Genomic DNA, 45,125 nt, shown 5'->3' with positions numbered 1-45,125 from the left:
GTTGCACAAACGATACTCACACTGGTCACATTGGCTGTTACACCCGCGCCGCTACCAGAGTTGTTTGCGACTGAACAAACTTGTCCCGTGGGTTGCGTGCCAACGGTTATGTTGTAGCTCCCGTTAAAAGCAACGGTTTTATTGAAAAGGAAACTCCCATCTGCAGCAACCGTTAATGTATCCGATGCGTTATTTACCAAAATAACTTGCTGGCCAGCGTTTAGTCCCGAAATATACCCACCTATAGCGTAGGTTCGGTCATTAAATTGACTACTCCCACCGCAGGCACTGAGGAAAGAAAATGTGGCGAGAGTTAGAAATGAATAAAAAGACCTACGCTGATCTGAATTCTGGAAAAGGGGGAAAATTGACATGTTGATCTTCTTTCAGGCAGTTCGCGTACTAGTATGTAATCATATGATACATATCTAGCGGCCAAAAATGTTATCGTACAGATATATTTATCACCTCGAGATGCTCAGAGTACAATTTTTGCTCAGCAGGTTCACTCAACTGAAAGATCGGGTCTTAGGACTGTAAATCGCTTATGAAAATGACAATTCGAAAACTCACTACTCTCTTTCTTGTCATCACTGCAAATGCTGTTTGCGCACAAGAGCCCCCCTCAACGTTTTATGGCGAGGTAGGACAGCTTCCTTTGGTTGTCAGGTTCTCAGATGCATCCAAAGTCACCCCAAAACTGGTTCGCAGCCTCATCGGAATTAACATTACGGAAAACTTCGCTGTCGAAGGAGTGTTGGGTGTAACCCTCAATAAAGATGAGGATGTCACAGCCACTATGGCCGGCACATTTTTGAAATCACATTTAGCCATCAATGAAGATGTCACATTCTTTGGCCGATTGGGCGTGAATAGAACAATGTTGGGGGGAGTCGCCAATGGTTCTATAACCAGAACTGCATATGGAATCGGCTTACAGACTCAACTCACAAGAGATTTCTACGGCCAATTTGACTATATGATCTATGGCAAAAGTCCCAACTCCGAGTCTGTTCGAGGTGCTACTTTCTCAATTGGTACTCGTTTCTAATTCAACTTGGGCTCATCTCGCTAAGGCGGACAAAGTCAAGCCCCAGATTGGCGAACTCAAACGCATCGAGACTAACGCCGCCAGATGGCTGGAGCTAAAGGTTCGATTGTGAAAGTCTTCGGTGTAATCAAGAGTATCGACCTGAGCTCAAGGTTTTGGTTTTATAGATGCGCTTGCGTACAACAATTACTTCGACGAACTCATGTTCGGGGGCAAGATTCAACCAAAATCACAAGTGGAAGGGCCGCTGAGGCAATTGGCTCTAGATGGTCCAGGCATCATGGATGCTTGCCATTATTCATGTCAAAGTTTTTTTCTTGAAGGTACTTATCGTCCGCTAAGCTTAAAGAAGTGGGCTTTTACGAGCCTAAAACGTTGGTGTACGGGAGATCGCTCATTGCTTGGGACGAGACACCTCAACAATTTCACAAAAGTTAATGCGTAACGCCGCGACACGCGATGGCAAGCTTGAAAATCGGCCGATGGTCGCTCAGTCGAAGCAGAGTTGGAGCTGGAAGGCCCAAATTGGCCAAACTTACAGAACCTCGCGTCTGCACGAATACTTCTAAGGCCTACTAGAGGGCGAATCCATGACTCACAAAGGCGGGAGGTCGCAGAGGACCTCAGCAAAACTCATCTGTAGGTCGAAATAAGCCCCATCTTAGAAATCGCAATTGGGGCAATTGATGGTCAAACAAATTGCAACTCGGTGCGGATCGATTTCCCCAGATGATCCCTCCATGCGTATGCACACGAAGTCATCTACCAGACCCTCTTCAAAGTTTCTCAAACTCACACGTGAAATGCCTCATCAATCGTGGCTCTTTGGTGATTTTATAGCCACCAAGTCTTTTTTTCACTTTGCTTAGCTCTTCAAACACCTCAACAACGTAATCAGCATGAGATTGCGTGTATGTCCTTCTCGGAAAAGCAAGTCGCACCAGATCCATACTCCCTGGTATCTCTGTTCCGTCAGGCTGCCGTCCAAACATTACTGTCCCAATCTCGCAACCTCGAATACCACCCTCCTCGTATAACGCAACGGCTAACGACTGCCCTGGGTACTCGAGAGGTGGGATATGTGAAAGCCAGCTACGCGCATCAACAAAGACTGCGTGCCCCCCTGCAGGCTTGACGACAGGCACTCCTAGCTTGGATAAGCGCTCAACAATGTAACTGTTAGTTCGAATCCGATACCGCAAATAATCCTCATCAACAATTTCACTCAAGCCTTGCGCTAGAGCTTCAAGATCTCTCCCCGCCAATCCACCATATGTGGGGAAACCTTCGGACCGGATCAGTTGGTTACGTGCCTGCTCGGCTAAGTCATCATCATTCAATGCCAGCCAGCCTCCAATGTTGCCAAATGCATCCTTTTTGGCGCTCATCGTCATCACATCAGCCTCAACAAAACAGTCTCTCACAATGTCCGGAATACTCCGATCTTGTTGTCCTTGTTCACGCTCTTTGATAAACCATGCATTCTCAGCAAACCGGCATCCATCAATTACAAAAGGCTTGCCGTACTTTCTAGCCAGGGCCGCCGTTCCTCGGATGTTGGCCAAGCTGACGGGCTGTCCACCTCCTGCATTGTTTGTGATTGTGATCATCACACACGGCACAGTTTTTCCGTACTGCTCCAAGTACTTGTCTAGGCGATACAGGTCCATATTGCCTTTGAATGGATGCTCGTTCGATGGATCTAAGCCCTCTGCAATCACTAGATCATGGCCTACCGCACCCGAAGCCTCTATATTGCCCCTAGTCGTGTCAAAGTGAGTGTTGTTAGGAATATTTTTTCCTGAGCCACCAAAAATCGAAAACAAAATTGCCTCCGCTGCTCGACCTTGATGCGTTGGAATTACATGCTTAAAAGGCATCAAATTCTTCACTGCTTTCTCGAAGCGATAAAAAGAGGGTGACCCAGCATAACTTTCATCCCCCCGCATGACAGCCGCCCACTGCGCAGCACTCATAGCACCAGTACCACTATCCGTCAACAAATCTATCAATACATCTTCTGAATGCAAGCCGAACAAGTTGTAATGCGCGCAAGCCAGCCTCTCTTCACGCTCTTGACGCGACAACATGCGAATGGGCTCTATAGACTTGATACGAAATGGCTCAATAATCGTTTTCATGGGAATAACTCCTCTCAAGCCCCCCATCTGATCGCAGCAACGTAATGCGAAGGAGGCCAGCGTCGCGGTTGCCCAAAAGACCGCGCCCGACGCACATTCGCTGCATTACAATTATAATTAACTATTTATTTACTTTCAATCTAAACTTTTGTATTTATTTTAACCGTTAATGAGATAACTGAAAATTCGCACCCTACCCTATGTGGATCGGCTATTGGTTGAAGACTCTGCATTCACCAGTTCTGACAGCCCAAGAGCCCATTCCACATTGAGCCCGAACGTGTGTTCTTTGCTTCTTATTAAAACAAAGACATTTGTTTTTAGTCATCTGCAGGGGATACGAATCCCCGCGGGCGCACTCTGAAAAGCAAACGGGTTCAAGAACTGTCTTCGCCAAAACAGCGTGCAATCCACTTCGTTCAAGTTCGCCTCATCGCAAACGAACTGCCATTCTTTTTCGATAGTGCCCACTTGCTGATTAACGATACGAATCGCATCCTCTTTCTCGATCAAAAACGAAGGTGCTGCGGCAATGCAAGTAGCTAACTGACTGCTGCGATCACGCTTGTGTATGAGCATGGCTTGCGAAGCCTGCTGACCTGCGCGTAATTGCGGGCATATGTCATAGGCGGGCGTCAAAGTCAACTGATTGCCATCCCAAAACGCTGAGTGATTTCGTGCATGATCATCGGTATTGCCACACAGTACGTTAAGGACCATACGAGAGAACAGCTCGCGCAATGTGGCGTTTGGATTAGCAAAACATCTTTTCCCATCGCCGAGCGCAAATGCACGGTTGCAGCATCCAGACCTTCTTTGGTAAGCAAACCTGCGACAACGGGTTCTGCTGCATCAGGCAACCTTTTCTGACAGGGGCGCTTCAATGACCGCCAAAGAAAATGAATCGTGTCATAAACAAGATTGCTATCAGCCATGCTGCTGGATGAACATCTCTCCATTGCCCTGTAAATAGCTTCAATGTTGTGTAAGAAATAAATCCGAAGGCCAAACCATTCGCGATAGAAAACGTAAAAGGCATCGCAAATACGGTCAAAGCGGCAGGTATCGCCTCGGTAACGTCCTCCCATTTCACATGAGATAACTCAGACAACATCAACCCAGCAACATAGACCAATGCGGGCGCCGTTGCATACGCGGGCACTACCGTAATCACCGGGGCGAAGAACAAAGCACACAAGAAAAGAACACCAATCGTTAACGCAGTCAATCCTGTTCTTCCACCCGCTTGAATGCCTGCGAGACTCTCTATGTATGCAGTTGTGCTGCTTGTACCCAATGCAGAACCACCCAGAATGGCAACACTATCTGCACTCAAGGCTCTGTTAATACCATTGGGTCTACTCAAAAGCCCCGCGCGTCTAGCCACTCCGGTTAAGACACCGGTAGCATCAAATATCTCTACCAAGACGAATACCAAGACCACATTAAAGATACCTTTACTCCATGCTTGGGCAACATCCAATTGCATAAAGGTAGGTGCAATACTTGGCGGCAACGAGGTGAACTCGTAAGGCATCTGCACATTAGGATCGAAACCCACACCTAAAGCAGTTACCGCCAGAATGCCCAGCAAGATCGAGCCCCGAATCTTGAAGTAATCCAAAGAAACGATCGTGAAAAATCCAATCACAGCAAATAGTACAGACTTATCGTGCAAATCACCCATCGCCACGAACGTTGCGTCATTCTTGACAACAACACCTGCGCTTTTGAGTGCAATCAGTCCGAGAAATAAGCCAATGCCCGCTGGAATTGCTACCTGTAAAGATTCCGGAATCGCCTCGACAATCCAACGCCGTACCCCCGTCAACGTTAGCAAGACAAAAATACAACCAGATATAAAGACTGCGCCTAAAGCCGCCTGCCAAGTCCAGCCCATCCCCTGCACCACGGTGAACGCGAAAAAGGCATTAAGCCCCATTCCTGGCGCCATCCCAACAGGCCAGTTCGCCCAAAAGGCCATCACGAAACAACCAAAAGCCGCTGCTAAACATGTACTGACAATCACGGCCCCTTTATCCATTCCCGTCGTACTCAGAATGTTTGGATTGACGAACACTATGTACGCCATCGCCAGAAACGTTGTTAACCCCGCCACTACCTCCGTTTGTACGGTTGTGTTGTGCTCCCGCAATGAGAAGAGTTTTTGAAACATCTTGAGCCTTGGTAAGTTTAAAAAATAGGAGAACGTTTTTGGCAGGCCCGCACTACATACAAAAGCAGATTCGAGACAGCCGCAAATAAAATCTACCCCCTTAGGATTTTATATAGACGTTATAGTTTACAAATCACTATTTCATTAAGTGTTTACCATTATCATCAGACTTGTTGCACGCTTCGCTTTTTGGTACCAGTCGACGTCTCCCGTCCGGAGTTTTCGCAACCCCTGGCAAATGCAAATCTTCACGGTCCCACAGCTCACATGTCACCATTTCATGCCTAGCATCTAATGCTTCGCAGTAATTTGAATAACGGCACAAACGAACCTGCTCACCCCTACCCATTCGTACTTTTTCCGGCCAATCTGGATCTGCAAGGCTTTGTCTCGCCATGCCAATAAGATCTGCGCTGCCATTGCGAAGTAGCTCCTCGGCAACAGAAAAATCGTAAATCCCACCCGCAACCACCACTGGCACTTGCAGATTCTCTGCACGCAACCGTTGCCTAATTCTTCTTGTCGGCGCAACGTTCCTGCCAAAAGGGCCTTGTTCGTCCGAGATGTACTGAGGCATGCACTCGTACCCAGATGGTCCTGTATACGGGTAAGCGGCATGCTTCACTTTAGGTTGCTGTGCGTCTTCGAATTTTCCACCTCGGGAAAAAGACAAAAAGTCCATTCCAGCTCGCGACAATTCAAGTGCATAAAACTCAGCATCTTCTTGCCCTGCACCACCAGCAATGATTTCTTCCGTCAACAGACGACACCCGACCGCAAAGCTCGGTTCAACACACGCTTTCACCGCACGAAATACATCCAACGGTAATCTGACTCTGTCCTCCCGTGATCCGCCCCACTTATCTTGCCGAGTATTCAAGGTCGATAGGAAAGATGCCATGGTGTACGCATGCGCGTAATGCAATTCGACACCATCAAACCCAGCGTCTTGGGCCCTCTTCGCTGCTTGAGCAAAAAGCGATGGCAACTGCTCTGGTAATTCTCGAATGTGTTGAAGATGCACGTCCGTGACACGCTCCCTAAATCCCATCTTCAAATTTTCCAACTCGCGCGCTTCTAACACCTGCGTTAACTGATCTTCTGTTAGCTTTGAAAGCGCTGTTCTCACTTGTAAATCATCTGTCCCAGGTAGATTCAACTTCTCCCGATGTCGTTCAGTAATCGCTAAATATCGGAAGAAGAAATCTTTAGGATCCGGGCGACGCTTCATTGCAAGAAAATCAATGAGTTGAATAATTGCCCGCGTTCGTCCCCCACTGGCCTCATGTATCACACGAGCGATTTCACCCAGCCCTTGCACGAATTTGTCATCGCTGATACGCAATAAAGCACCAGATGGAACATCACGTATCCCCGTTGCCTCCACCACGATTACGCCCGGGGCTCCTTGTGCAAATCTTCGATACCAGTCGATGTTCGCGGAAGTAACTGAACCGTCTAATGCCGCTCGCCACGGAACCATGGCAGGCACCCAGACTCTTGAGTCCAGATGTAATGGACCAACACGCATGGGCTCGAAAAGCATTGCGGCCTTCGCTTGAGCCTCATTGGGCCACCCCCCCGGCTCTGTCTTCCATCTGATGCGTTGCACTGGCTTCCACATTTCTCACTCCTTTAAATACATTCCAATGTACGTATAGTTAATCCGAAACTAGTTTTATGCCTACTTTAGAATCATTATGTTATGATTTTGTGTACTCAGGTGTTACAATCTATAAATGAAAACCAGAGCAGTTCTGATCAGACTAGATGAACGAACCCATGCCGCCCTAAGCCAGGTAGCAAAACAGCTTGGCATTTCGCGCGCAGAAATGCTGCGAACCTTTTTAAATCAAGGTTTAGCTGGCTACGACCGTAGGCATGAAGAAGTCGTAGACCGAATCAACTCATTAGAAAAAACTGTTTTCCACTCAAACGAGCTTGCTGAAGTCACTGCTGCCATGGTTGCGGCTCTTGATCACAAGCGCAGTGTCGAAACAAAAGTGATCTCGTCCAATCTAGAACAAGGAATTTCACTTGTAGCAACGGGCCTCTTTGCCCAAAGACAACGCATTAATTGTCAAGGAGTTAAGTAAATGTTTATTTATAACCATCCGTCAGTTGCCGCTCAGAAAGCAGCTCTCGCACCCGGTTTGTATCAAGGATGTGCCGCCCTCTATGCGGATGAATCCTCAAATCGCACTGTGCTCATGGCCGAATACCGAGCATCAAGTGAGCGTTCCATTTGCGCTGTTGAGCTCATCCTTTACAGCAGCGTGGGCGATATTGAGTATCGGAACTTCGTCAGACTTACCAATGGCTATTGGCGTAATAACCATGGCGAGATTAATCAAGAGCTGTCCGACTTCCTACCAGAGGACATAGAGAATTTCCGTGTTTTTAAGAACATGAAGCTCATTCCACAATTGATCGGCACACCAATCCATCCTCAGAAAGCAGCCTACCTTCATTAGGCCCGCGCGGAACATGCCTAAACAATCCGCCATGACTAATGCTGTCATTATTACGAATGAAATGCGCAAGAAGGCTATTGAATTAATGCCCGCCGCCCAGTCTTCTGCAGAAGCAGAGGAAATTCGCTATTCCTTTTTCAAAGCCTCCCAAGCTTGGCTAAGAGTACAAGGCTGCAAATCATTTTCTGAGGCTAAGATGACTGCAAAAAAAGCACAGAAAAGGCTAAAGTCTTTATTTATGATTGCTCAGGGAGTGGTCGCAGAAGACGGACACATAATCACCGCCGATTGCTGGGAAGAAATCTTGGAACACTTCAACCAAGACTTCACATGCAAGAGTCCACATCATTAAAACTACATCAGTGAATTTCTTTCAGATCTTTGGGCATTCCAAACTGTGTAATCGTCTGCACAAGTAAACCAAGATCTATAGGCTTAGGCAAGACGCCTTGCATGTGAACACGATTACATTCATGCAAAGCCTCATTAGCCAAATTAGCAGTTAAAGCAACGACATTGACATCTGAATAAGGAGCGGCCTCCTTGCGAATGATCTCAACAACTTCCGTTCCTGTTAGATCAGGCATGATCAGGTCCATTAGTACTAAATCAAAGAGTTCTGAGCGCATCTTCGTCAACGCTTCTGTTCCATTTTTTGCTTCTGTAATAGTTGCATTAGGGAAGAACTTTTTAACTAGGTTGCTTACTACCATTCGGTTCATCTGGTGATCATCCACAACCAGAAGATTTATTTCAATTGGATTCACGCTGGGCTCAGACTTATCACGCAGAGAGTTTGGCGCCTGCTCAACATGAACCGGCAAACACACACGAAACGCCGAACCCTCTCCCTTCTTACTTTGGACGTCTATAACCCCACCTTGCAATAGAACAAGACTTCTTGTAATCGAAAGACCAAGTCCGTTACCCCTTAACGAATAATCGGACTCTATATGATCCTGTTCTTTGATTTGAACAAATGGCTCAAATACTTTTCCGATCTGATGCTCAGATATCCCGATTCCAGTATCCGAGACCACGATCTCAAACGTAACGTCATGGCTGTGCTTCACATCAACAGCCGAAAAGACACGAATCTCCGTTCTCACACCACCCTGATTCGTGAACTTCACCGCATTCCCAAGCAAATTAAGGAGGATTTGAGTTAACCGATGGGGATCCAACTTAACATACGGAGGGATCTCGCCAATGAATTCAAGGCTGTACTTCAGATTCTTCTCGGCTGCTCGGCTTTGTAAAGCCGCATGTATTTGATACACGGTTTGCTTTAGATGGACCACCTGAGGAGCAAGTACCAATCGGCCTTGCTGCATTTGGGAGAAATCTAATAGGTCATTAATAACAGTTAGTAAATGTGATGAGGAGTTCTTCGCGTGTTTGACAAATCCATAGACCTCAGATGGCAAATGATCTGTTCTCTCAATAATATTCAGAAACCCGAATACTGCGTTCAACGGTGTACGCATCTCATGACTAACAGTTGCAAGGAATGTATCTTTATGGGAACTTGCTATTTCCAATTTTCTAGAGAGCGCTTGTAGCGCCTCATTTTTCTTTGTGATTTGCTGAAACATCGTCCAGCTTGCCGTGTCATACGTACTTACTAAGATCATTTGAGTAAGACTCAGCATTCCTATCATTAATGTGCTCAAATACAAATCATCAATCGTATCTCCCAACCTCATCGGGATATGGCCGTTTATCTGTAATTGCAACATACCTAAGACAATTGCAATAGAGCCTACTAGCCACCCATAACCCCACTCCCTAGACATAAGGAAAATAGGGAGAATTGGAACTAGCCCCATCCATACCATGACTGATGATGTAACACCGCCCAGATAATAGGCATTATAGAGAATAACTCCTAATAACGAACCTTGATAAATAAGATGCACCAGAACAAGCGAACTGCCACGCTTCCACATAATCATACTAATGAAGATGAAAAAGGAACATATGAAGGCGGAAATTGATGACCGCTCTTGGTTAATCACCCAAAGAACAGGACCAATGAGAAACAACAAAAAGAATAATGCCGAACTCGAGAAACAAAGGAAAAATATATTCTCCTTCGTCCTCAGTTTCCGAGGGACCGACGTATAAAACAAATACAAGAAAGTTCTTTGTAATTTCAACAACCGACTAGGGTAGTTTGTTTCTTCGGTAGCAGAGAATTTCATATACAAGACACCCCTTTAGTCATCGATTCTATGCCTACCAGACACTATCAGTTGTTCGATTTGACTTCTGCTGAATGGCATCAAACAGATCAGACACCGTGTCAAGGCGCTTTAATGAGCAACTCCATGGGCCTTAAAGTAGTTCTAATGTATATCAGAAAAACCTTTTAATGATGTTTTTGTGCTAGCATTATATGAGCTACATCAAGTGATGTACCCCCCTTTCTCTGCACGTGTGGTTAAGCACCATCACTTCCGTCTATCTCCACAAGGCTCCTCATGAAAAATATTGCGCAATTGACAGTCATAGCTACGTCATTAGGACTCCTTATCGGCTGTGGCGGGGGCGGCCAGACGAGTGTCGAGGCTACTGGAATCAATGCCATATCAGCACTGCAAGTAGGGGCCGTCTCCGCACAAATATCACCCACTAGACTAGCTCAAGTAACCACTCTTGTTGGCGGCGCTGTATCTGAGAATCCAAACCCAATCGGATTGGCAACTGACAATTCGGGAAATCTGTACGTTGCGCAATGGCGCGATGATCAGCCAGATGCGGACAATCATGTAGTCTCTAATTACTACGATACTATCCGGAGAATTGATACTAATAATCAAGAAACCGCATTTACGGCTGGGTTCTCCGCACCAGTAGGCCTTGCACTTGATAAGAATTCAAATTTGTACGTTGCTTCAACTGATGACACCGTAGTTTATAAAATTCCACTTAGTACTAAGATTAAATCTCCCTTCGTCGACATTCCAAATGCGACCCCAAATGCCATCTATTTCGATGGGAAAACCGGCGCACTTTATGTCGCCGATTTCTTTGGATCTCTGTACATCATCTCTGGTGGTGTAACTCAAACAATTACCTTCCCAAGCGACAGCCGTCCGCAAGGTATTGCTCTTGATAGCCATGGCAATATTCTTGTCACAGATTACAACTTAAACAAAATTTGGAAGATCACCAAGTCTGGTTCCAATTTCCTTGTTACTAGTCTCTCAATTTCACTGAATGGTCAAGCAAATCTGAACCAGCCTTTCGGAATCATCACAGACAAGAATGACAATATTCTTGTAGCTGACCAGGGAAACCATGTCATTCGCAAAATTACCCCAACTGGCAATATATCTACATTGGCCGGTGTCATTGGCGCACCTGGAACGTCTGATGGCGATGGCAGTAGTGCGCGCTTCAACCTCCCATCAGGTTTAGCAATTGACTCTTTTGGCTATTTGTATGTATCAGATTACGGCAGTCATAAAGTTCGCAAAGTCCTCGTTTCCGCACCCCTGAATTAGCAAGCGCGATGATGGCCGAGTTACCGCTCAAGCCAGAAGATATGATCTATATAAACACCTACTCAGCTTTCAGCATGTGAATCATGAGCATTGTTGCGCTCCAATACATTGCGCCTACTTCAATGAGTTAAGCATTCGACTAAGGCATAACGACGACCCGTTGCTGCTAGCGCACAGCCCGGTACCAACGTTATTTGGGCATTTTCAGAGAACATAACGAAAATGGGTTTGCTCACGTGAATGCCAACATTGCAAAGGCAATTCTCGCGCTTGTGTTGAAAATATCAAAAAATAGCCATAAATAACTCATAAATCGATGGGTTAAGAATACAATATTGGCAGTCCATACTTCAAAGAAAGCATATGAAAGAACATCCGCTAAGTGAATCACATGACGACTATTGCGGCACAAGTTACGCTTCTAATCTGCTCGACTTGTCCGTTGGGACTGTTCAGGCACTCGTTGAAAAGAATGAGTTGGTCGCTTGGAAAACACAAGGCGGTCATCGACGAATCTCACTAGCATCAATTCGTAAATACCAACTTCAGCACAAGCTACCCTCAACGCCATCAATGAATCCCCATCGCGGCTTGACACGCATACTCATCATTGATGACGACGAACCGACTCGACTGATGCTTAAGGCCTCATTTGAACAATGGGGTATGGCAGTCGATGCACTTCTTTATGATTCAGCCGTAGATGCTTTGTTAGATTTAACAAGCTGGAAGCCACACGTCATACTCACAGATTTACGGATGCCTCATATGAATGGCTTCGAATTTTTAAAGTCACTGAGTAAGCATGGACTTTATCGAGACATAGCCGTTGTCGCAATGAGCGGCTTAAGCCATGATGAAGTTATCGCAGAAGGCGGTCTCCCTGACGGGGTTCAATATATGAGAAAACCTGTCGACATGGAATGGCTACGTGGTTTTCTTGACGCGGTCCTAATCCTTCAGAAAATCAATCAGCGTCCGCTTTGACCCCCGCGTTCCGGCTAGAGCATATATCCCAATCGTCTAGACTAATTAGGGATCGCTGTAGAAAACGAAATTTAAAGCACGTCTAACCCGCTGAGGCTCTTGGAAGCGAGCGCAGTGATATGGGCTTGCTTTCTTTGGGCATCTGAGCCTACAATGTATACGTATAACGTATTCAAGGAGCAATCATGCACAAGAAGATGACGATCACGCTGGATGAGGCGGTCTACGAAGGGCTGTGGCGCACCATTGGCAAGCGGAAGATGAGCCAATTCATCGAAGACTTGTTGCGCCCTCACGTCCTGGGCAAGTCACTGGATGACGGATACAAGGCCATGGCCCAAGACCAGGCCCGTGAAGCCGAAGCTATGGAATGGACCAACGCACTCGCTAAGGACATGGCCAATGAAGCGCGGTGAAGTCTGGTGGGTTGAGTTTGATCCATCGGTGGGTACAGAAATCAAGAAGACCCGCCCAGCGATCATCGTCAGCAACGATGCCGCAAACCGAAACCTGGCCAGAGTGGTGGTTGTGCCACTGACAAGCAACACAGGCAAGACCTACCCAGGCGAAGCTGTTGTGGCCATTGCAGGGCAAGCCAGCAAAGCCATGGCGGACCAAATCATGGCTGCAGACAAAGCGAGACTAAAAAACCAATTGGGAAGTCTGGTAAAGGCCGATCTGCTGGCCGTCGAAGACGCAATCAAGGTGCATCTCGGCTTGCCGAGATAAAAAGGAGGCCTCAAGATTAGCGGCGAAGAGCCGAATTGATGCTGAAATTTGAGCCTAAGATAATTCAGATTATCTTAGGTAGATCGGCTGAAATCTTCGTCGGTATTCGCTTGGCGGTTCCGGCTAGAGCACATATCCCAATCGTCTAGACTTGACAAAAGAGAGTTGTTTGCTTACTTCAAGTTGGCTAAATGTGCCCATCCCCTCGAAAAGGTAAAACGAGCGATTACTCCTAGGGGGCGTCTCAGAAAACGGAAAAAATCGTACGTTAAGCCGGTTGCAGGGGCCGTAGTGACCTGAACTTGCCCGTGCCGATCCTGGTTATGCTGCGTTAGCCGCAATACCTTGAGGGTTCACGCCGCCGATGGGTGCGGGGATTTGGCCGTTGATGATCTTGCTCACGGCAGATTGGCTGATGCCGTACGCAGCAGCCAGTTGGGCCTGTGTATACCTGCCCGCGTTATAGAGATGAGAAATCTCACGTCGGCATTGATCTGGAATCGTCTTTCCGAAAGTGATATTGGCCAAATTAATCATCGCATTCAAATTCTGACGATGCTGTTGGAGTGCGGCATTGTTGCTATTCTTTGCAAGGTCAGCGCATCGGTTACGTCCGCGTCAGCAGCTTTGACCAGAACCCGGAACGGCAACGTGAGCATGTTTTGGTGGAACGGCTGTTCACCGACAAGGCGTCGGGCAAGGACACCCAGCGGCCCGAGTTGGAACGGCTGCTCGCCGGCAGCGGGTCGTCGAACTACGCCGACGAGTCGCTGCCGGCGAGCAGAAGGCCAAGCTCGCCCGCGAGTTCGGCATTAGCCGCGAAACCCTCTACCAATACCTGAGAACGGACGACTAACCATGCCCCGCCGCTCCATTCTGTCCGCCGCCGAGCGGACAAGCCTGCTGGCGTTACCCGATACCCAAGACGAACTCATCCGGCACTACACGTTCAGCGAACCTGACCTGTCACTGATCCGACAGCGGCGCGGCGAAGCCAACCGCTTGGGTGTCGCGGTGCAGTTGTGCTTACTGCGCTTCCCCGGTCAGGGCCTGCTGCCCGATGCTGCCGTGCCGATGCCCCTGCTGCAATGGATAGCACGGCAACTGCGGCTCGACCCTGCATGCTGGCCACAGTATGCCGAGCGAGAGGAAACCCGGCGTGAGCACCTGCTTGAACTGCGCACGTATCTGGGCATGGAGCCGTTCGGCCTGGCGCACTATCGGCAGGCTGTTCATGCCACGACCGAGCTGGCCTTGCAGACCGACAAGGGCATGGTGCTGGCCAGCAGCGTCCTCGACTCGCTACGCCACCGGCACATCATCTTGCCGACGCTTGATGTTGTGGAGCGCGTCTGCGCCGAGGCGATTACCCGCGCAAACCGCGTCGCATCTACGACGCCTTGGCCGAACCGCTGACGGACGCACATCGTCGTCGCCTCGATGACCTGCTCAAGCGTCGGGACAACGGCAAAACGACCTGGCTGGCCTGGCTACGCCAGTCGCCCGTCAAGCCGAATTCGCGCCACATGCTGGAACACATCGAACGCCTGAGAGCGTGGCAGGCACTCGACCTGCCTTCCGGCATCGAGCGCCTGGTTCATCAAAACCGGTTGCTCAAGATCGCCCGGGAGGGCGGCCAAATGACGCCTGCCGACCTGGCCAAGTTCGAGACGCAGCGGCGTTACGCAACGCTGGTGGCGCTCGCCATCGAGGGCATGGCCACCGTCACCGACGAAGTCATCGACCTGCATGACCGCATCCTGGGCAAGCTGTTCAATGATGCCAAGAAGAGGCACCAGCAGCAGTTCCAGGCATCCGGCAAGGCGATCAACACCAAGGTGCGGCTGTTCGGCCGTATAGGCCAGGCGCTGATCGAGGCCAAGCAAGCGGGCCGCGATCCGTTCGCCGCCATCGAAGCCGTCATGTCCTGGGATGCCTTCGCCGAGAGCGTGACCGAGGCGCAGAAGCTCGCGCAGCTCGAGGACTTCGATTTTCTGCACCGCATCGGCGAGAGCTACGCCACGCTGCGCCGGTACGCACCAGAATTTCTCGCCGTACTCAAGCTGCGGGCTGCGCCCGCAGCCAAGGAGGTGCTTGATGCCATCGAGGTGCTGCGCGGGATGAACACCGACAACGCCCGCAAGGTGCCTGCGGACGCGCCGACCGACTTTATCAAGCCGCGCTGGCAGAAACTGGTCATGACCGACACCGGCATCGACCGGCGTTACTACGAACTGTGTGCCCTGTCGCAGATGAAGAACGCGCTGCGCTCCGGCGACATTTGGGTACAAGGCTCACGCCAGTTCAAGGACTTCGAGGACTACCTGGTGCCGCCCGCGAAATTCGCCAGCCTCAAACAAACCAGTGAATTGCCGCTGGCCGTGGCCACCGACTGCGACCAGTACCTGCATGACCGGCTGACGCTGCTGGAAACGCAGCTCGCCACCGTCAACCGCATGGCACAGGCCAACGAGCTGCCGGACGCCATCATCACGGAGTCGGGCCTGAAAATCACACCGCTCGATGCGGCGGTGCCCGATACCGCGCAAGCCCTGATCGACCAGACCGCTATGATCCTGCCGCACGTCAAGATCACCGAATTGCTGCTGGAGGTCGACGAATGGACGGGCTTCACCCGGCACTTCGCGCACCTGAAGTCGGGTGACCTGGCCAAGGACAAGAACCTGCTGCTGACCACGATCCTAGCTGACGTGATCAACCTGGGCCTGACCAAGATGGCGGAGTCCTGCCCCGGCACGACCTACGCCAAGCTCGCCTGGCTGCAAGCCTGGCATACCCGCGACGAAACCTATTCGACGGCGCTGGCCGAACTGGTAAACGCCCAGTTCCAGCATCCCTTCGCCGGGCATTGGGGTGACGGCACCACGTCATCGTCGGACGGCCAGAACTTCCGCACCGGCAGCCAGGCGGAGAGCACCGGCCACATCAACCCGAAATACGGTAGCAGCCCTGGCCGGGCGTTCTACACCCACATCTCCGACCAGTATGCGCCGTTCCACACCAAGGTAGTGAACGTCGGCGTGCGCGACTCGACCTATGTGCTCGACGGCCTGCTGTACCACGAGTCCGACCTGCGGATCGAGGAGCACTACACCGACACGGCGGGCTTCACCGATCACGTCTTCGCCCTGATGCACCTCCTGGGATTCCGCTTCGCGCCGCGCATCCGCGACCTGGGCGACACCAAGCTCTACATTCCGAAGGGCGATGTGGTCTATGACGCATTGAAACCGATGATCGGCGGCACGATCAACATCAAGCACGTCCGCACCCATTGGGATGAAATTCTGCGGTTGGCCACCTCGATCAAGCAAGGCACGGTGACGGCCTCACTGATGCTCAGGAAGCTCGGCAGCTACCCGCGCCAGAACGGCCTTGCCGTCGCCCTGCGCGAGCTGGGCCGCATCGAGCGCACGCTGTTCATTCTGGACTGGCTGCAAAGCGTCGAACTGCGCCGCCGCGTGCATGCCGGGCTGAACAAGGGCGAGGCGCGCAATGCGCTGGCCCGCGCCGTGTTCTTCAACCGCCTGGGTGAAATCCGCGACCGCAGTTTCGAGCCGCAGCGCTACCGGGCCAGCGGCCTCAACCTGGTGACGGCGGCCATCGTTCTATGGAACACGGTCTATCTGGAGCGGGCAGCACACGGACTGCGCAGCAACGGCCATGCCGTCGATGACGCGCTGTTGCGGTACCTGTCGCCGCTCGGCTGGGAGCACATCAACCTGACCGGCGATTACCTCTGGCGCTGCAGCGCCAAGATCGGTGCAGGCAAGTTCAGGCCACTACGGCCCCTGCAACCGGCTTAGCGTACGATTTTTTCCGTTTTCTGAGACGACCCCTTCGAGCATATTTTGAATCGCTCCGTTAAGAACCCTCCGGACCTGCGCGAGATCCTAGCTTGTGTGGTGGCCTACGGCACCAACATGGGACTGGGCAAAATGGCCGAAGTCTCGGGCTTGAACCACGCATCCCTGATCGCCACCGCCCGCAGTTATTTGCGGCCGGAAACTGTGCATGCGGCCAATGATGCCATCAGCAATGCCACGGCCGCGCTGCCGGCCTTCAAACTCTTCAACATTCGTGATGAGTTGCATTCCAGCAGCGATGGTCAGCGGTTTGAAACCCAGATCAACACCTTCAACTCCCGCTATTCGCCCAAGTATTTCGGCTGGGACAAGGGGGTTAGCGCTTGCACCGTGGTGGCCAACCATGTGCCCATCAACGCCAAGATTATTGGCACCCACGAACATGAGAGCCATTTCGTATTTGATCTGCTCTACAACAACACGTTGGACATCAAGCCAACGCGGCACTCGACCGATACGCATGGAACCAACCAAGTCAATTTTTGGAGCCTGTTTGTCCACGGCTACAGCTTTGCACCGCGATACAAGACTTTGCAAAAGAAGACTGCATCATTGGTCGGGTTCGAACTACCAAGTCAGTATCCTGCCGACATGCTGATTCGACCAAGCAATAGGGTCAACGTGGATCTGATCATCAGCGAGTGGCCCAATATCCAGCGCATCATGGCCTCCCTTGCACAAAAGGACACGACGCAGGCCACGGTGGTGCGCAAACTTAGCAGCTATGCCAGACAAAACAGCACCAAAAAGGCCCTGTGGGAATTGGACAACATCCTGCGTACCATCTACATCCTTGATTTCATTGACGATGTCGAGCTGCGTCAAAGCGTACAAAAAGCACTCAATCGGGGCGAGGCCTATCACCGTTTCCGTCGGGCAGTGTCATTCATCAATGGAGGTAAATTCAAAGTACAGACGGAAACCGAGCAGCAGGTTTGGAACGATTGTGCGCGGCTGATCGCCAACGCGGTCATCTACTACAACACCGCCTTACTGTCCAAGGTGTACGAACAGAAGGTGGTCGCAGGGGATCTGGATGCCATCGCGTTCATCCAAGGTATGTCGCCGGTGGCGTGGCAGCACGTGAACATGTTCGGGTCGTTCGAGTTCAGCGATGATGAGCAAGGCATTGATCTAGATGCCTTGGCTACACAGTATGCCGACTCAGTTTTTTGGAGCAATGCCACTCAGCCTGGGCAAGGGGACCTTTTGCCGACTGAAAATCGCTCATCCTTTAGAGGGAAAGTTAGCTCCTTTTACCTTTTCGAGGGGTTGGGCACATTTAGCCTATACAGAGCGGGAGAAAGCCCGACGTGAACACCTCTTGATCTGCTCACGTATCTGGCATGGAGCCGTTCGGCCTGACGCACTATCGTCAAGCTGTTCATGCCACGACCGAGCTGGCCTTGCAGACCGACAAGGACATCGTGGAGACCAGCAACGTCCTCGATTCGCTGCGCCACCGGCGCAGCGCCGACACCTCGACGAGCTGCACAAACGCCGATGCAACGGCAAGATGACCTTGGCAGGCTTGGCTGCGCAGTCGCCCGTCAAGCCGAACTCGCGCCACATGCTCGCGAACACATCGAACGCCTGGTTCATCAGAACCCGAGCGCACGTTGTTCATCACGGAATGGATGCAAAGGGTTGAGTTGCGTCGCCGCGTGCATGCCGTGCTGAGCAAGGGCGAACCGCACAACGCGCTGGCCGGTTCCGTATTCTTCAACCGCCTGGGTGAAATCCGCGACCGCAGGTAAGTGCAGAGCTAACGGGCCGGTGGCCTCAATCTGGTTATAGCGTACGATTTCTCCCGTTTTCTGAGACGCCTCCTCCAGCATCACCTGCCCGACCGCTCGTAGAGAAATGGGGGATTCAGTTTCATTCACTCATCAATGCCAAAGAGTTGTTAACTCTAATGTCATTGCTTTAAGCGTCCGGTTAGTCATATTGCAGAACATTGATCCACGCGTACGTTGAGTTAGCCCATGGAAACAGAGTCGTGCGCTGTGACTCAATATAAGAGCATCTTGTATAATACATTTGAATGATAATTTATTTCTAATATAAATAGAAAAAACTACATGTCTGAGCGTAATGGTTTGTTATTTGTCGACGGCTTGGGGTAAGTTAAAGAAGCAAGGGGAAAGTCACCCTTTGACAGCACATATGCTCGATGTGGCCGCCTGTTTTTCGGCGGCCGTGCAAACAAATGGTGCGCGCAGCGCTTTGACTCGAACGGCTGGGCGGGAGTTAACTGATATTGACATGATGCGTTTGACTGTGTTGGCTTTTCTACACGATGTAGGTAAGGCGAATGCAGGTTTTCAAGCCAAGCGTTGGTCGCAAACGGATCGATCTACACCACAAGGCTGGCCTGCATCAGCAGGGCATACCAATGAAGCCCTGTGTATTTTCGGGGATGAGAAGCTGATCGCCCAGTTGCCAGTAGATGAAATGGGCGCATGGGGTACTGCATGTTTGAGTCTGTGGCGTGCATCCATCAGCCATCACGGACGCCCAGTGGAAGAGTCCTGTCTGATAGATCGGAAAATTTGGCGATCGGTGGTTTGTGACGGTCAATTGGTTTATGACCCGCAGGCCACATTGAGAGACATTGGCCAATGTTTAAAGAAATGGTTCCCTTCAGCATTTGAAGCTGGACCAGCCTTACCTGACAGCGCAGAGTTCGCTCATTTGTTTGCCGGCTTGGTGCAATTTGCCGACTGGCTGGGATCGGATACCGATTTCTTCCATTATGCCGAAGCTGATGAAGATCGCAACCAATGGGTATGGCAACGTGCCCGTGAGGCGATTCAAACAATTGGCTTCGATTCCAAGCAGTGGAGAAACGTACTGCCCAGTGCACCCGATTTCTCATCCGCATTCAACGTGCCTTCGCCACGCCCCATTCAATCGAAGATGGCTGAACCCGATTTGGGGCCGCTACTGATCCTGGAGTCAGAAACGGGTAGCGGCAAAACAGAAGCCGCTCTATGGCGCTTCGCAAAGCTATTCCAAGCAGGGAAAGTGGATGGCTTGTACTTCGCATTGCCCACACGCGTGGCAGCAACACAACTCTACGAACGGACACGGCAATTTGCCTCGAATATGTGGCGGGACACAGGGCAAGAGCCGCCCCTAGTGGTGCGAGCATTGACAGGCTACGAATGCGCCGATGGCCAAAGCGTCCAAAAACTTCCCGACTTTGAAGTGCTCTGGGCAGACAAACCCGATGAACAAAAAGCGCACAGCCGTTGGGCTGCGGAATCGAGTAAACGATTTTTGGCTGCGCCATTGGCGGTCGGCACCATTGACCAAGCGCTGCTGGGCGCATTGCAAGTGAGGCATGCACACATGCGCCACAGTTTGCTCTCACGCAGCCTGTTGGTGGTCGATGAGGTTCATGCTTCCGACGCCTACATGGCCACACTGTTGGCGCATTTGCTCAAAGCACATTTGAATGCAGGTGGCCATGCCTTGTTGTTGTCGGCCACGCTTGGCTCAAGCGCCCGCCACCGCTACCAGCAGCTCCTATCGCCCAATGTCCCCATGCCTACATTGGCACAAGCGATCAACTTGCCTTATCCCGCAATTACCGATGGCGAAAACACTGACAGATTGCCTGACTCAGGGCTAAGCAAGCGCGTGCATTGGCAAGTCAAAGACTGCATAGAAAGCCCAGAAGTCATCGCCGCCTTGGCCATAGAAGCTGCGAAGCAAGGGGCCAAAGTGCTGGTCATTCGCAACACCGTGCCCACGGCATTAGCCACTTTTCGGGCCATCGAAAGCATGGCGCAGCAAAACGGTTTGCAAGATGCCTTGTTCAACCTCAATGGCATAGCGACGGTGCACCACAGCCGCTACAGCCGAGAAGACCGCCCTTTGTTGGATAAAGCGGTTGAGCAGCAAATTGGCAAGCAACGCACCAAGCCATTGCAAGCCTGCATCGTGGTGGGCACACAAACGCTTGAACAAAGCTTAGACATCGATGCGGACTTGTTGATAACCGACCTGTGCCCCATGGATGTGTTGCTGCAACGTGTGGGGCGATTACACCGACATGTCCGAAAGCCTGAAGAGCGCCCCGAAAACTACAAACAAGCCCAAACCGTGGTGCTGGTGCCTACGGGTCCCAACCTTGAAAGTTGCCTCAAGAAATCACGTCATGGTTTAGGCAGATTTCACAACGGCGGGGGTATCTACATGGATTTGCGTATTTTGGAGGCCACTCGGCGACTCATCAATGGTGCAGCAAGTCACACCATTCCTCAGGACAACCGGGAGTTGGTGGAGCGGGCGACGCATCCCGAAGTGTTGACTGAAATTGAAAAAGAACTGGGTTCGGATTGGGCAGCGCATGGGCAAAGCGTAGAAGGCGAATTGCAAGCAAAAAAAGGCGTGGCAGCAATTCATCGCCTGCCCTTCGACAAGCGTTTTGAAGATGAAGCAGGTAACGCACTGGTGTTTTTGGATGGAGAGCAAAAGGTAACCAGTCGCCTAGGCGCTGCCGATTACATATTGACCTTTGATCCACCGCAGTCGGGGCCATTTGGGCAAGTGATACAGCACTTACCCATGCGACATCACTTATGGCCCAAAGGTGAGTCACCGGACACACAGCCAATGGTTAAGGCTATCGGCATTGATGGCAGCTTCATCTTCATCTTGGGCGCAAGCGCCTACCGCTACAGCCGCCTGGGGCTGGAACGAATCACCGACGACATGAACGGAGCAAATCCATGACCACAAAGATCAGGGGATCTGATGTTGCGCAAACGCTGTTTGGCAATCTGCTTGATGAGCGGCGGCTGCATTACCGTCGAACCGATACGGGCGAGCGCGTAGCAACGACCTTGCCTGAATTATTCGTAGCGATGGCGCAAGACCAGGTGCGTGACTTCCCCGCGCTGCGTCCCCACCAACGCCATCCATGGCATGCGTTTTTGGTGCAGCTGGCTGCTATCGCTCTACATCAATCTGAACGTGCAGAGCCATTTGCTACTGCTGTCGAGTGGCGTGCGGCGTTGCTGGCTCTCACGCCCGATGATCCGGATGGTGCCGCTTGGTGTTTGGTAAGTCCGGTGAACAGCCCTGCTTTTATGCAAGCCGCAGAGCCAAGTAGAAGCATCAATAGCTGGAAAAACTGCTTGGTAGCCGCAGACGAGCTAGACATGCTGGTGACTTCAAAGAATCATGATTTGAAGGCGGCGCGAATGTCGCACAGTACCCCTGAAGAGTGGGTGTATGCATTAATTAGCCTGCAAACCCAAGAAGGATTCTTGGGGGCTGGAAACTACGGCACTTCGCGAATGAATGGAGGCTTCGCAAGCAGATGTGGTGTCGGTGTGCATCCACGTGGCAGTTGGGGCGCGCGATGGTGCCGTGATCTTGTTGCAGTTGCTAGAACCCGAGATGAACTCGTTGAGACGTTTGGGTTTTCGAGCGTTAATGGTTTCGCCTTGGTTTGGTTGATTTCATGGGATGGCAGCGACAGCCTATCGTTTGCAAGTCTTGATCCTTGGTATATAGAAATTTGTCGGCGTGTTCGATTGATCAATACCGCTGACAAGCTCAATGCATTTGTCACAGGCAGCAAAGCGCAAAGAATTGCAGCTAAAGAACTCAACGGCATCACAGGAGACCCGTGGATGCCTGTGGATGGTGCAGCATCTAAAGCGTTGACGATTGGAAGCCGTGGCTTTGACTACAAGTTGGCGACAGAGCTTTTGCTGGGAAAAAAGTTCACCAAGCCGACGGCGCAAATCTGGTTACCCAGCGATGACACAGAGGGGGTGTATCTGCTTGCCCAAGGAGTAGCCAGAGGACGAGGCAAGACCGAGGGTTACCACGAGCGGTGCATTCTTGTTTCCAGAACCGTTCGCAAAGCATTCCTGACCCAAAGCACTGACGAGTTGGCCAAATTGGCGAACGACCGCATCGCTGCAATTGCGGAGGTGAGAAAAATGCTCTGGGCTGCTTTGACAGTTTTGTTCGGAAATGGTGCGAGGGACGAAAGTGGAAAAGACAAAGATGCCAGTGACGCGGTGAAAGATCGTGCCAGTCTATTTGCACAGCCTTTTGAGGCGCAATGCGATGCGCAGTTCTTTCCTGAACTGATCGAAGAAATTGAAGCTGAAGACCGCGAGATGGTTCGTCATCAATGGTTGTTGACATTGGCTGACCATGCTGAGTCAATTCTGCAATCCGCTTTCACCGCAGGCCCGCGCAGTGGCCAACTGCGGTATCGCGCGCAATCCGCAGCACTTGGGCGTTTGCGCTCAATGATGCACGGCAACAAATTGCCTGCACTTGCCCATGCCCTGAAATCCAATAAACAAACCATATCCACATCACCCGAAGAGGAGACACATGACCATGCTTGAACTTTCAGAATCCGAGGTGCAGCCGTCTGCGCCAGAACCCGCAGCGGCTAGTGACTTTTCGCTTGGCAAGCTTGTGGGGTTCATCGACCGTGCCGATCCGGGTACGCGCGCCGCATTGGCGCGGCTTGATCCTGGTGCATTACGTCCACACCAAATTGCAGCATTGTCGCGTGCGCTGATTGATGCTGGTTTGTCACCTGACACATGGCGACCATCTACATGGAGGCGCTGGGCGTTGATTGCACACGGCATGGCATTGGCCGGGCATGGCAAGGGCTCGCTTGGAAAACAGATGGCCGAAGCAGGCGTGTCGGAACCACGTGTTACCAAATTACTGGCCTCACGTGGCGATGCGTTTTTGCAAATTGTTCCTCGTTTGCTACGTCTGTTGGCCAGCAAGCAGGTCAAGCCCAATTGGTACGCCCTGAGCGAACTCATTCGCAAAAACGATGCACAAGAGGTTGCTGAGAAAGAAATAGCGGAAACGCTTCGCCTTCGCATTGCTGGCGATTATTTCAGCGCTATTGCTCGAACCAAGTAAACAGACTTTTTATCCATTTCAAAAAGAACACGCATCATGACCACATTGCCTCGTTTCATTCAAATCCATACCCTGCACAACTACCCTGCTGCGCTTCTCAATCGTGACGATGCCGGTTTGGCCAAGCGCTTGCCCTATGGCAACGCCATTCGCACTCGCATTTCTTCGCAGTGTCTGAAGCGTCATTGGCGCGTGGCGGATGACGTGTTTTCTTTGTCCAGCTTAGGTGTGCCAATGGCCATTCGTTCGCGTGAGCTGCCCCGACAAATGCGCGACATGATGATTGAACAAGGCATGAATGAAGCCTTGGCGCAGGCCGCTATTGAGGGCATGCGCAATGCTGGGCTTTTGGACAAAGCTGGCAAAAGCCCGCAAGATGAAGACGCATTGAGCACAGGGCAGGCTGTTTTGCTCGGCAAAGCCGAACGCGATTACCTCATCGGCAAATGTGTGGCGCTAGGAAAAGAGCACACCGAGACCAACGCCCTGAAAGAGGCGGTAGCCGCATGGTTGAAGGAAAAAGACGAAAAGAAAAATATTGAAACCATGATCAAGCATGGCAGTGGCTTGGAGTCTGCATTGTTTGGCCGCATGGTCACATCGGATGTGCTGACCAGCCGTGATGCTGCGGTGTATGTGACACATGCTTTCACGGTGCACGAGGCACAGGTAGAAAACGACTACTTCACCGTAGTGGACGATCTATTACGTGAATCGGGTGAGCAAAGCTCTGCTGGCATCTTCGACACTGAACTGGCCTCAGGCCTGTACTACGGCTATGTGGTGGTGGACGTGCCGCAATTAGTGGCCAACCTTGAAGGCGTGAAGATCGAAGACTGCTTCAAAATCGGTGCTGACCAACGTGAGTTAGCTGCCAAGGTGGTACACCATTTATTGCACTTGATCGCCACGGTCAGCCCCGGTGCGAAGCGCGGCAGTACCGCCCCTTTTGAATGGGCCAAGCTGATGTTGGTCGAGGCAGGTGATTGGCAACCCCGCAGCCTCGCAGGCGCATTCCAAAATGCATTGGACACCGATGGCGACAAGATTCGTGAACGCGCAGTCGGTCAATTAGCCAACGAACTGCAACGTCTCGACACCGCCTATGGCGCACCCAGCGAACGCCGCTTTCTGTGTGTAGACGATTGCCAAATGCCGAGTGCTGAGCGTTTGCCATTGGCGAACCTGACGCAGTGGGTGCAAAACCGCATCGTCAGCGGCGCTGCGCAAGGTGCCTGAGATGGTGCAGCATTTGTTATTGCGACTGCGAGCGCCTTTGATTGCGTTTGGCGGCGAGACGATCGATAACTACGGTGTCATCCGTGACTTTCCAGCTTTGTCGATGGTGACGGGGTTGATGGCCAACGCCTTGGGCTGGGACCGCGGTGATGACACCCTGCACAACCGCCTGCAAGAGCGGATGGTGATGGGTGCAAGGTTGGATGCTTCTGGAGAAAGGCTAGAGGATTACCAAACAGCATTGATCTATGAAGATGACGCAGGGTGGACAACGCACGGCAAGGCAGAAGGCAGGAAAAAAAGCCCAAGCTATTCGCCTATGCCTGATGGCCGAAGGGGCTTGACGCTCCAACGTTACCGCCATTACCACGCAGACATGAATGTCCTCGTTGCCCTGCGCCTGAAGCCTGCCGAAGAGGCCCCCACCTTGGACGATTTGGCTACTGCACTGGACAAGCCCGCTCGCCCGTTGTTTGTGGGTCGCAAGAACTGTTTGCCCACAGACCGCCTGATGGCAGGTTTGATGGAGGCTGACAACATTTTGAGCGCCTTGCAGTTGGCCGTGCCCGCTTTATCGCACAACGTTCGTGCCCAGTGGCCAGACGGCGAAGGCCGCTTGCCCGATCAGCAAGACAGAACGCTGGACGTGTGCGACGAACGTAACTGGACCAGCGGTGTGCATGGTGGCTGGCGGCCTGTGCGCGAGGGCGTGTTGCTTCTAAAGCCGCACAGCATCACAGAGCAGGAGGCCGCATGAGCGAAGACTTTCATTTGATTCATTTGCGCCCCAAGCTCGACCGTTTGTTGCCATGGGCACAGCGGCAGGGTTTGATTCCAGACCGTGGGCAGGGTGACTTGGGCTACGCGTTTCATGCGGTACTCAGAGCCGCATTTGCAGACTTGGCTCCGCAGCCATTCAGTTTCCGCTCTGGCCAAGGTTTGTTGGCCTACACCAAACAGGCCGAAGCCATCCGTTTGGCGGTGGCGATGACCACGCCCGAAGTGGCTGACATGTTAGGCTTGGATGCCACGCCACAGTCCCCCGGATTGCTCATCCGCCCATTCCCCACCAGCTGGAAGGCCGGGCAATTGTTGTCGTTCGAAGTACGCGTGCGACCTGTGGTGCGCAAAGAAGACAAAGAACTGGATGCATTTTTGTCGGCGGCGCAACGCATGCCCGATGCGGTGTTATCGCGAGAGGCTGTCTATGCCGATTGGCTCAAGCGGCAGTTTGAAGACGTTGCCGATTTGCATGAAGTGCGCATGACCGAGTTCAGTCTCAGCGCTGTGGTGCGCAGTGCTGCACCACAAGCCGAAGGTGCTCGTCCCAAACGGCCAGTGCAAGGCCCTGATGCGGTGTTCACGGGTGTGCTGCGTGTGCGTGACAGTGCGGCTTTTGCCGCGTTGGTGGCACGCGGCATTGGTCGACACCGTGCGTTTGGGTTTGGCATGCTCTTGCTCAAACCCGCTGCCGCAACCTAGAGCTGACCATGTTGAAAGGGCGCTTAGGTCTTGAAACAGCGCGAGTGCCGCATGCTGATAGGCATGGCTTGATTTGGCTGGAGCGTGGTGAGTTGTGCGTCATCAATGGCTGCCTGCACTTTGCGCGTGGCAAGGACTCATTGACGCCTAGCTTCGACCAGATTCCCCATCAAGCCGTGTCCATGATCTTGCTTGGGCCGGGCAGCAGTGTCACGCATGATGCATTGCGTTTGCTGGCCAGACACGGCACCTTGATGGCCGCAGTGGGTGTGGATGGTGTGCGCAGCTACACCGCGCCGCCCATGATGCCCGACAGGTCAGACGTTGCGCGCAGGCAGGCAGAGTTGTGGGGCAGCCCAAGACGGCGCATCAGTGTGGCACGCCACATGTATGCGCTACGGCTCGGTGAAGTGTTGCCCCATCGAGATCTGGACACGTTGCGAGGCATTGAGGGAAGTCGTGTCAAGGCCACCTATCGTCTGATGGCTGAAAAGTTTGGCATTCAGTGGCATGGCCGACGCTTTGACCGTGCCAACCCCGATGCAGATGATTTGCCCAACCAAGCCATCAATCACGCTGCGACAGCGGTGCAAGCCGCTGCGGCCATTGCCGTTCAAGCCGTTGCTGCGATTCCTCAGCTTGGTTTTATTCACGAAGATTCAGGACAAGCTTTTGTGCTGGATGTTGCGGACTTGTACCGTGACCAAATCACGCTTGCGATTGCATTCATGGCGGTAAAGCAGAGCGAAAAATCTGGGGAAGTTATGGACCGCGTTGTGCGCCGTGAAGCGGCCCGTGTTTTCCGTAAAGAGTCGGTCATTCCATCCATGATTGACCGCATCAAACAAGTATTACGCATGGACGAGGTGGCGCATGGCGCTGGTGACGATAGTGACACGTGATGTGGCCGACCGCTTTCGTGGTTTCCTGGCATCTGTGATGTTGGAGGTGGCGCCGTGCACCTATGTCAGCCCACGCATGAGCAAAGGCGTGCGCGAGCGTGTGTGGCGTGTGATGACGGAATGGCACACCACAGAACCACGCGGCAGCATTGTCATGATTTGGCGCGAAAGGGAGGCGACGGGAGGTGTTGGTTTGGCGAATTTGGGGACGCCAGCCAAAACTTTGATTGAAATAGATGGCATGTGGATCGCACGTGCGGGCGGTTGAATTTTGCTCTTTAAAAATTGGATGTGAACATTGGAATTCTTTTCTGGATCAAGGACTTATGATCAAGAGGTTCCCCCGCGCATGCGGGGATAGGCCCACGTTTATGCACGCTTCGATCAATGAGCCTATGGTTCCCCCGCGCATGCGGGGATAGGCCCAAGGACAAATTGGTGTCGAAAGCGCATCGTCGGGTTCCCCCGCGCATGCGGGGATAGGCCCGCTAAGAACAGAGCGCAAAAGTGCGATCCAGCGGTTCCCCCGCGCATGCGGGGATAGGCCCTGCCCCCACTAGCCGTACCACTGAATTAGAAGGGTTCCCCCGCGCATGCGGGGATAGGCCCCTGTCCCGTTGTTAGCCGCTCGCCCTGTTTGGGGTTCCCCCGCGCATGCGGGGATAGGCCCGAAGAAGCCTGCGCCCTGTTCTCTTGTCGCAGGGTTCCCCCGCGCATGCGGGGATAGGCCCACGAAGTTGCAGGCCAGAAATCGAAGAAGCCTGGTTCCCCCGCGCATGCGGGGATAGGCCCAGAAGAGACACCGATCAAAGCGCAAGATTTATGGTTCCCCCGCGCATGCGGGGATAGGCCCTTCACCAACTTCGAGCGCAAGGCAATTCGATGGGTTCCCCCGCGCATGCGGGGATAGGCCCTGCGTGATTGGACTAATCATTTTTCGAACCTCGGTTCCCCCGCGCATGCGGGGATAGGCCCATAGCTCGAAGAACATTGGAAGAAGGGTGACGGGTTCCCCCGCGCATGCGGGGATAGGCCCTGGGGCGACTGGTTTTATTTGCATGCGGAGTCGGTTCCCCCGCGCATGCGGGGATAGGCCCACAGCGGAGAACAGCGACTCTCTATCGGGGAAGGTTCCCCCGCGCATGCGGGGATAGGCCCCATTTTCTTAGCTGTTCGCGCCGAATGTCTGTGGTTCCCCCGCGCATGCGGGGATAGGCCCAAGATTGAGCCGGAGCGGGTTTGGACTTTCAGGGTTCCCCCGCGCATGCGGGGATAGGCCTTCGCACGCTGGACTGACCCGCTGACAAGCCACGGTTCCCCCGCGCATGCGGGGATAGGCCCTTGAATGCTCTTCGACTGCGGCGACAAGACCAGGTTCCCCCGCGCATGCGGGGATAGGCCCGTGCGTTTTTTGAGCCACCCTTATTCAAAGCTTGGCGCGCCGCGACAATTTGCCCGAACTGTTCAGCTAATACGGACAGGTGATCATTGATGAGGCGCATCATCTAACCGCAGAAACATTCGAAGCAGTTTTGAAGCAAGCCAGCGCACGCTTCATTCTCGGGCTCAGCGCCACACCCGTTCGCAGCAATGGGCATCATCCAATCATCTTCATGCAGTCAGGTCCCGTCAGGCATATTGCAAAACGCCCGGCACACGTCCCTGATCAGCTATTGGTTCGGGTCCAGCCTCTTCCGACTCCGTCTGTTCCACTGAACGCCAGTATCCAAGAGGTTATTCGGCTATTTGCTGAGGACAATGATCGAAATACACGCATCGTCGCCGACGCGACCAATGCCCTGGAAAACGGGCGCAAGGTGCTGCTACTGACCAAGAGAACGGAACACCTTGACCTGTTGCACACGCAATTGGGAATGTCGGCTACCCATGCTTCATGTTGCACGGGCGCATGAAGGCAAAGGAACGCCAGACCATCATCAAGGCACTGGCGGATTTACCGCAGGACGCCCCGCACATATTGTTGGCCAGCGCACAACTGGTCGGCGAGGGTTTCGATCATGCACCGTTGGACACGCTTATTCTGACGCTGCCGATCTCATGGGCCGGAACGCTACAGCAATACGTTGGACGGCTACATCGTGACCAGGCAAACAAGAGCGACATCTTGATTTACGATTACGTTGAACCGGATCATCCTCAACTCTACAGGATGTGGGAAAAGCGACAGCGGGGTTACCGAGCGATGGGTTATCAAGTTATTTCCGAACAACAACAATTGCGCCTTAGCTCCTCATGACTCCTCGGGTTGTTTTTAGGAGTAATCGCTCGTTTTACCTTTTCGAGGGGATGGGCACATTTAGCCAAGTTCCGGCTAGAGCACATATCCCAATCGTCTAAACTAGACAGCACGTGACCTCTTGTTTTACAAGGGGTTATTTGCTTTTTAGCGTTCAAGAAACCGGCTGATTCAAAACAAATCAAACTGATCTGGCGTCTTTTTCGCAGGCATGGCCTTGCGGCCCTGAAAGCTAATGATGCGTTCGTATTGCTTATCGGTCATTTGAAAAATGTTCACTTGCCCACCTAGCGGCAGTGCTTGTTCTACACGCTGGCAATAGGTTTGCATTTGCGTATGGCTGGTGCAAAAGCGCATGTACACACTCAGTTGGCCGTAGCGTTTGATCAAGGCGTTCACCACCGTGCGAATTTGATTTAGCCCAATGTGTACGGTGGGGTTGGCAATCTTGCCGTAACGCTTTTCTGGTGTGTCTTCGGGCTTGCCAGTGCCAAAGCCAACATGGCGTTGCAAGTATTCGCCGTAGTAGGGCAAACAAGGCAGTATTTCGCCTGTGCTGGCATGACTGATGTTGCTATGGTGGTCAAAGCCAGCAGTCAGCACAGCTTTGTCATAGGTGATGACCTCGGCTTTGAGTGCAGGCAATATTTTTTGCAGTGCATTGGCGCAAAGGCTGCCGTAGCCTTCTGCTAAGTTGGTGTTTGCCACGCGTTCTGCTGTGGCCTCGTCGATGCCCGTATTTTCTTGCAACCAACGCACCAGAGTGGCTTCGTTTTCTTCTTTGACAAGCTGCATCACGATGCGGTCTTGTTGATCTTCACTCAGCTCAAACCATGCAGGACCAAACAAATTTTTCTTGCTTAGCATTGCACTCGTGCTGTTGCCTTTGAGCTCTGTGCGTTTTCCATCTTCAAGGTTAAAGCCACCCGAAAACCCAATGAGTTTTTTGATCTGTGTGAATGTTCGCTTCGTATTGCCTTCAAGTGCTTGAATGATTTGGTTGCGTTGCTCTAGCGTGAGGGCTTGCTCACTCAGACCTTCTTTCAACAAGCGCAGATTGTTGACCTCTTGGTAAATACGAAAGCGTTGCTGGCTAGGCAGTTCCAATGGCGCGCGCTCTTCTTCGGGCATGAGCGTGCATCGGCCAGGCTTAACTGGTTTGAGTGGGCGTTGGTGCAGCAAGCAGTCTTTAAGTTCTGCACGCGCCGTTTCGGTAAACAGCTTGGGGTTGAGTTGGGATTGTTTTTGCCAAAGTGCATCAAACTCGCCTTCGATCATTGCGCGATCAATGTAGAGGTCGTAACGCATTTCAGTTTTGGTTTTGCCATCTTCGCGCTGCACCATGTGTTGGCGATAGCGTGCGCGTACCGATAGACCTGATTGGTGACGCATATTGAGCCATTCCCCCACGGTGCGGCATTGGGTTGCTTGCATCGCTTGGCGCAATTGGCTGATGGCCGTTTTTAATGCTCCGCTGTCGTTTTCTTTTTTGTCAGTTTTGCGGTTGCTTTTAAAACCGCGTCTTTGGTTGATGTGAAATATCGCACGCGCAAACTCATCGGGCCTTAGTGCTTGGTCAAGCCCCTTGGCGCGCAGTGCGAATGGGTCAGAACGTTCAAGTAGTTTGCGATCTTCTTCGTCTTGCGGAAAGAAGCCGTGCGCGATGAGAGTTTTCATCATGCGCGCTTTGCGCTTGAGCAGCCTATCGCGGCGGCGGCGCATGGCGCGTGCTTCGCGCCGAGTCACTGCAAGTGATGACCCGTCTTTGGGGTTACGACCATCGCTAAAAATGCGAACACCAGCTTTGATGATGGCGCAGGGTTGGTTTTCTGCATTAAGCCTGACCATGGCCCAGCCAAGGGATGTGGAACCGAGGTCTAGAGCTAGCCTATAGTGCATTTCATTCATATCCGCGGCCTTGTATTAATTAATGTGGTCTATTGTGCTATATTAGTCTCGTAGAAGTAAATTGGGATATGTGCTCTGGGCGCTAACAAGCTGAAGATTTCTTCCAGATGCATCAAATGAAAGGGCCGCTATATGCGGCCTTTTGTCTTAGGCGATCAAAATTAGCGGCATTCACACTTCTAGAGTGCGTAGTGCAGCCTGGTTGCGCAATTTAAAAGGTGGCGAGACGCCCCAGCCACACCTACCAAGGCAGTAGGTTCGCTAATTCTGGCGTATCACGGATATGAAGACCGCACAATTTGCCGATGAGCAATCCAAGAGTCACCTATCTTTATTAATCCTGGCGACCAGGATGGTTTCGATACCGCAGATATTAGTTGTGATGAAGCAGATCTTGTTTACCCATGCGACATAGGACTTGCTAAAGCAGATTGCGATCCAAAAAGGTTTACATGGTATCAATAACTGTTAAACCTCGTACCAAATTCATGCAATAGAATTATATATTTACACTTTTGTAGTTCAATGTGTTTCATTAATAAATGTGTCTGCTAGGTGCTCACAAAGGTTCTTCATGCCATTTCTTGTAAGATTTCAGGAATTCATCGCACCCAAGTCCTTATGTTTATTATCTGTGTTTGCACTAATGCTTACCGCTTGCGGTGGGGGCAATGAATCTAACAATACAACGTACGTAATCACTGGAAACATCTCTGGCTTAGCTAACGGACAACAAGTCACCTTGCACAACAATGGCGCTGATGCGTTGATAGTCACATCAAACGGTAACTTCATTTTCCCCACACCTGTTGCTTTTAACGGTAGCTTCAATGTAACTGTCGGAACTCAACCCACTGGACAAACATGCTCCGTCGTCAATAACTCCAGCAGCGGTGCTGGCGTGACATCCAACGTCAACTCCGTGAATATCGTTTGCTCAACCAACACTTATACGATTGCAGGCAGCGTCTCTGGCTTAGCTAACGGACAACAAGTCACCTTGCACAACAATGGCGCTGATGCGTTGATAGTCACATCAAACGGTAACTTCATTTTCCCCACACCTGTTGCTTTTAACGGTAGCTTCAATGTAACTGTCGGAACTCAACCCACTGGACAAACATGCTCCGTCGTCAATAACTCCAGCAGCGGTGCTGGCGTGACATCCAACGTCAACTCCGTGAATATCGTTTGCGTCGTGATGGACTATTTCAAATATGGCGGATTGACTTGGATGCGGCCCCTTTGGGAATTACGCGGCTGGAGCAATGCCTATACATACTGCAAATGGTACGGCTGGCGGTTGCCTACAAGCACTGAATTATGGAATATGTCCAATTCGAAGATTCATATAAATTTGGGGTGGGTTAGTGGCTTAACTTGGACATCAACGCAGTCGATGATCGGCGTCAACTACGAACTCATCGATACATCCGGGCCCTCTCTCTCCAGCGGCTACTACAAGTCATTGAACATGGTAATGTGCGTCTACTAGGTAAGCGGCTGGTGAAGTCATATTGTTGAACAGGGAATAGACAGGCACAGTGTCCACGATGAACAAAACAGTGGACACGGTGGGCAGCTCGCTCACGATAAAACAGAGAGCGCCTAAGACGTTTTACGAACCCAGCCTTAAAGCGCGAGTTGTAGCCGAATGCAGCCGAGCTGGGGCAAGTATTGCTGGGATTGCGTTGAATCATGGGTTAAATGCCAACATGGTGCATCGATGGCTGGATGAATACGAGGCTGGCATTGGTTGGGCCAAGCATATTGAGCGTCAAAGCTCAATTTGTAGCAATTGCCATGGAGCCAAGCGCTGTGATGCAAGGGCCTGCTAGCCATGATGTGTTACCAAGTGGTTTTATAGAAATTGAGGTGACGCGAGGCAAATCGCGCATTTCTATGAAATGGCCAGTGGACGCGGCAAACGCATGTGCCACGATGCTGGGGCAGTTGCTGACATGATCCGAATAGATGCAATGTGGCTGGCGGTGCAGCCACTGGACATGCGTGCGGGAATGGATAGCGCGATTGGCGCGTGTGGTGGGTGTATTTGGTTCGGCCAAGCCGCACACGGCGTATGTGTTTAGCAACCGTCGCGCCAATCGGCTCAAGGTGTTGGTGCATGACGGGGTTGGGATTTGGTTGGCGGCGCGTCGGCTGCACAAGGGTAAATTTGTGTGGGCACAAGATGAGGGTAGTCAGACGCGAGGGCTGAGTCGGGTGCAGCTTGATGCACTGGTTGTGGGGTTGCCATGGCAGCGCATTGAAGGTGCGATAGATTTGCTGTGAGGGCATGATGTTGGTTTGTGAGATGCACGGCAATTGGTGGATATGCCGATGGTCAAGGAGGTGCTTGGCTGGCAGACTTGACTCTCATGATTGCAGCAATAGAACTGGCCAAACTCGACGATGCGACACGCAGCATTGTTGAGCAGTTGCTGCAACGCATTGAGCGTAATGCGCATCAAATTCATCAGCAAGCAATTGAAATCGCCAAGCGTGAAGCTGAAATTGTTAAGCGAGATGCTGAGATCAATTGGCGCGATGCCAAGATTGAGAAACTGACGTTTGAGATGGCGCAGCTCAAGCGCGTGCAATTTGGTGTCAAGAGCGAGCGGCTCAATGTGGATCAACAGCATTTGTTCGAAGAGGCTGTGAGCGCTGATTTAGCGGCGATTGAGGCAGAACTCGACGAGCTCAAGGCGTCAGCTGTGCCAACAACACAAGCCTCGAGTGAGAAGTCCAAGCCAAAGCGTGCGGCGTTGCCTGCGAATCTGCCTCGCGTGGAGCGACACCATGAGCCAGAGAACACGATGTGCGGGTGTAGTTGTGAACTCAAGCGTATTGGTGAGGACGTGAGTGAGAAACTGGATTACGAGCCTGGGCAGTTCACGGTGGAGCGTCATGTTCGTGGCAAATGGGCGTGCTTGCATTGCAAGACATTGATTCAAGCGCCAGTGGCGGCTGAGGTGATTGACAAAGGCATCCCCACATCGGGGTTGCTGGCCCATGTGTTGGTGGCCAAGCATGCGGATCATTTGCCGCTGTACCGACAAGAGGCGATATTTGGTCGTGCGGGGTTAGCGATTCCTCGTTCGACGCTGGCGGCGTGGGTTGGGGTTTGCGGGGTGCGATTGCAACCCTTGGCAGATGCGCTCAAACGCCATGTGCTGAATTGCCAAGTGGTGCATGCAGATGAGACGCCTGTGGCGATGCTCGCGCCTGGCAAGGGTAAAACGCACAGGGCGTATTTGTGGGCTTATGCGGCTGGGGTATTTGAGCAGACGAAGGCGGTGGTGTATGACTTCCAGCCTGGTAGGTCTGGTGAACATGCGCGCAACTTCTTAGGCAACTGGCGAGGCAGCTTGGTGTGTGATGACTACGGGGGCTACAAAGCGTGTTTTGCAGGCGGCGTAACTGAAGTGGGGTGCATGGCGCATGCGCGGCGTAAGTTCATGGACTTGTTGCTGGCCAACCAGAACAGCTTGGCACAAACGGCGCTTGATTTGATGGGTCAGTTGTACGGAATTGAGCGACGCGTCAAGGATGAGTCGGCGGACAAGCGGCTGCAGGTGAGGCAGAGCGAGTCAGCCGCCATTGCGGATCAATTGCATCGGTGGCTGAAGGCGCAGCGTCAGAGGGTGCCTGATGGAACGGCGTCGGCCAAGGCGATGGATTACTGCCTCAAGCGCTGGGTGGCGTTGACGCGGTTCATTGAAGATGGGAACTTGCCGATAGACAACAACCATGATGAACAGCAAATTCGGCCATGGGCGACTGGGCGCAAGAATTGGTTATTTGCGGGGTCGTTGATGGCGGGGCAAAGGGCTGCGGCGATCACGAGCTTGATTCAATCGGCCAAGCTCAATGGGTTAGACCCGTACATGTATCTGAGCGATGTACTGACGCGTCTACCGACACACAAGGCAAGCGACATTGATTTGTTGATGCCTCATATTTGGAAGCCTGCTAGCTGGGAGTGCGGCTAAGCGACTGGAGCAATAGAACTCAAGCGGGACTGGCCTTGCGCAACAACTGCGGTGAGACCTTCCAGTTCTGTCCGTCATCTGTGAGCAAGCTGGCTGTCTTTTTGTTGAGGCGTACAACCAAAGCGTATTTGGTGATGCCATCGCCGGTGGTGAAGTGGACTCGGTCACCCTCGGTGAATTGAGCCAGTTGGACAGTACTCTTGGCTTGAGCCAACAGATTTAACCGTTCGACAACCATACGGTTGAGATAGAGCAGATCTTGTTCACCCATATGGCGCAGAGCTTGTGCAAACAACTCCCGATCAAGAACGGTTTGCTTGGTACTCATGGCAGTTAAAACTCTCGACACAGACAATAAGTTTACAGTTTAAATGCTGTCTACATCAAAACCGTTCACATGCAAGATGTGTTTGCTAGACGCTTACTCTACTAGATGTAAGGACATGCGCCCATTGAATGAACGTGTGCCAATGCAATTGGCGCAAACCGTCAACGAGGTTTGGAACATGGACTTTGTCTCAGATAGCTTGTCCAACGGTCGCAGGATCAAATGCCTAACAGTGGCCGATGACTTCAGTCATGAGTGCGTAGACATTGCGGTGGACTATGGCATTCAGACCAGTACGTGACTCGTTTGCTGGACCAAGCGGCGATCTTCAGAGGCTACCCGTTAGCAGTACGAACAGACAACGGCCCTGAGTTCGCGAGCCAAGCTTTTATGGCTTGGGCAACGGCGCATGGTGTGAGGCATATCTTGACTCAACCAGGACGCCCCATGCAAAACGGCTACATCGAGAGCTTCAATGGGAAGTTGCATCTACTAGGTGTGAGGACACGGAGATTGACTCTGTTGCATGTCGTAATAAAGTAGTTGGGCTCTAGCAGGAACAATGGCCTCTCAAAATGCAGCTCCCTTCTACACAAAATTCATGACATATTCTTCAGAGATCATCTCTATATCTCTGGCCAATAGGCCTGCCCCACCTTTGCGTAATCATCGCCTTGGATAACCGTGCGAGAGATCAGTCGATCATCACCTAAAACAATCATCGCGAACAACCATTCCTCTAAAGACTCGGCTTGAGTGGTCCGCCGTTTCAGCAACTCCGTTGCCGATGGATTTATAACAACGAAATCCGCTTCACACCCTGGCAATAAATTCCCAACAATGCCCTCCAATCCTAAGCATTGGGCTGCTCCTGCTGTGTGCATCCACCACAAGTCATGAGGGGACAAACTATGACTTCTTCGCCCAGCATCTTGGAGAGCTACGGTATAAGCCGCATGCATGGTGACAAATGGCGAGAAGCTTGTTCCCCCACCGACATCGCTCGCTAGACCATACTTCACACCCGCCTCGTCTGCACCCGCGAAATCGAAAAAACCACTACCAAGAAATAAGTTACTGGTAGGACTACAGGCAATTGACGCCCCAACGTCAGCCAATCGGTCACGATCTTCCCCATCTATGTGCACACAGTGCGCATAAATAGCTCGTTGTCTCAACAAACCAACTTGATCGTAGACATCTATGTAACTGCGCGCTTTTGGATAGAGCTCCTTTACCCATCGGATCTCGTCTTTGTTTTCAGCCGCGTGGGACTGTACCCACACATCCGGATATTGTTGCGCCAACTCCCCGCACCCGCGTAGTTGTCGTTCTGAACTAGTCGGCGCAAATCGAGGGGTGATGGCATATCCAAGCCGGTCTTTCTTATGCCACTTCTCAATCAAACTTTGTGTTTGTTGCAAGCTCTGAGCAGTATCTACATCTCGTAACCCATCCGGACTGAATCGGTCTTGCAAAACCTTCCCCGTAATCATTCGAAGTCTTCTCGCTTGAGCTTCTTGCATCAATGCGTCAACCGACTCAACATGTGAAGTCGCAAAACAAAGCGCCGTTGTTACTCCGTTTCTTTGCAATTCATCTAAGAAATATCGAGCAACCGAACTCGCGTAATCAATCTCAGAGAACCTCTTCTCATGCGGAAATGTGTACTGCTCCAACCAGGGAAGAAGCCCTTGTGCAGGCGATGCAATCACGTCCGTTTGAGAATAATGAACATGCAAATCAATAAAGCCAGGGGCTATGCAACGATCTGGCCAATGCGTCACACTCACATCGCAATACTTTTGTCGAACCTCTTGATAAGCGCCCAACGCTTCAATACGGACAACCCCATCGGCACCTTCAGCTGTTATCAATAGCCCGTCTTGTAAGTACGAAAGCTCTTTCTTAGCTGCATCTGCAAACCACAACAAATTTGCGCGCCACCCTCTTTTCTTTTTGCGCTCAATATTCATCAGTTAGTCCACTTCTCTAACACGTGTAACCGCTTTGAGAACTCGCTCTGGCGTTGCGGGAGCATCTAACTCAACGGGCGTTGTCGAATCCCTAACCGACCCCACAGCATCTCTTAACGCTTCAAAAACACTTATCCCAAGCATAAAGGGCGGCTCCCCAACTGCCTTACTCCCACCGACGTTTGCCTCACGGTTCTCTTCCATCCACAAACTAACATTCAATTCCTCTGGCATATCTGCTGCTGTCGGAATCTTGTAGGTACTCGCACCTTGCGTTAAGAGCTTACCGCTCTGATCCCACACCAGCTCCTCGGTCGTTAACCATCCAACACCTTGCAAGAACCCTCCCTCGATTTGCCCGATGTCAATCTCTGGATGTAATGATCTCCCAACATCATGCAATATGTCTGTTCTAAGTAGCTTGTACTCGCCCGTTAGAAGATCAATTGCAACCTCACTGCATGCTGCGCCGTAGGAGAAATAGTAGAAAGGCCGCCCCGTCAATGTTTTTGGATCGTAGTTGATCTTCGGCGTCGCATAGAACCCATCACTCCACAATTGCACCCGTTGCTTGTAGGCAAATTGCACAGCCTCTTCGAAACTGCGCTTGTGCCGTGGCGTTACGACCGAGTCATCAATAAAGGTGATCTCATCCGCAGAACATCCATCGTTTTTGGCAAGGCAATCTGCAATGTTCTTCTTGATCCGAAGCGCGGCATACTCTGCGGCTCTCCCATTCATGTCTGTTCCACTAGAAGCCGCCGTTGCACTTGCATTGGCTACTTTGTCAGTGTCACTTGCACTGATACGAACACGCTGCTCGGAGATCCCTAACGTTCGGGCCACCACCAGACAGACCTTCGTATGAAGACCTTGTCCCATTTCGGTTCCACCGTGATTCACCAAAACGCTGCCATCTGTAAACACACTCACCAAGGCACCCGCTTGATTAAATTGCGTCGCAGTGAAACTGATTCCAAACTTGACTGGCGTTAACGCCAATCCTTTCTTAAGATTTTCCGATTGAGCATTCCATTGTTTGATCTCCTCACGCCTTACCCGGTACTGGCAATCAGTCGCAAGTTGCGTGATTAGTGCTTCTAAGACGTTGTCTTCAATCTCCATTCCATAGGGCGTAATATTGCGCTCTTGAATTCCATAGAGATTTTGCAAGCGAACATCTAAGGCATCCTTCTTCAGACACCGTGCGATATCTCCCATCACCGTCTCAATCAGAATCACCCCCTGCGGCCCCCCAAAGCCTCTAAATGCCGTATGGCTCTGTGTATTCATCTTGCAACGATGTGATGTCACCTTAACTGCAGGTAACCAATATGCGTTATCTGTATGAAAGATTGCTCGATCTGCAACTGGGCCACTCAAATCTGCGCTATGCCCGCAATGCGCCATCTGCAATGATTCGAATGCCTTAACTCGACCATCGGCATCAAAACCCACTTGCCATTCGTGACTGAATGGATGACGTTTTCCTGTCACCAACATATCATCTTTGCGGTCTAAACGTACTTTCACGGGCACTTTGAACTTGTTTGCGGCCAATGCTGCCCACACCGCCAAGTGGCCAGCTTGGGTCTCTTTTCCCCCAAAACCCCCACCCATGCGACGACAAATCACACGCACCTGATGCATCGGAATATTCAGCGCATGTGCGACCCAATGTTGCACCTCCCCTGGGTGCTGGGTGCTGGAATGAATCTCCCACCGTCCGTCTGCTTGAGATATGGCGTATGCCACCTGACCCTCAAGATAGAAATGCTCTTGTCCTCCCACCTCTAATTTGCCAGATAGCTGATAAACACTCTCTTGCCACCCAGCATCAATTGCCCCTCTTTCTAAATGAACACTTGGCAGTACAAAGCTTGACTGTGCACATGCTTGTCTTGCGTCCAAGGTGGGGGCCTCGGCATCGATTCGCATCGGTACTGAATTAGCCACTCGCGCCGCAACCTCTCGCCTTTTTGCCACCACCAGTCCTACCACTTGACCGTAGTATGCAATTTCGCTCTCTGCAAAGATATTCTCATCCGCCACATAAGTGGCTAATTTGCTGCTCCCTGGTATGTCGCTCCCAGTCACAACTCCCGAGACCCCTTCTTGCGACTGTGCCCATACCCAATCCACATGAGAAAGAGTTCCTGCGGCGAGCGAACTCAATACGACAACTCCATGCAATGTGCCCTCTATTAATGGCATGTCATCAACATATGGGGCGGTCCCTTGGACATGTCCTATAGCACTCTCGTGAGAGTCACTACTCTTTAACAAAGTATTTATGCTGTTCATGACAAGTCCTCCAAACGTACCGCGCCTTGTTTCGTGCGCTCTAGGTATGCCCGCTCGAGCAAATTACCCAAGACTATTTGTCGATACTCACCACTCGCTCGTAAATCTGAAATTGGCTCGAATTCGTTCGCGATTTCAACTTGCGCCTCTTTCCAAACCGCATACTCATCTTCTCGGCCCTGCAAAATGCACTCCGTTCTCATTGCACGAACAGGGGTTGCTGCCACGCCGCCAAGACCGATTCTCACAACATCCAGTCCTTGCTTATGCCCCTCTATGCGAATGGCCATACACACTGCGGAAATATCGTCTTCGTGTCGCTTCGATACCTTGTACAAGCCCAACCACTCGCCTTCAGATGGCCGAGGAACCTTGATACAAACTAACACCTCATCAGGCCACATCACCGTCTTCTTGTAGCCCATATAGAACTCGGACAAAGGCAACTCTCTAGACATTACCTTAGAGTTGCGCCACGCTTTCAACACCACTGTTGCATCTAAAGACAACAGCAGAGGCATGCTGTCGCCAATCGGTGAGCCATTTGCAATATTGCCGCCTAGCGTGCCCGATTGCCGTACAGGCCACCCAGCAAAACGTGCTGCGAACGCTTTAACGACAGGGCGCTCTTTCGCGAGTACATCAAAGGCCTCTTGCAACGACACGGCCGCACCTATACACAAATGATTGGCAGTAACTTCTATCGCACGCAACTCTTTGACACGATGCACATCAATGATGTGGGGCAGATGTTTCATACCCTGCTTTACCCATATGCCAACATCCGTAGCGCCGGCAATCAACTGAGCCTTCTGATGCTGGGCTCTCAGCTCTAATAATGTCGACAACTCCGTCGGCATCTCATAATTCATAACACTATGCGCACAAGACCGAATCGTCATTAACTGATGAGCAATTTCTTTCTCATTTTCAAGTACTTTTGGATAGTCACGCATAGAAAATGCAGCATCAACGATAGATCGATAGCCCGTACAACGGCACAAATTCCCGGACAAGGCATCGATCACATGAGATTTTTGAAGCTCCTCACTCTGTGCACATGTACGTTGATACAGCGAAAATAAACTCATCACTACGCCAGGCGTACAAAATCCACACTGTGTCCCATGTCGCTGAACAATCGCAGCCTGTGCTGGATGAAGCACCCCCTCTTGAGCCAGATCGGCTGCCGTCCATAAGGCCATTCCATGAATAGCATGTGCAGGACGAATACAGCTGTTGATCGCTCGGAAATCTAAATGCTCACCATCCACCGTGTCCGCAATAACCACCGTACAGGCGCCACAATCACCCGCCGCACAGCCCTCTTTAGCATCGCATACGCGTAAATCCTCCCTCAAGAGATCTAGCAGCATCCTGTCTGGCGGAATATTGTCTAACTCGATGATTTGCCCTCGCTTCCAGAACCGTAGAACACCTTCACGATTTGTGGTTTGTGACATGCTTTGCCTCGCGATTTTCATAAGAAGCCACCCAATAGACGGCAAGTATAGTTAACTTATTAAGTATTCAAAATAATTTAAATAACTTAAAAATAAACATTTTGGCTCCTTGAGCAACAAAAAAGCCCAGAGCCCAGCCGCAACCGAGCCGTGCCACTCTCCCTAATCGAACAATATTCTTACGCTCTGTGCGCCCGGACAATCAGGCCACTAAGGGTTCAGGCTTCTCAGCCCTCGCCCTTAGCACTCATATCAATTCCTAAGGCTGAACAAAAACAATATTGCTAACTTTACGCCCGTAATATTCCGTCACATACAAAACCCCATTCGCATCTGTTGTGACCCCTGTGGGGGCGTTGAAAGTTGCTGCAACACCAGAACTCAGTGTAGGAGCCAGCGTAGTGACAACACCTGCCGCAGTGATCTTGCGGATCTTGTTATTTCCTTGATCCGCCACATACAGGTTTCCACTCGTGTCTTTGGTGATGCCGTATGGACTGTTGAATTTTGCATTTGTTGTCGTGCCTTCTGCAAAGCCCTGCGACGAGCCCGCGAATGTCGTCACGGTGTTTGAGGTGTCTATCTTCAGGATCCGACTGTTCGTGTAATCACTGGCATAAATGTTGCCACTCGCATCAACTACAACTCCTAATACAGATGGGAAGTTGGGTAGCGGGATTGATCTGCTCCGCGTACCAGCAGACGTAACAACTGAGATGTAGCCACTATACTGGTCCGACACATAGAACTTGTCGGTTTGACTGTCAAAGTAAATCGCTGCAGGCGTAGTGATGTTCGAATCAATTGCGTTTATATCAATAAACGTAGACACAACACCCGCACTTGTGACCTTCTTGATTATGGTTGAGTCTGTTTGAACAATGTACAAGTTCCCACTTGCATCAAAAGTCAAGCCGACTGGTGATATCAATCCTGAGACAAAGGCTGATTGCTGGTTGCTTGTGGTTATCTTGGAGACAGTACGCCAGGCACTGGAAACGATAGGAACAATACCTGGGTCACTTCCAGAATCATCCCGCCATTGAGCTACAAAAACATTTCCTTGCGCATCCACAGCAACGCCGGTGGGGGCTGGATTATCAGTTGCTGTGCTGACCAGCGGAGTTGTAATTGCCCTTGCCGCAGATGCTGAGCATGAAACAGTCACGTTGGACACATCACTCGTCACTGAACTACTGCTCGCGTTCGCTGTGACTGAGCAAACTTGCCCTGTAGGTTGCGTGCTAACTGTCACGCTATAGCTTCCATTTAGCGCTACAGGTTGCGAGAACACAAAACTGCTGTTAGAGGTCACAGTGAGCGCATCTGCCCCATTGTTTTGCAACGTCACCTGCTGCCCGTTGGACAACCCGGATACGCTGCCTCCAATCGTGTAGGTACTTGCCGGAGCATTTGCACAAACGATACTCACACTGGTCACATTGGCTGTTACACCCGCGCCGCTACCAGAGTTGTTTGCGACTGAACAAACTTGTCCCGTGGGTTGCGTGCCAACTGTCACGCTATAGCTTCCATTTAGCGCTACAGGTTGCGAGAACACAAAACTGCTGTTAGAGGTCACAGTGAGCGCATCTGCTCCATTGTTTTGCAACGTCACCTGCTGCCCGTTGGACAACCCGGATACGCTGCCTCCAATCGTGTAGCTATTGGCTGTAGCTGTTGCACAAACGATACTCACACTGGTCACATTGGCTGTTACACCCGCGCCGCTACCAGAGTTGTTTGCGACTGAACAAACTTGTCCCGTGGGTTGGGCATCAACAGCGACGTTATAACTACCGTTGAACGCAATCGGTGTATCAAAGACAAAATCGACATTCCCTGGAACAATCAGAAGATCTGCACCGTTATTCCTCAAAATCACCGACTGGCCGCTAGCCAAGCCAGACACACTGCCACCTACGGTGTAGTGGTTAGTAGAGCAGACGATATTGACGCCACGCACATTAGCCGTCACACCAGCGCCAAAACCTGAATTGTTTGCGACTGAACACATCTGCCCAGTAGGCTGACCAGTAACTGTAACGTTGTAACTGCCGTTGAACGCAATAGGTGTATCAAAAACAAAATCACCATTCCCCTGAACAGACAAAGGATCCGTCCCGTTGTTTTCCAACACCACCGTCTGACCGCTGGCTAAACCAGAGATGCTCCCACCAACAGGATAAGTTCTATTCTCAAACCCACCACTAGCCCCTCCTCCGCCTCCGCATGCGCTAAGCATTGCTAACATCAAAAATGAAAGAAGCAAACTAAGAAACCCTCGATCTTTACGAGGATGGAAACAAGAACCACAAGAAAACATAAGGAACCTCCTTCATAAAAACGCACCTAATAGTTCTCACAAATAAGGTGTTCAACAAATATAGAGTATTCTATTACTACTTATAAAACAATTTGTATATATTTGTTGTACAATTTTGACAATCTAGAAGAGATCTATCGGACTTACGACACAAGGCAGGGAGCGCTCATGAAATTGAAGTTCTATTTTTTGATTCTTTCTACGCTTTGGGCCCACAGCGTTCTCGCCCAAGACGAACAGCAAGAAACTTCTCCCGTCTTCTATGGAGAGATTGCACACTTGCCTTTAATCGTCAAATTCCCTGACACATCAAAGATCAGGCCAAAGCTGGCTCGCATCACCATTGGTATGGATATCAATGAAAACTGGGCGCTGGAAGGCATGGCGGCCACAACAGTCAACAAGGACGAAGAAGTAACAGCCACCATGGGCGGCGTATTCTTGAAGCCTCATACCCCCGTAGCAGAAGATGTTGAACTCTTCGGTCGCATAGGGTTCAATCGCACTCTGCTGGGAGGCTCGGCGGGCGGGGCTGTCTCAAACGTGGCGTACGGTTTTGGAATGCAGATGCAACTCACAAAAGATTACTACGGGCAAATTGATTACATGATGTACGGAAGAGGCCCAAACTCTGAGTCAACGCGAGGCTTAAGTCTTGCTCTTGGAGTTCGTTTCTAAGTCCAAGTTTCTCAGTCAGAAACTGCAGAACAGCGCTTTCCTAACGAGTCCATGTTGAATGAGATGCCCCGTTGCCCCGCCTCACTGTTGTGGCGACAAATCGAGATAGACACGCGCAATACATGCGCGACTTTGTCTCCACGGACCCAGCCCAGTTAAGTTTGGGAGTGATTTCATGATTACAACTCTCTAGTCGCGAGCTGAATCAAGATGTGCCGCGCAAAAAAGGGCGAGCAGAGCCGGCCCTGAATTCATGACCTATCTGGGCAAAACGGCGCATGTATTGTTGAGTTTCGAAGCATGCTTGCAGTGAGCAAGCAGCATCAGAATATCGCCAATCTGCTGGCAATGCTTAGTGCCGCAGGAATTGAGTTTGAGACACACCGCACAAC

At 51.4% G+C, this 45,125-nt stretch carries 35 protein-coding genes, 8 pseudogenes and 1 CRISPR repeat array; of the genes and pseudogenes, 30 read left to right on the top strand and 13 right to left on the bottom strand.

Going from position 1 to position 45,125, the window contains the following annotated elements; all coding sequences use genetic code 11:
• A partial coding sequence (locus B9Z44_RS15310; protein ID WP_211308734.1) for a hypothetical protein occupies positions 1 to 374 on the bottom strand: 374 nt, incomplete at its 3' end.
• 173 nt (positions 375 to 547) lie between these two features.
• Between B9Z44_RS15310 and B9Z44_RS15005 the strand changes: the two genes are divergently transcribed.
• Positions 548 to 1,051 carry a porin family protein gene (locus B9Z44_RS15005; RefSeq protein ID WP_108403059.1) on the top strand — a complete coding sequence of 168 codons (504 nt, stop codon included), beginning with the start codon at positions 548 to 550 and terminating at the stop codon, positions 1,049 to 1,051.
• Between the two features lie 776 nt (positions 1,052 to 1,827).
• Here B9Z44_RS15005 and B9Z44_RS15000 read toward each other — a convergent pair.
• The 4 genes and pseudogenes from B9Z44_RS15000 to B9Z44_RS14985 form a co-directional block, all read right to left on the bottom strand.
• Positions 1,828 to 3,192 carry a tryptophanase gene (locus B9Z44_RS15000; RefSeq protein WP_108403067.1) on the bottom strand — a complete coding sequence of 455 codons (1,365 nt, stop codon included), beginning with the start codon at positions 3,190 to 3,192 and terminating at the stop codon, positions 1,828 to 1,830.
• A 324-nt stretch (positions 3,193 to 3,516) separates the two neighbouring features.
• A pseudogene (locus tag B9Z44_RS14995) lies at positions 3,517 to 3,939 on the bottom strand (HipA domain-containing protein); the annotation flags it as partial.
• A 133-nt stretch (positions 3,940 to 4,072) separates the two neighbouring features.
• Positions 4,073 to 5,368, bottom strand: a complete 1,296-nt coding sequence (locus tag B9Z44_RS14990; protein ID WP_108403057.1) for an NCS2 family permease — start codon at positions 5,366 to 5,368, stop codon at positions 4,073 to 4,075.
• A 136-nt stretch (positions 5,369 to 5,504) separates the two neighbouring features.
• Positions 5,505 to 6,992, bottom strand: a complete 1,488-nt coding sequence (locus tag B9Z44_RS14985; protein ID WP_108403056.1) for an oxidoreductase — start codon at positions 6,990 to 6,992, stop codon at positions 5,505 to 5,507.
• A gap of 115 nt (positions 6,993 to 7,107) precedes the next feature.
• Here B9Z44_RS14985 and B9Z44_RS14980 point away from each other — a divergent pair, with 115 nt between their 5' ends.
• From B9Z44_RS14980 to B9Z44_RS14970, 3 genes are read left to right on the top strand one after another with little or no spacing between them, the layout of a single operon-like run.
• Entirely contained in the window at positions 7,108 to 7,464 is a 357-nt protein-coding gene (locus B9Z44_RS14980; RefSeq protein ID WP_108403055.1) for a hypothetical protein, read from the top strand.
• On the top strand, positions 7,465 to 7,842 hold the full coding sequence (locus B9Z44_RS14975) for a hypothetical protein (protein WP_108403054.1): 378 nt from the start codon (positions 7,465 to 7,467) through the stop codon (positions 7,840 to 7,842). It begins immediately after the preceding gene.
• A 13-nt stretch (positions 7,843 to 7,855) separates the two neighbouring features.
• On the top strand, positions 7,856 to 8,194 hold the full coding sequence (locus B9Z44_RS14970) for a hypothetical protein (protein ID WP_108403053.1): 339 nt from the start codon (positions 7,856 to 7,858) through the stop codon (positions 8,192 to 8,194).
• 7 nt (positions 8,195 to 8,201) lie between these two features.
• On the opposite strand, the gene B9Z44_RS14965 is transcribed toward B9Z44_RS14970, so the two are convergent.
• Complete coding sequence (locus tag B9Z44_RS14965) at positions 8,202 to 9,890, bottom strand: ATP-binding protein (protein WP_170108527.1); 1,689 nt, start codon at positions 9,888 to 9,890, stop codon at positions 8,202 to 8,204.
• 435 nt (positions 9,891 to 10,325) lie between these two features.
• Here B9Z44_RS14965 and B9Z44_RS14960 point away from each other — a divergent pair, with 435 nt between their 5' ends.
• From B9Z44_RS14960 to B9Z44_RS14945, 4 genes are all read left to right on the top strand, one after another.
• Positions 10,326 to 11,351 carry an NHL repeat-containing protein gene (locus tag B9Z44_RS14960; RefSeq protein WP_108403051.1) on the top strand — a complete coding sequence of 342 codons (1,026 nt, stop codon included), beginning with the start codon at positions 10,326 to 10,328 and terminating at the stop codon, positions 11,349 to 11,351.
• 363 nt (positions 11,352 to 11,714) lie between these two features.
• Positions 11,715 to 12,338: a response regulator gene (locus B9Z44_RS14955; protein WP_108403050.1), complete on the top strand. Its 624-nt coding sequence runs from the start codon at positions 11,715 to 11,717 to the stop codon at positions 12,336 to 12,338.
• 185 nt (positions 12,339 to 12,523) lie between these two features.
• Complete coding sequence (locus tag B9Z44_RS14950) at positions 12,524 to 12,754, top strand: addiction module antitoxin (protein WP_108403049.1); 231 nt, start codon at positions 12,524 to 12,526, stop codon at positions 12,752 to 12,754.
• On the top strand, positions 12,741 to 13,067 hold the full coding sequence (locus B9Z44_RS14945; RefSeq protein WP_108403048.1) for a type II toxin-antitoxin system PemK/MazF family toxin: 327 nt from the start codon (positions 12,741 to 12,743) through the stop codon (positions 13,065 to 13,067). Before B9Z44_RS14950 ends, B9Z44_RS14945 begins: the two co-directional genes overlap by 14 nt.
• 321 nt (positions 13,068 to 13,388) lie before the next feature.
• On the opposite strand, the gene B9Z44_RS14940 is transcribed toward B9Z44_RS14945, so the two are convergent.
• A complete protein-coding gene (locus B9Z44_RS14940) occupies positions 13,389 to 13,604 on the bottom strand; it encodes a helix-turn-helix domain-containing protein (protein WP_108403047.1) in 216 nt (71 codons plus the stop codon).
• A gap of 29 nt (positions 13,605 to 13,633) precedes the next feature.
• Between B9Z44_RS14940 and B9Z44_RS15515 the strand changes: the two are divergent.
• The 16 genes and pseudogenes from B9Z44_RS15515 to B9Z44_RS15295 all read left to right on the top strand — a co-directional run.
• Positions 13,634 to 13,744, top strand: a pseudogene (locus tag B9Z44_RS15515) (hypothetical protein); the annotation flags it as partial.
• A gap of 119 nt (positions 13,745 to 13,863) precedes the next feature.
• Positions 13,864 to 13,923: pseudogene (locus B9Z44_RS15510) on the top strand (helix-turn-helix domain-containing protein); the annotation flags it as partial.
• Between the two features lie 2 nt (positions 13,924 to 13,925).
• Positions 13,926 to 16,894: pseudogene (locus tag B9Z44_RS14930) on the top strand (Tn3 family transposase).
• 33 nt (positions 16,895 to 16,927) lie between these two features.
• Positions 16,928 to 18,151: pseudogene (locus B9Z44_RS14925) on the top strand (transposase); the annotation flags it as partial.
• A 91-nt stretch (positions 18,152 to 18,242) separates the two neighbouring features.
• Positions 18,243 to 18,550 (top strand): annotated as a pseudogene (locus B9Z44_RS15395) (DUF4158 domain-containing protein); the annotation flags it as partial.
• 14 nt (positions 18,551 to 18,564) lie between these two features.
• Positions 18,565 to 18,705 (top strand): annotated as a pseudogene (locus B9Z44_RS14915) (Tn3 family transposase); the annotation flags it as partial.
• 343 nt (positions 18,706 to 19,048) lie between these two features.
• Positions 19,049 to 21,697, top strand: coding sequence for a CRISPR-associated helicase/endonuclease Cas3 (locus B9Z44_RS14910; protein ID WP_108403046.1), 2,649 nt, complete (start codon positions 19,049 to 19,051; stop codon positions 21,695 to 21,697).
• Positions 21,694 to 23,337, top strand: a complete 1,644-nt coding sequence (locus B9Z44_RS14905) for a type I-E CRISPR-associated protein Cse1/CasA (protein WP_211308731.1) — start codon at positions 21,694 to 21,696, stop codon at positions 23,335 to 23,337. The genes B9Z44_RS14910 and B9Z44_RS14905 overlap by 4 nt, the downstream gene beginning before the upstream one ends.
• Positions 23,330 to 23,878, top strand: a complete 549-nt coding sequence (gene casB, locus B9Z44_RS14900; protein WP_211308730.1) for a type I-E CRISPR-associated protein Cse2/CasB — start codon at positions 23,330 to 23,332, stop codon at positions 23,876 to 23,878. The genes B9Z44_RS14905 and casB overlap by 8 nt, the downstream gene beginning before the upstream one ends.
• Positions 23,879 to 23,914: 36 nt before the next feature.
• On the top strand, positions 23,915 to 25,117 hold the full coding sequence (cas7e, locus tag B9Z44_RS14895) for a type I-E CRISPR-associated protein Cas7/Cse4/CasC (protein ID WP_108403044.1): 1,203 nt from the start codon (positions 23,915 to 23,917) through the stop codon (positions 25,115 to 25,117).
• 1 nt (position 25,118) lies between these two features.
• Positions 25,119 to 25,874 carry a type I-E CRISPR-associated protein Cas5/CasD gene (cas5e, locus tag B9Z44_RS14890; RefSeq protein WP_108403043.1) on the top strand — a complete coding sequence of 252 codons (756 nt, stop codon included), beginning with the start codon at positions 25,119 to 25,121 and terminating at the stop codon, positions 25,872 to 25,874.
• Positions 25,871 to 26,599, top strand: coding sequence for a type I-E CRISPR-associated protein Cas6/Cse3/CasE (cas6e, locus tag B9Z44_RS14885; RefSeq protein ID WP_108403042.1), 729 nt, complete (start codon positions 25,871 to 25,873; stop codon positions 26,597 to 26,599). Before cas5e ends, cas6e begins: the two co-directional genes overlap by 4 nt.
• Before the next feature lie 8 nt (positions 26,600 to 26,607).
• On the top strand, positions 26,608 to 27,501 hold the full coding sequence (gene cas1e, locus B9Z44_RS14880) for a type I-E CRISPR-associated endonuclease Cas1e (protein WP_108403041.1): 894 nt from the start codon (positions 26,608 to 26,610) through the stop codon (positions 27,499 to 27,501).
• Positions 27,473 to 27,769 (top strand): type I-E CRISPR-associated endoribonuclease Cas2e, encoded by a 297-nt coding sequence (gene cas2e / locus B9Z44_RS14875; protein ID WP_108403040.1) that lies wholly within the window; start codon positions 27,473 to 27,475, stop codon positions 27,767 to 27,769. The genes cas1e and cas2e overlap by 29 nt, the downstream gene beginning before the upstream one ends.
• Positions 27,770 to 27,837: 68 nt before the next feature.
• Positions 27,838 to 28,903: direct repeats of the CRISPR family, unit length 29 nt; unit sequence GGTTCCCCCGCGCATGCGGGGATAGGCCC.
• A 79-nt stretch (positions 28,904 to 28,982) separates the two neighbouring features.
• Complete coding sequence (locus tag B9Z44_RS15300; RefSeq protein ID WP_211308729.1) at positions 28,983 to 29,414, top strand: DEAD/DEAH box helicase; 432 nt, start codon at positions 28,983 to 28,985, stop codon at positions 29,412 to 29,414.
• Positions 29,411 to 29,758 (top strand): hypothetical protein, encoded by a 348-nt coding sequence (locus tag B9Z44_RS15295; protein WP_211308728.1) that lies wholly within the window; start codon positions 29,411 to 29,413, stop codon positions 29,756 to 29,758. Before B9Z44_RS15300 ends, B9Z44_RS15295 begins: the two co-directional genes overlap by 4 nt.
• Positions 29,759 to 29,929: 171 nt before the next feature.
• Here the strand turns inward: B9Z44_RS15295 and cas9 are convergent, their stop codons facing one another.
• The gene (cas9, locus tag B9Z44_RS15390; protein WP_108403039.1) at positions 29,930 to 31,666 is read right to left on the bottom strand and encodes a type II CRISPR RNA-guided endonuclease Cas9; all 1,737 of its coding nucleotides are present in this window, start codon (positions 31,664 to 31,666) and stop codon (positions 29,930 to 29,932) included.
• Between the two features lie 742 nt (positions 31,667 to 32,408).
• Between cas9 and B9Z44_RS15120 the strand changes: the two genes are divergently transcribed.
• The 4 genes from B9Z44_RS15120 (at position 32,409) to tnpC (ending at position 35,658) form a co-directional block, all read left to right on the top strand.
• Positions 32,409 to 33,161 carry a hypothetical protein gene (locus B9Z44_RS15120; RefSeq protein WP_211308727.1) on the top strand — a complete coding sequence of 251 codons (753 nt, stop codon included), beginning with the start codon at positions 32,409 to 32,411 and terminating at the stop codon, positions 33,159 to 33,161.
• 58 nt (positions 33,162 to 33,219) lie between these two features.
• Positions 33,220 to 33,504 (top strand): transposase, encoded by a 285-nt coding sequence (locus B9Z44_RS15505; RefSeq protein ID WP_108403038.1) that lies wholly within the window; start codon positions 33,220 to 33,222, stop codon positions 33,502 to 33,504.
• Positions 33,505 to 33,676: 172 nt separating this feature from the next.
• Entirely contained in the window at positions 33,677 to 33,958 is a 282-nt protein-coding gene (gene tnpB, locus B9Z44_RS14855; RefSeq protein WP_170108526.1) for an IS66 family insertion sequence element accessory protein TnpB, read from the top strand.
• A gap of 104 nt (positions 33,959 to 34,062) precedes the next feature.
• The gene (gene tnpC, locus B9Z44_RS14850) at positions 34,063 to 35,658 is read left to right on the top strand and encodes an IS66 family transposase (RefSeq protein ID WP_425437207.1); all 1,596 of its coding nucleotides are present in this window, start codon (positions 34,063 to 34,065) and stop codon (positions 35,656 to 35,658) included.
• Between the two features lie 19 nt (positions 35,659 to 35,677).
• On the opposite strand, the gene B9Z44_RS14845 is transcribed toward tnpC, so the two are convergent.
• Positions 35,678 to 35,986 (bottom strand): hypothetical protein, encoded by a 309-nt coding sequence (locus tag B9Z44_RS14845; RefSeq protein ID WP_108403036.1) that lies wholly within the window; start codon positions 35,984 to 35,986, stop codon positions 35,678 to 35,680.
• 103 nt (positions 35,987 to 36,089) lie between these two features.
• Between B9Z44_RS14845 and B9Z44_RS14840 the strand changes: the two are divergent.
• Positions 36,090 to 36,469 (top strand): annotated as a pseudogene (locus tag B9Z44_RS14840) (DDE-type integrase/transposase/recombinase); the annotation flags it as partial.
• Positions 36,470 to 36,612: 143 nt separating this feature from the next.
• Here B9Z44_RS14840 and guaD read toward each other — a convergent pair.
• From guaD to B9Z44_RS15115, 4 genes are all read right to left on the bottom strand, one after another.
• Positions 36,613 to 37,962 carry a guanine deaminase gene (guaD, locus tag B9Z44_RS14835; RefSeq protein ID WP_108403035.1) on the bottom strand — a complete coding sequence of 450 codons (1,350 nt, stop codon included), beginning with the start codon at positions 37,960 to 37,962 and terminating at the stop codon, positions 36,613 to 36,615.
• 3 nt (positions 37,963 to 37,965) lie between these two features.
• Positions 37,966 to 40,266, bottom strand: a complete 2,301-nt coding sequence (gene xdhB / locus B9Z44_RS14830) for a xanthine dehydrogenase molybdopterin binding subunit (RefSeq protein ID WP_108403034.1) — start codon at positions 40,264 to 40,266, stop codon at positions 37,966 to 37,968.
• Positions 40,263 to 41,729: a xanthine dehydrogenase small subunit gene (gene xdhA / locus B9Z44_RS14825; RefSeq protein ID WP_108403065.1), complete on the bottom strand. Its 1,467-nt coding sequence runs from the start codon at positions 41,727 to 41,729 to the stop codon at positions 40,263 to 40,265. The genes xdhB and xdhA overlap by 4 nt, the downstream gene beginning before the upstream one ends.
• Positions 41,730 to 41,988: 259 nt before the next feature.
• Positions 41,989 to 44,055 (bottom strand): NHL repeat-containing protein, encoded by a 2,067-nt coding sequence (locus tag B9Z44_RS15115; protein ID WP_146180649.1) that lies wholly within the window; start codon positions 44,053 to 44,055, stop codon positions 41,989 to 41,991.
• 168 nt (positions 44,056 to 44,223) lie between these two features.
• Between B9Z44_RS15115 and B9Z44_RS14815 the strand changes: the two genes are divergently transcribed.
• Positions 44,224 to 44,733 carry a porin family protein gene (locus B9Z44_RS14815; RefSeq protein WP_146180648.1) on the top strand — a complete coding sequence of 170 codons (510 nt, stop codon included), beginning with the start codon at positions 44,224 to 44,226 and terminating at the stop codon, positions 44,731 to 44,733.
• Positions 44,734 to 45,125 lie beyond the last annotated feature (392 nt).

Origin of the sequence: Limnohabitans curvus (assembly GCF_003063475.1) — a bacterium.
Classification (GTDB): domain Bacteria; phylum Pseudomonadota; class Gammaproteobacteria; order Burkholderiales; family Burkholderiaceae_C; genus Limnohabitans; species Limnohabitans curvus.
This window is presented reverse-complemented; position numbering and strand designations above follow the sequence as displayed.

What these genes read in the sequence shown, in the direction of transcription:
- B9Z44_RS15005 (WP_108403059.1), top strand. Translation starts at nt 548, where the DNA reads ATGAAAATGACAATTCGAAAACTCACTACTCTCTTTCTTGTCATCACT.
- B9Z44_RS15000 (WP_108403067.1), bottom strand. Translation starts at nt 3,192, where the DNA reads ATGAAAACGATTATTGAGCCATTTCGTATCAAGTCTATAGAGCCCATT.
- B9Z44_RS14990 (WP_108403057.1), bottom strand. Translation starts at nt 5,368, where the DNA reads ATGTTTCAAAAACTCTTCTCATTGCGGGAGCACAACACAACCGTACAA.
- B9Z44_RS14985 (WP_108403056.1), bottom strand. Translation starts at nt 6,992, where the DNA reads ATGTGGAAGCCAGTGCAACGCATCAGATGGAAGACAGAGCCGGGGGGG.
- B9Z44_RS14980 (WP_108403055.1), top strand. Translation starts at nt 7,108, where the DNA reads ATGAAAACCAGAGCAGTTCTGATCAGACTAGATGAACGAACCCATGCC.
- B9Z44_RS14975 (WP_108403054.1), top strand. Translation starts at nt 7,465, where the DNA reads ATGTTTATTTATAACCATCCGTCAGTTGCCGCTCAGAAAGCAGCTCTC.
- B9Z44_RS14970 (WP_108403053.1), top strand. Translation starts at nt 7,856, where the DNA reads ATGCCTAAACAATCCGCCATGACTAATGCTGTCATTATTACGAATGAA.
- B9Z44_RS14960 (WP_108403051.1), top strand. Translation starts at nt 10,326, where the DNA reads ATGAAAAATATTGCGCAATTGACAGTCATAGCTACGTCATTAGGACTC.
- B9Z44_RS14955 (WP_108403050.1), top strand. Translation starts at nt 11,715, where the DNA reads ATGAAAGAACATCCGCTAAGTGAATCACATGACGACTATTGCGGCACA.
- B9Z44_RS14950 (WP_108403049.1), top strand. Translation starts at nt 12,524, where the DNA reads ATGCACAAGAAGATGACGATCACGCTGGATGAGGCGGTCTACGAAGGG.
- B9Z44_RS14945 (WP_108403048.1), top strand. Translation starts at nt 12,741, where the DNA reads ATGAAGCGCGGTGAAGTCTGGTGGGTTGAGTTTGATCCATCGGTGGGT.
- B9Z44_RS14940 (WP_108403047.1), bottom strand. Translation starts at nt 13,604, where the DNA reads ATGATTAATTTGGCCAATATCACTTTCGGAAAGACGATTCCAGATCAA.
- B9Z44_RS14910 (WP_108403046.1), top strand. Translation starts at nt 19,049, where the DNA reads ATGGTTTGTTATTTGTCGACGGCTTGGGGTAAGTTAAAGAAGCAAGGG.
- B9Z44_RS14905 (WP_211308731.1), top strand. Translation starts at nt 21,694, where the DNA reads ATGACCACAAAGATCAGGGGATCTGATGTTGCGCAAACGCTGTTTGGC.
- casB (WP_211308730.1), top strand. Translation starts at nt 23,330, where the DNA reads ATGCTTGAACTTTCAGAATCCGAGGTGCAGCCGTCTGCGCCAGAACCC.
- cas7e (WP_108403044.1), top strand. Translation starts at nt 23,915, where the DNA reads ATGACCACATTGCCTCGTTTCATTCAAATCCATACCCTGCACAACTAC.
- cas5e (WP_108403043.1), top strand. Translation starts at nt 25,119, where the DNA reads ATGGTGCAGCATTTGTTATTGCGACTGCGAGCGCCTTTGATTGCGTTT.
- cas6e (WP_108403042.1), top strand. Translation starts at nt 25,871, where the DNA reads ATGAGCGAAGACTTTCATTTGATTCATTTGCGCCCCAAGCTCGACCGT.
- cas1e (WP_108403041.1), top strand. Translation starts at nt 26,608, where the DNA reads ATGTTGAAAGGGCGCTTAGGTCTTGAAACAGCGCGAGTGCCGCATGCT.
- cas2e (WP_108403040.1), top strand. Translation starts at nt 27,473, where the DNA reads ATGGCGCTGGTGACGATAGTGACACGTGATGTGGCCGACCGCTTTCGT.
- B9Z44_RS15295 (WP_211308728.1), top strand. Translation starts at nt 29,411, where the DNA reads ATGAAGGCAAAGGAACGCCAGACCATCATCAAGGCACTGGCGGATTTA.
- cas9 (WP_108403039.1), bottom strand. Translation starts at nt 31,666, where the DNA reads ATGAATGAAATGCACTATAGGCTAGCTCTAGACCTCGGTTCCACATCC.
- B9Z44_RS15505 (WP_108403038.1), top strand. Translation starts at nt 33,220, where the DNA reads ATGAACAAAACAGTGGACACGGTGGGCAGCTCGCTCACGATAAAACAG.
- B9Z44_RS14845 (WP_108403036.1), bottom strand. Translation starts at nt 35,986, where the DNA reads ATGAGTACCAAGCAAACCGTTCTTGATCGGGAGTTGTTTGCACAAGCT.
- guaD (WP_108403035.1), bottom strand. Translation starts at nt 37,962, where the DNA reads ATGAATATTGAGCGCAAAAAGAAAAGAGGGTGGCGCGCAAATTTGTTG.
- xdhB (WP_108403034.1), bottom strand. Translation starts at nt 40,266, where the DNA reads ATGAACAGCATAAATACTTTGTTAAAGAGTAGTGACTCTCACGAGAGT.
- xdhA (WP_108403065.1), bottom strand. Translation starts at nt 41,729, where the DNA reads ATGTCACAAACCACAAATCGTGAAGGTGTTCTACGGTTCTGGAAGCGA.
- B9Z44_RS15115 (WP_146180649.1), bottom strand. Translation starts at nt 44,055, where the DNA reads ATGTTTTCTTGTGGTTCTTGTTTCCATCCTCGTAAAGATCGAGGGTTT.
- B9Z44_RS14815 (WP_146180648.1), top strand. Translation starts at nt 44,224, where the DNA reads ATGAAATTGAAGTTCTATTTTTTGATTCTTTCTACGCTTTGGGCCCAC.